The sequence below is a fragment of the Pontibacter brevis genome (genome assembly GCF_054779655.1).
On the sequence record NZ_BAAGXV010000079.1, the window covers coordinates 1 to 53,373 of the forward strand.

The window sequence follows — 53,373 nt, forward strand, 5'->3', positions numbered from 1 at the left end:
CCCTGGTGCACATCCTCTCAGGCCTGAGCGCCTACACTTTCCTGGACCACCAGAACTCAAGGTTTAACCCTGCCAGATGTTTAGCTTAATTCCCGAGTTCACGTTGAATAACTTAAGCTACCTGAACCACTAGCAAATACAGTTATTGCTCCATCGGTTTCGCCCGCACAAGTTACATTCGATAATGAAGCAACACTTACCTCCAAAGGACTACGGCTGATAGTAATTGTCCTTGTAATTATACTACCTTCTGTACAACCGTCACCAGTGCTTGGTGGAGTGCCTGTTACAGTATATGTTCTATCGGTAGAAGGATTAGCTACCACAATTTCTCCTGTGGTAGTATTAAGATCTGCGCTTGGTGACCAAGCCCAAGTATATCCGGGAGCATTTCTGATTTCTAACGTTACAGACTCGTTACTACCACATGTGGACACAAACCCTGTTGAGGTAATGTTGACACCATTCGCATAAAAAGTAGGTGTAGCGGTTGCTGTTAAAGCAATATCCAAATCTCCTTCACCTAAAACATAAGCATAGGAAAGCGTTGTGGTTTCTCCTGGAGCAAGATCGCCAAGGAAAAAGGCAAGGGAGATGGCTTCATCATCTGTCTGAGAACCGGACTGTGAAAGATAGAATGCCCCATTATATATGTCACTGGCACTCCTGTTTTCAAAACCACCCCAGGTTAAACGGGCTCTACTATCCTTGGTGCCTAAACCTAGATACATTCCGTACGTAAGCCCAACTGCACTTACCAAAGCAGTACAATTTGTACTTGATGGTTGAGAAACTATTGTGTTAGTTGTTGTGTAATCACCAGTCCATACTACTTCATTGTCTGGATCGACGTTCCGCATGTAATATACGTTTTCCAGCCTAGAACTACTAGTGTTAGTAAGAGTAACCTCTGTAACAAAATAGACTGCGTTAGGAGGAAAATATGTGCGCTTTGATATTGATAATCCCTCAACACTACCTTGCCAAGTAGCACTGACGGCAGAAAAAGTGTTTGAATATTCCGCTATACCTCCTGGAATCTGATTGACCGAACAAACTTGATTATTATGGCTCTGTTATAGATAAAAGTTGATATTATCGTTGTTTCTGCGTATCTTTGTATAAATCAAAGGGATATATGGCAAAGTCAAAGGTAGACATTCTAAAAGAGATTCAGAAGTTGGACAGCAGGGAATTAAAGCAGCTTTCCAAGAACATCATCGAGATTTTAGCCAAGGCTTCCGAGAAGCACAACCAAGTAGCCGAGCAGCTAAACGAGGGCGTGGAGCGTGGTTGTCCCGCTTGCGGCTCTGTCTCTATCGTGCGGTACGGCTACCTGCAAAACCGCACGAGGTTCCAGTGCAAGGACTGCAAGAAGACCTTCACCGACTTAACTGGAACAGCCATATCCTACATCAAGAAGAAGCACCTGTGGGAGCAGTACATCACCCTGATGGTAGAAGGCAACTCCCTGCGTGAGATAGCTTCTAAAATGGACATCTCCTTGAAGACCGCTTTCGACTGGCGACACAAGATACTCACCGCTTTCGAGGAACTGAGCAAAGCCAAGTTCAACGGCATCGTGGAGGTTGACGATGTGTGGTTCCTCAAAAGCGAGAAAGGCAGAAAGGGTTGACCAAGCCAAGGAAGCGTGGCGGCACAAACAGGCGTGGCGATAACAACGACCAAGCGAAGGTGCTGTTCTCTGTTGACAGGTCTAAGAACATCGACCTTACCATTGCCTGTATGGGAAGGTTGAAGCGCAAGGACTTGGACAGAATCCTGCGCAACAGGGTTAGTGCCGACTCCAACATCATCTGCTCTGACAAGCACCCCTCCATCAACTCGTTCGCCAAGACACACGGCTTCACGCACTACCGCATACACGCCTCCAAGAAGCAGTACTCAGTCGGGAAGATATACCATGTGAACAACCTGAACAACCTTGCGAAACGGTTCAAGGATTACATCAAAAAGTTCAACGGTGTAGCCACGAAATATCTGCAAAGCTACCTGAACCTGTTCAGGTTCATGGAACTCTTCAAGAAGCAAAGAGGCATGGTAAGTGAACTTTACCACTCCTCTCTTTCTGATAAACTGTCTTTGGGTAGGTACTCTAATATAGAAGAACGCTACCAAGTTCTGATTTCTTAACGGACTGGTGCAGCCGAAGCCCGAAGCATAGCGAGGGTTAAGGCTGAACTTTGTTGTAGGAAGGTTTTCTTATTTTTCTTTATAAATAAATTTATGACCTTCTCTATCAATCAACTTTCCTTTCCTTATTCTGAACTCTTTATTCTCAATGCTAAAGTAATTTCCAGAACTTAAAGCAACTGTTATACTATCCATCTGAGTGAGAGACTTCGAATTAAGGATAAGCTTTTCATCTGCAATTTTCCAATTCCCAAAGGTATAGTCCCATCTCCCTTTTCTGAATATGAATGTGCTATCTGCACTTATTAGTAATTCATGATTTTCATTTTTGAATTTAGTTCGATACCAACCAGTTTCAAATCCATTTTGGCTGGATTGAAAAATTAAAAACGAAAGGATGAGCATTACAAGATTCATTTTATACTTACAACTTACCTACAACTATTGGATATACGTGAACATACAGTTATCAGCACTATATACGGAAGTAGGTTTACTTTATCCATACCTTTCATAAAGTACCTATCAACCTTTAACTATAACAGAGCCATTATTATTATAATTAATACCGTTGATTTCAACACCCCATCCCTCTTCTGGTGAACCGGGTAAAAAATACTCTCCATTATAAGGGGGAGTTCCTATATCCCACCCATTTTGGTCTGCATCCGCAACAAATCCTAACCTGTTTCCACTCATATTAGGATGGTACCCTGCAGGAGCCGAGCCTGCTGTTCCAAACGACCCACATTCTGCAATACCAACTTCTAAGTATTGACCTTTCAAAAACGCTTCTCCACCTACTTGTTGAGCATCAGCAACACTAACTTTAAAAAAGATAGCAGGGACAGAAAAACACAATATAACCTTAAAAATATATTCTTCGATTATTAAAATATTTTTCATAATTTATTTTCTTTAATTTGTAGTTATTCTTTCATGCTTGTTTGCTAAATACTTGTTCCAGTCGCTTACACTCCATGCTGCACCTATAATATTTTCATGAAAAAGATAGAGTGTAATGTTCTTGTTATTGAAATCAACCTTTATCTGAACCAGGTTATCACGATAGCTATCAAAAAAAGACATTGCTGATTTTTCATCTTCAAAGTCTAAATGGGATATATCAATTATATAATCTGCCTGTAAAGGAGCAGATTCATCTAAAATAATCAGTTTATCCTTTGTGATTGTTGCTTTCCGAAAGTATCTGTTATCTATTGCGTTAATAGGAACTATCTCCAGCAGACCCTCCCTGAGAGTTTCATACCCAAAGCAGGAACTTGCATCAAGTATCATAGTAGGTCGGCTAAAATATCTCCTAAAAGAGGAACTATACTGGGACGTTTGAGAAGCCACATGTTGAACTGCTCCTTTACTAGTTCCATGGTCATCACTCCGGGAAATATTATTGTACTTGCAACTAAAAGCGAAAGAATTAGAGGGACTAACCCAGGAAGCAAATACTAACATTACAAAAAGACTACATATGTTTATAGTCTTTAGATACCGTTGCTCAGGCTTACCCAAATTTAGTATTGGATAACCCCTACTCAGTTCTTTTAAAAATAATTTTGCTGTCATAATTCTTTTTAGAATAAAACAAGTGACTAGTTTTCCTCAACTAAATGTATAAAGGCAGCACTCTAGTTTTCTATATGAGTCGATACAATCATCTTCTCTGTGATAGCATGAAACAGATGGCTTTCGTCTATGAAGAATCAAAGCACTTTTTTGAACCTCTGCTTAAAATAGCATTTAGGACATTGCTTATTTCAGTCATAATCAATTAGTAAAACTGCAGGATAATACAGTGCTGATGAAGGGCATTTGTAATTAGACGCTCACAAACTTCTCTTTACCGCGCACGGTGCTACTCTATAAATAGATAAATTTGAAACTAAAGGGCGAGATCACAACCGAAGAGTATTCGATGCAGGCAGTAAGGAGGCTTGTTCAGCAGGTACTTGTACTCTGTACAGGTAAAGACTTATAACTTAGGGTAATGCATACCCGTACTACTCTCAGGTGAGGAGGCGCATACTTTTTACAGGAGTTCACATAGTTTGCAAAGCATTTTATAGCAGCAGCATTACTATTCTTCCTCATTGCCATAACTTGCTCTATGGTTCCTGCACAGGCAGGTGTAACAACCCTTCCCTATCCTAAAGAAAAAGCTGTTCAAACATCAGGAAGTCTCTGTAAAAGATAAAATTCAAAACAGATGCTTCGTAACAACAGCAGTTAAATACGAAGCCAAAAGGCTCCAATATATGAAAACAGGCGCTTTTCTCAACTTGTATTCACACTTTTTTATTTTTTAAATTATTACATTACATATTTGTATACTTCAAAATATCCTTTAGGTTTATAAACTAAATTATATTTTAGTAAAAAAACTTCACATTTCTAAACATCAAAAAAGCAATTGCAAAAGGAGCAGATAGCTAGATCAATGAAATTCAGTTTGCCGGAACATGCTATACTTTATAACTTATATAGCCTTAGTTATTTCAGCATTACATTAGGATAGATTACAAAAACAGTTTAGCTATTTTTACCGGATAACTGGCGGTTAGAAGTTCAACGTGCCTCCCTTTTAATTATCTCTGACTACTTTGCATTTTGTATCAACTAGTACAAAAAGTACTTTTATTATAAAAGAAGCATTTATAAACACAGGACGGTGCGATTTTAAGCTCCTAAAATCATCCCTCTAACCTTAGCCGACGTTCTAGTGTTAGATTAGCAAAACAAACGAAAAAGGACTTTGCAGCACAACAAATACATACGCCACATCAGAAACGAGCGCCTGGAAACGATAAAGAAGGACTACAGAGGCAACAAAACCATCAATGATCGCTTTGCCAACGGGGAGAGCATGTATAACCCGCAACTAAGCGATGTAGTGCGCTGGAAATTGAGCAAGAACCCTCAGCACAACGAGAAGAAACTGGATACCTTTAAACCGCCCATACAGGCAGGGTCAGAATTCATAGACTCAGACAAGGACATGGTAGTATGGCTGGGGCACTGCAGTTTCTTTATCAGGCTGGGAGGTGTTACATTCCTGACAGACCCTGTGTTCTACGACCTGCCAACGCTGCCCCGCCAGGTAGGCCTCCCCTGTCCGCCGGAGCATCTGCGCAACATCAACTTCCTGCTGCTCTCGCACGGGCACCGCGACCACCTCGATAAGAAAACAATACGAACCGTGTTCAGGAGTAACCCACAGCTAAAGGCGCTGGCACCACTGCGTGCAGGCGACATACTGCGTGGCGTAAACCCGCACCTGCCTTACCAGGAGGCGGGTTGGTACCAGAAGTTTGACCTGCTGCCTGAGGGTGTGGAGGTATACTTTATGCCTGCCGCCCACTGGCACCGGCGCGGATTGCTGGACATGAACAAGGTGCTGTGGGGCAGCTTTGTGCTGAAGACACCAACACTTAGCCTGTACTTTGCAGGAGACTCGGCCATGGGCCAGCATTTTGAGGAGATAGAGGACCTGTTGGGACCTATGGATGTGTGCCTGCTGCCGGTGGGCGCATACAAGCCTTCATTCCTGATGTCTAAAAGCCACATGAACCCGCACGAGGCTGTAAAGGCTTTTAACCACCTGCGCGGAGGCACTTTTATCCCCATGCACTATGGCACCTTCGACCTTTCCGATGAACCCTTAGGAGAGCCTGTGCGTGTGCTGCAGCAAATTGCTGCCGGAGGAATGCTGCGGGGGCTCAAAATACCCGCTATCGGAGAAGCAGTGCTGTTACAAGGACTGGCATAACAGCCATCGCTAAGTTTATACTTTTGCTATATTTGTAAGGCTCTAAACTACCAAGCGGTGCGCGAGCAGTTTATACTTGCCTATGTTCGTGGCCACACGTCTCACCTAAATAGCAGCTACAAGCCCATTGTAGAGCATTGGAGCTTTAGGCTTGCTGGTGTTGACCTGCAAGATGATTGCTTCAAAATGATTACTTTGTGTAAAGCAGCCAGAAAAGAATTGGCACAGTAATGGTATTAGACGCGTTTAAAATTGTCATCACACACATTCTATAGCATGAAGAAAATAGTTGCAGCCTTAGCATTTGCTCTTTCCTCAGGAGTTGCCTTTGGCCAGATTGCACAGCAGGTCCCGCAAAACTGGCACCTGCTGGACCAGAAAACTGATGGGGTATACGGCATCAGCATGGAGAGAGCTTACGAAGAGCTAGTGCAAAACAAAAAGCCAGCGCCCGTTTTAGTGGCTGTTATTGACAGTGGCATTGATACCCTGCACGAAGACCTACGCTCGGTTTTATGGAAGAACCGCCTTGAAGCGGCAGGCGGAGCTCAGGACCCTGATAAGAACGGTTATGCCGGGGACATCTACGGGTGGAACTTCCTTGGAGCGGACAACCCAAATAAAAACGTAACAAAAGACTCTTACGAGAGTGAGCGGATATACTTTAAGTACAAAGACAAGTTTAAGAACATAACTTCTGAAAAGCAGGTTAAAAGAAAAGACCGCGACCTGTACCAGGTCTGGCTCAGGAGCAAGGCCCATGCAACAGAGGTATCTGAAGCCGGCAAAGAGGTAGAGATGATGTACAGCCTACTCGATGTTCTGCCGCGTGTAGATGCTTTCTTCACCGGGCTTATCCAGAAAGACACTTATACAGCACAGGACCTGGATTCGCTTAAAATAAACGACCCTAGTATCGACCAGGGAAAGATGATTTATGGGTTGATTTTTGAGCGGGTGAAACCAGGTGCAACCAACCAGGAGCTTCCTGCTCTGCTGCAGCACTATGCGGATAGCCTGAAAGCTAACCTGAAAGCCCCAGAGACTGCTCCGGCAGATTACAGGGGAATGGTAGTGGAAGATGACTACAGTAACTTCAAGGACCGTTTCTATGGGAATAACAACATCATGGCCGGTGACCCATCGCACGGTACGCATGTGGCAGGCATTATTGGTGCTGCCAGAGGTAATGGACTAGGTGTAGACGGTGTAGCCAGTGCCGTAAAAATCATGATGATCAGAGCAGTACCTGATGGTGATGAGCATGACAAGGATATAGCCCTGGCGATTCGTTATGCAGTAGATAATGGCGCTAAAATCATCAACATGAGCTTTGGAAAATCATTCTCCCCACAGCGCAAATGGGTGGAAGACGCCATCAAATACGCAGAGAAGCATGATGTACTGATAGTACGGGCTGCAGGAAACGAAAGCAAGAACATTGATGTAGAACCGTATTTCCCTAACCCTTATACCATTAAAGGCAACAAGAAAGCACCGAACGTAATTACCGTAGGCGCCAACGGCCCTACACGAAACAGTTTGATTGCTCCTTTTTCTAACTATGGCAAAGACGTAGTAGATGTGTTTGCTCCCGGGGATAATATATACTCTACCGTTCCGGGTGGTAACCAGTATGCCCCTTTCAGCGGCACAAGCATGGCATCGCCGGTAGTAGCCGGTCTGGCAGCTGTTATTAAGTCTTATTACCCTCATTTATCAGCCACACAGATAAAGTCTGTTATTGAGCGTTCCGTTACCAAAATCACGGAACCTGTTATGGCACCGGGCACAGGCGAAAGAGTGGCCATGACGGAGCTTAGCCGTACAGGAGGCATTGTGAATGCATATGAAGCCTTGAAGCTTGCAAGTACGCTGCAATAAGCTGGCAGAAGCCCGGGGTAAACAGATAACTCCCTTGCACCGGGCATGCTCTTAAGCTGCTTTGCCGGCTTGGTATTGATTTGATATAAAAAAAGAAAGGCAGATGATTTGATTCATCTGCCTTTCTTTTTTTATATCCTTTATTATTGTCTTGCTGCCAAGACCTTATTAACAATATGTACCACTCCATTACTGCTGACAATGTTGGCTTCTGCCACCTCGGCACCGTTTACAGCTAACGTGTTGTTTCGCTTTGTTACCTGCAACTGCGCACCTCCCACTGTTCTTAATGTGGCACCATCCTGAAGGTCCCTCACAGACATGGTGCCAGATACGACATGGTTGTTTACAAGCTGCTGCAGGCGCTGCTTGTTCTCAGGTTTCATCAGGTTTTCCAGCTCGTTTTCAGGAAGCGCCTCAAAGGCCTCGTTCGAGGGAGCGAAAACAGTATAAGGTCCTGCCTGACTTAACTGCCCCACAACTTCAGCATGCCGGATAAGGGATGCAAATGTGGAAAGGTTTGTGCCTGAGGTAATGTTTTCTGAAACCGTCTGCCCTGCCATCATTTCATGGCCGCCAATATCTGGCTTTGTCACACTCAGGTCCGCATTATCATTATTGGGGATAAGATCGCTGGAGGGCTCTATTCCACGGCTATCGGCCTCTCTACGTGCTCTTGGCTCCGTGTTTTCCCGCTGCAATTCGTTATTAGCATTCTCCTCGTTTGTACCTTCACAGCCCATCAGGTTAAAACCTAAAAACAGGGCGAAGGTATATGCCATTAGTTTATTTTTTTTCATAGTGTTATGTACTGGTTGCGTTTCGTATAAATCTGTATGCCGGCATGGTACCCGCAAAGCTGAACGCTGCAAAGCGACAGCCTTTAGCCCTATTAAACTATAAAATCAGTACTTTTGTTATCAACATTGTTTTACAAGAAAAATATCAAACCATGAAAACTGCAGAAATACATACTGGCAAAGGTGTGATGAAAGTCGAGTTCTTTGAAAAAGATGCTCCTAAAACAGTACAGAACTTTATAGATCTTGCCAAGAAAGGCTTTTACGACGGACTTACTTTTCACCGTGTTATTCCTGATTTCGTGATACAGGGTGGTTGCCCTAACACACGCGAGGGAGCCAAAGGTGTACCAGGCACAGGTGGCCCGGGATATAAGATTGACTGTGAGCTGACAGGCGAGAACCAGTACCACGACCGAGGAGTGCTTTCTATGGCCCATGCTGGCCGCAACACAGGCGGGTCGCAGTTCTTTATCGTGCACAACCGCAAAAACACCGCCCACCTGGACCGCAACCACACCGTGTTCGGCAAAGTAGTGGAAGGCGATGAGGTGATTGACCAAATCAGAGCGAATGACAGGATTGAGAAAATCGTTGTAAACGAGGAATAGTCCTGTTGCTCATTTATATTAAACAGCAGAAGCCGCTCCGGGAGCGGCTTCTGCTGTTTAAAGGGAGCTGTTTCTGCTGTATTTTTAGCAGTTGTCACGGCATCTTTCCAACTTTAAACCTGCTTCCTGAGTAATTATGCGTAGCTTTACCTAGGAGCCTGTTCTGTGCCCAAAGGGATTTCTCTGCTTTGCCTGTCCCGGCTTATTGGTCCAAAGCTCCTTCAATACATAATCATACTCTACGGAATAGGGTGCTGCCCTGTGCAGCTCCGAACAAAACATCGTATGAAGAAACTTGCTTTACACTGGCAAATCCTGATTGGTATGGCTCTGGGCGTGGCCTGGGGTATGCTTGCCAGCTCCTTTGGCCTCGTAGAATTCACCATTAACTGGATTCAGCCTTTCGGCACCATCTTTATCAACCTGCTAAAACTTATCGCTGTTCCGCTGGTACTGGTATCGCTGATAACAGGCGTCTCCAGCCTAAGCGATGTAAGCAGGCTCTCCCGTATCGGTTCCAAGACGATTGGCATTTACCTGCTCACCACCGTGATAGCCGTAGTACTGGGGCTGCTGCTGGTAAACATTGCAGAGCCTGGCAAAGCTTTTTCAGCAGAAAAAAGAGAAGAGTTTAACCAGCAGTTCGCCGCCACCACTACCCAGAAATCCTCTGATGCCGCCGCTGTGGAGCAGCAGGGGCCACTACAACCGCTCGTAGACATTGTGCCGGACAACATCTTCGGCGCCCTCACCAACAACGGTGCCATGCTGCAGGTCATCTTTTTTGCGCTCCTGTTCGGTATCGCCCTCATTATGATTCCACCGGATAAAGCAGCACCCGTCAATGATTTTTTTGAAGGCGTCAACCTCGTTATTCTGAAGATTGTGGACATTATCATGAAAACGGCTCCTTATGGCGTATTTGCCCTTTTGGCCGGTCTGGTGGTAGAGTTTGCCGGCGATGATCCGGGTTCGGCTGTAGAACTGTTGCTGGTACTCGGTTACTATTGCCTGGTGGTAATAGCGGGTCTGGCCATTATGGTGTTTGCGGTGTACCCGCTGCTGGCTGTGTTTGTAGGCAAGACAAAGTATAAGGACTTTTTCAAAGGCATTTTCCCGGCACAGATGCTGGCATTCTCCACCTCCTCCAGCGCAGCCACGCTGCCGGTTACCATGGAACGTTGCGAGAAAAACCTGGGCATAAACAGGGAAATCACCAGTTTTGTGCTGCCCCTGGGAGCCACCATTAACATGGATGGCACCAGCCTGTACCAAGCCGTGGCCGCCGTTTTCATTGCGCAGGCTTATGGCATTGAGCTGGATATTATGGCACAGATAGGGATTGTGATGACGGCGACGCTGGCCTCTATCGGGGCAGCTGCCGTGCCAGGTGCCGGCACCGTAATGCTGGTGATTGTACTGCAGCAGGCAGGCATCCCCGTAGAGGGCATTGCCCTGATACTGGCCCCCGACCGGATACTGGATATGTGCCGCACCACCGTTAACGTAACCGGCGATGCGACGGTGTCGATGATGGTGGCCCGCACAGAAGGCCAGCTGCACCCGCCTACAGAGACAGCAAGAGTATAGCATATAAACCAGCCCCGAGCAGGAAGGCCCAGTAGCGGCTTTCCCGCTCTTCGGGCAACTCCTCCTTCAGCACGTTCAGAACAACTCCTCCTCCTATAAAGGCTGTCAGGATGAACACTGTGGTCTCATTTACGCCTTGTATATAACCCACCGCCCAGCCAAGCAACAAGGCCAGCACCAGTATCCATTGGCCGTACTTTCTGTATATCTCCTTGTGGTGCTCTTGTAAGGCATAGTCGTTTACCAGAAAGTGGAGGGCCATGGCGATAGTGAACAGTATGACGGACTGTGCAGCCTCTTCTTCCCGCTGAAACAGGATGTAGCCTATTAGGGCATTGTAGAGTGCAAAAGAGCCAATATGTAACCAGAAAACGCCTTTGGGCGCTTTTCCTTTACTATTGTCTTTTTTAATCTGATCTCGTTTTGCTGACACAACAGAGCGCTCCAGGCCATAAAATGTAGCTAATCCAATCAGTGCCATCAGGTAGATGTGGTGCTTCAGAAATTCCTCTGCCCAAGGCACGTTTTCCTCCAGGTGCTCCTGCCCCTCCTGCAGTTCCGGAAAAAGGTGCATAAACACATAAGCCACGGATACGCCTCCTGCGCCTGACAACCAAACGCTTCGGGGTAGCCCTTCTAAAAAGCGGAGCCTGCTACCTAAGGTATGAATGAGCACCAACACCAGAATTGGCCACAACGAAATATGTCCCATATCCACAGGCTACTTTATTTTAAGGCACAGGGTTGCTGAACCGAGCCCAAGAGGAAGCTGGCATAACACCGCTCATAGTAGTTGAAGCACTGAAACTGTTTCAAAGCATGTAGGTTTAAACCCGATATCCGCACCCGACGTAGCCCTGAACAAAGAGAAGTACAAATCTGTCTGGCACCACGGAGGCGGCCATGCCAATACTCCAGATTGGTTCATGTTCCTTAAATTCGCTTAAATGTATATCAAAACATCTCCCGCAAAATCAACAAAATAATGGATTTACAGACTTTTCAACAAAGCTTAACGAATGACACACCACCAGCAGCAGCATCTGTATACCTGCAGGCACTCTGGTATGATGGCAAAGGCAACTGGGACAAATCGCATGAACTGATCCAGGACCTGCCCGACAAAGACGCCGCCTGGATACACGCCTACCTGCACCGCAAAGAAGGCGACACCTGGAACGCAGACTACTGGTACAGAAAAGCAGGCAGAAAGCGGCCGTCTGTTTCTTTAGAAGAAGAATGGGAACAGATATCATCAGAACTTATTGAGCAATAAAAAAGGCAGGAGTTTCGCTCCTGCCTTTTAATTTCGTGTACCCGGTTCTCACTAATAGTTATTGTCGTCCTCTTCCTCATCGCCAAAGGTAGGCATGGAGAACATGCCGCTGAGCAGGTCTTTGAACTGAAGGCCCGTGCTGAGGCGATTTTTGCTGAGTTGGCTATGCTCGGCCAGGCCATGCAAGGCGAACTCCATCAGGAAGAGCTTTTCGTCGCCTTTGGCATCCGGCTGGTACTTCTCTACCAGTCCTTTCAGGCCCGGCACACTCTGTATAGCTTTTTTATACTCGGCCTCAGAGGCATCGTTCAGGATATCCACCGTATTGCCTTCGCCAAACCATTCCGTAATGCTCTTGTACGGGCTGCCCTGCTTTGATTTCTTGCCTTTGTCCGGGTCCGGAAAGTACTTCAGGAATTGTGTGCGGATGGCTTTGCCCATCAGCACCTGCGCCACGTGCCCGGCTCCCTCCTGCTCGCCTTCATACACCAGTTCTACTTTACCTGTTACGGCCGGAATGGTATTCAGGAAATCTGCCACCCGCACATAGGTGGAGGTCTCGCCGTTCATTAGGGCGCGGCGCTCAGCAGCGCTCAGCAGGTTTTCGTAGGCAGAAATGGTCAAGCGGGCCGATACACCGCTCTTGGCATCTACATATTCACTCTCACGGGCCTCAAAGGCTACCTGCTCAATCAGGTCTCCGATGATGTCGTTGGTTTTTACCAGCTGCTCCTGCTCCTCTTTTACATGAGCTTCCTGCTTTGTAATCTTCTTACCGGTTTCAATAGTTTTCGGATAGTGCGTGATAATCTGCGAGTCGATACGGTCTTTCAGCGGCGTTACAATGGAACCGCGGTTGGTATAGTCTTCCGGGTTGGCCGTGAACACAAACTGTATATCCAGCGGCATGCGCACCTTAAAACCACGTATCTGTATATCGCCTTCCTGCAGAATGTTGAAGAGCGACACCTGGATGCGGGCCTGTAAATCCGGCAACTCGTTTATCACAAAAATGCCCCGGTGTGAGCGCGGAATCAATCCAAAGTGAATCACCCGCTCGTCGGAGTACGGCAGCTTCATGGTGGCCGCTTTAATCGGGTCAGCATCCCCTATCAGGTCGGCTACGGACACATCTGGTGTCGCCAGCTTCTCGGTATAGCGCTCAGAGCGGTGCAGCCAGCTAATCGGGGTATCATCACCATGCTCCTGCACGGTATCTTTTGCGAAGCGCGAGAGTGGCTGCAACGGATCATCGTTCAGCTCTGAACCTTTTACTACCGGAATATATTCATCCAGCAAGTCCACCATCTGGCGGGCAATACGCGTTTTCGCCTGCCCCCGCAAGCCCAGCAGGTTGATGTGGTGCATCGACAGGATAGCGCGCTGCATGTCCGGAATTACGGTTTCCTCATAGCCCCAGATGCCCGGGAAGACCTCTTCCTTGTTCTGCAGCTTCGTAATCAGGTTGGCACGCAGCTCCTGCTTTACCGACTGCGGTTCATAGCCGGCAGCCTTCAGCTGGCCCAGTGTTTTTATTTGTAAAAGCTTTTCGGCTGGTATGTTCTTGTATTTCATGTATCTCTGTGTTTATCAGTCAGCCTAGGCTGACTGATGCGTTAGAATCAATTTTGTAGCTAAAATTTATGTACGTATGCTTCATCTCCTGTGATGAACTACTTTACCAGTTGGCGCCTCCCCTGTTTCAGGAGCGGAAAGAACTGCCGGACAGCCTCCCCTAACAGCCCCATTAACACCAGATTCGGCACCAGCGACAGCACGACCCCACGTAAATCAAAATAAAAGCTGCTCCCGCGGCCCGCATTTTCCAAATAGAACAGGCTCCACTCAAATAACCACCAGAACAGGATGCCCAGGGCTGCCATGCCCAGCACCACAAATGCAGACTGCACGACCTGCAGCAGCAACTGCAGAGGTTTGCCTGAAACAGACTGCACATAGCTGTTTGTGGACTTAATGAAAAAGTGCAGACACACCTGGAAGAGCAGGAACAGCAAAGCAAACAGAAGGCCGGGCCACTGCGAGAAAGCCAGCACAACAAGCCCGTTAGAACCCGCAAGAAGGGCAATAACCTGCACCAGCAGGTGGGGCAAGAAGGTAGCCATCACACCGCCGCCTGCCGGAGATTCCTGGTAAGTTGCTTCTGCTCTCTGGCTCATAAACAATTAAAAGTTCTTCCTGCGGTTTTGTTTGTAATCCCGGAACACGAGGTGCCCCAGCCCCTTCAGGCTGCTGTAGTAGGCCTGGCCATTGTTCACTTTGGTAAACTCATCCACAAAAGCCTGCAGGTAGGGGTCAGAGGCAATCATGAACGTGGTAATGGGTATCTTGATGCGGCGGCACTGCGCCGCCAGGTTCAGGGTTTTATTTACCACCTTACGGTCCAAGCCAAAGCTGTTCTTATAGTAATGTATTCCTTCTTTCAGGCAGGTTGGCTTCCCGTCCGTTATCATAAAAATCTGCTTATTTGGCGTTTTGCGCTTGCGCAGAATGTCCATGGCCAATTCAAGGCCCGCCACGGTATTGGTGTGGTAGGGGCCAACCTCCAGGTAAGGCAGGTCTTTGATCTCTATCTGCCAGGCGTCGTTGCCAAACACCAGCACGTCGAGGGTATCTTTTGGATACTTTTGTTTGATGAGCTCCGCTAAAGCCATCGCTACTTTCTTGGCTGGCGTAATACGGTCTTCGCCGTACAGAATCATAGAATGCGAGATGTCAATCATCAGCACCGTGGCCGCCTGCGTTTTGTGCTCTGTCTCGGTCACTTCCAGGTCCTGCTCTGTCAGCCGCAAATCGCCGATGCCGTGGTTTATCTGCGCGTTGCGCAACGACTCCGTCATAGAAATCTGGTCCAGCGAATCGCCGAAGCGGTACTCGCGGCGGTCAGAACTGGCCTCGTCGCCGGAGCCTGTGTGCGGTGTGGCATGGCTGCCCTTGCCGCCTTTCTTCAGCTTACCGAAGATTTCCTCTAAAGCACTCTTGCGGATGCCCTGTTCGCTTTTGGCAGTAAGCTTAAAGCTTCCCTGCTGTTGCTTGTCCTCGTCGAGGTATCCCTTTTTGCGAAGGTCTTCAATGAAATTGCCAATGCCGTATTCATCGCTGGTGAGGTTGTACTGCTTGTCGAGGGAACTGAGCCAGCTCAGGGCCTCTCCTACATCACCGGACGTGATGGTCACCAGCTGCATGAAAATCTTCAGCAATGATTCAAATCCGGGTTTATCATCCTGAGGCGGTATATATTCTGTAAATCGGTATCCTATAGCCATAATGAAGGGTTTGTAGGTAATAACACAAAGAGCAGGTGCATTGTTCGGAGCAAATGGGCTAAAATTCCGCTGTTTGCAAGAACGTACAGGCAAGAACCATAAGCCCAGGCTGTTAAACTTTGCAGCAGGTATTGTAGTAGATTACATAAATATACTACATCTAACCTAAAACGAGAAAAACTATGAAAGCGATATGGAATGACATTGTGATTGCAGACAGCGACCGAACCATAGAAATTGAGGGCAACCATTATTTCCCCCCAAACACAGTAGACAAGCAGTACCTGGAAGATAGCCGCACCCACAGCACCTGCCCCTGGAAAGGCGAAGCTTCTTATTATCATGTAAAAGTGAACGGTGAGGTAAACCCGGATGCCGCCTGGTACTATCCAGATCCAAAAGAGGCAGCAAGTGAAATCAGGGACTATATCGCTTTCTGGAAAGGCGTAGAGGTGAAGGAGTAAATTATTCCAATCAGGATTTAGAGGATTAAAGAATTAGCAGGAAGATAAAACCTGCGCTGGTGCAAGCTTGCAGCTCATACCCCCAGCATCAAAAGTATTTGTACGAGCTGCAAGCTCGCACCAGCAGATTAGAGGAATACCTACTGTATATCCTGTCAATCCTTCAACCTTGTAAATTATGATTCAGCCATAAAAACGAAGGCCTGAGCCGTTACGCTCAGGCCTTCGTCTTTTATTTTGTCCTGTTACAGCTTAAATCGGGTTAAGCAATCCAGCGGAATTTATACTCTAAAGTAGGCGCTTTCATACGATCTGCTACTCGCTTCAGACGGGCAGGCAGAGCCATTACATAATCACGGGCACGCTCACCGGCCTCGTTCAAGTCGGTTAAGGCTTCAATCTTCCATTCGTCAATCAGCCCTTGCAGAATGTCAGTGTAGTCTGAAGAAGTGTACACCCCAATACGCTGTGCTGCATCTGTGAAATGACCGAATGTCTTACCCAGGTCCACGCCTAACTCACGCATGTAATGAGCTGGCATCACGATTTTTTTGCGCATCATGTCTTCAAAAGCAAGCATCATCTCGTTCGGGTCAGCTTCAAATATCTTGCTTACAAACGCTTTATAAGCTTTCGCGTGGCGGGCCTCATCAGCTGCTACGTGGCCGCAAAGCTTGGCCAGCATGTTATCGCCCTGCTTTTTGGCAATTTGTGCCACACGGCGGTGTGATATATTGGTTGCCGTTTCCTGGAAGCTGGTGTATACGAAAGAGCGGTACGGATCCATGTCCGTCTGCAGGTCAAAGCCGTCTGCAATCAGGTACTGCGTGGAGGCTTCCATCTCGCGCATGTTAATGCGGCCACTCAGGTAAAGGTAACGGTTCAGGGCATCGCCATGGCGGTTCTCCTCGGCTGTCCATCCACGGTTCCACTTCATCCAAGGGCTCTCCGGGTCTTGCGGAAGACCTTTTATCGTCATCAACCAGCTCTCGTAAGTTGGCAGTGCTTCTTCAGTGATGGTATCGCCTACCAACACGGCCAGCAAGTCATAGCTCAGGTCGCGGGCACGTTCCCGTAGCTCTTTTACCTCGTCAAAGAAAGTTTCCATAGTTGCATCCGGCAGTAGATCGGCCGGTTGCCAGCTATCTTCTACTGTTTTCAGTAACTCAGAGAACTTTTCACCCACAAAGCCTTCCATCCATTTTATTACTTCTGTGCGAGAGGTTGCTGCTGTAATCATTTTATGTTGGTTGATTTAAATTCAAATATACTTATTTATACTAAATAGTAGCTTATTTGCACTTTATTTTAGTACAACTAAAATACGACATTACCACTAAGTAGTTCAGGAACTTATACTTACGTAAAAAAGGAAAAGGGTTATACCTGATTGCTCATTTTTCAACAGAACTATCAGAGAAAGAGTGCAATTAATTTTTATACTTAAGCTGGTAATACACCCGGCGGAGAAAACTCAGGTCAATTTTCTGCCTGTTTAGCACTTCCAGAAACTGGTACAAAACCGGCAAGCCAGCATGCTGGCGGAGTAAATTCAGGAATTCATTTGCCTCCGCATAGTTGCCAGTCAGGTAGGCATGCCGGGCCTCATATTTTAACCTGACAGTCAGTGCTGCACGCTCTTTTTCAGTTCTAACCAAGGCAACCACTTTCCGGCATACTTTTACAGTAGAGGCAAGTAACCTGTTTCCTGCTTTATACCACCCTTTGGAGAGGGAACGGTTATGCACCCGCCGCTGCGTGGTAACCTTATCAAGGTAAAAATAGTTGTACGTTCTCGACGACCGCACCCAGAAATCAAAGTCCTCATAGGCCAACGTTTCATCATAGCCCTCCAAATCCACAAACACCTGCCGGCGCACTATCATGGTGGGAGGGCAGATGATGTATTTTCCCAGCAGGTCAGCAAACACGTCTCCGGAAGGTGCATAGGCAGCAAGGCTGCCGTCTGGCCTGCGCTTGTAATGATACCCGATGTGGCTACCCTCATCCGTAATGTACTCGGCATCGGTATACAGCACACCATAGGTATTATCCAGCTTCTCAAGGGCCTCCACCTGTTGCGCCACCCGCTCGGGCAGCAGCACGTCGTCAGTGGCAAAATCTATGATATAGTCGCCGTGGCTGGCACGCCAGCCCATGTTGAAGGCGGTCGTGTTACCTCTGTTATGGCCCGTGCTGATAAACTTCAGGCGGGGGTGTTTCCGCAGGTACTCCTGAATGATACCCACGCTTCCGTCGGTGCTGCAGTCATCCACTACAATAACCTCTATGTTTGGGTAGGTTTGGGCCAGCACAGAATCGAGCGCCTCCCGCAGAAAGCGGGCGTGGTTATAGCACAGGCAAATAATGGAAACAAGTGGCAACTGACTCATGAACGAATGTACGTGGCGTAAAGCGAAGGTAACAGCAATTACCTGAAAAAGCGCCTGATGGAATCTATCACCCGCTCCTGTTCTTCCTGCTGCAGCCCCGGGAACAGCGGTAAACTCAGGCTGGTTCCGGCGATTTCCTCGGCAACAGGAAAGCTGCCGGCGCTATAACCTAAAAAAGAATAGGCAGGCTGCAGATGCACGGGCACGGGGTAATGTATTGCAGTCTGAACTCCTTGCTTCCGTAAATGTTGCTGCAGAACATCCCGCTGCTTTGTCCGGATATTGAAGATATGATAAACGTGCCCGCATCCGGGAGCTGTAGCCGGAAGCAACACATCGCCCACCCCCTCCAGCTCCCGCAGGTAGACAGCTGCCAGCCTCTGCCGCTCAGCATTAAGCTGATCCAAGCAGGAAAGCTTTACCCGAAGTACCGCCGCCTGCAACTCGTCCAGTCGCGAGTTCACCCCCACCAACTCGCTCTGGTACTTCTGTACCTCTCCATAGTTACGGTACATCCGCACAAAGTCGGCCACAGCAGCATCGTTTGTCACCACAGCACCGGCATCGCCCAGAGCTCCCAGGTTTTTGGTAGGGTAAAAGCTGAAGGCGCTGGCATGCCCGAAGGTACCCGCCTGCTGCCCTCTACAAGTTGCTCCGTGCGCCTGCGCAGCATCTTCTACTACTTTCAGGTCCTGCTCCTTTGCCAGTTGCAAGAGGGGCTCCATCTCGCACACCTGCCCATACAAATGCACCGGCAGTATAGCCTTTGTTTTAGAGGTGATAGCTTTGGAAACGGTAGTAGCCGTGATGTTATAAGTGTTGCTATCCGGCTCTGCCAGCACCGGCTTTGCCCCTACCTTCAGCACGGCGTTGATGGTGGCAATAAAGGTGTGCACCGGCAACACAACCTCGTCTCCTGCTCCCACGCCTACTCCTTTCAACGCCAGTACCAGAGCATCGTAGCCGTTGCCCACCCCCACTGCTGCCGTAGCCCCCAGGTAAAGGGCATACTCCTCCTCAAAAGCAAAGAGCTGCTTCCCTAGAATGTAATGTTTACTGGCAACTGCTTCCATCAAAGCAGCCTGCATAGCGGACTCACTGCCTGATGGAAAGTCTCTGAACTCAAAGTAAGGGATTGGCTTCATCAGCGGGTAGTGCGATTACAGCGCCATGTGGGTTGCCAGCTTCTTGAAGTATGCGTAGTCGTGGATGTAATCATCTGCATGATAATCCGTGGACGTAAGGCACACAGCGACAGCCCCCTCTGAAAAATAGATCTCGTTCCAGCACATGGCGGGGATGTAGAGTCCTGTCTGGGAATCTGCCAGCACAAATTCCTGCACCTTCTGCCCCGTGTCAGTTTTCACTTTTATTTGCCCGGACAAGGCAACCAGCACTTCTTCCGTTGCTTTGTTGGCGTGGTGCCCCCGCACCACATCCGGTGGCGTTCCGTGGGTCCAGAAAACACGCCGGATAGCAAAAGGCACTTTTTCAGCGTACTGTGTGGTGGTGATGTAGCCTGTTGCAGGACTACCGATGCGGTCGAATTGCAGAAGGTATGGATTTGCCGGCAAAGTGTATCTTGTTTAATGCAGTTAAAATAAAGTCTTACAAGGAGCACAGTTCTTCGTCTGTTTTAAATAAACCAGCGGCTGCCTGTGCCCTAAATTAAAACTTTTAAGTCTAAAAAGTGTAGCAGGCAACCGTGATTTTGCCCTTGGGCACAGATAGGTTAGCTTTGTAGAAGCAGCATACCATAACAGGCAGTCGTTAAGCCAACTGATTTTCGCTTAGCGGCGGCCGGCTATTTATCAATGGAAGATACCTACAGAACGATAGAGGCTCCCTCCGAAGGCCTGTACAAAGAGAAGGGCAGCAAATTCATCGCCCTCGCTTACCCTGTATACACAGAAGAGGAGGTCAAGGAAACGATGGCGGAGCTAAAGAAGCAGTATTATGATGCCCGACACCACTGCTATGCCTATAGCCTGGGAGCCGACAAAGGCCGCTACCGTGCCAACGACGATGGGGAGCCTAATCATTCTGCAGGAGATCCCATCCTTGGACAGATTCGCTCTGCTGACCTCAGCAACATTCTGATTGCGGTAATCCGTTACTTTGGCGGCACAAAACTAGGTGTGAGTGGCTTGATAAATGCTTACAAAACAGCCGCTGCCGATGCTCTGGAGCATGCCACCATAGTAGAAAAGCATGAAACTGTACTGCTGCAGGCAAAGTATGCCTACCCGCAGATGAACGATGTGATGAGCCTTGTCAAAGAATATGACCTCCAGGTGCGGGACCAACAGTTCGAACTGGACTGCCGCCTGACGCTGGAGGTGCGTAAAAAGCTGCAGGAGGAAATAACCTCAAAACTTGAAGACATGGAAGGCGTTGAAGTACACGTACTGAGTGAAATATCTTCCTGAATTTAATTTTCCTAACTCTCTAACTACATAATGGCCAAACGAAAACACCGCCGCTCCCGGAATAAGATTTTAGAGCGTAAGGTTGGCTTAAGACCCGGATCATTCAGCGCCCCCACAGAGTCTTTTCCTCCGCGTTTCTTCCTCATCTCGTTTAACCAGGACTTTTTCGAGGAACTGGAACTGAAGTCCTATACTGAGCTACTACAGCGCGTGAAGTCTCAGCCTGATGCCCGCCATTGGATAGACATCAGGGGCTACGGCGACCAGGCGGTGCTGGAGCAACTGACACATGATTTCGGGCTGCACCCGCTGCAGATGGAAGACGTGATCAACGATTATCAGCGACCAAAGGTGGAGGAGTTCGACGAAGACCGGCTGTTCATTATTTCCCGGATGCTGCGCTGGTCACCCGAAACAAAATCGCTTGAAGATGTACAGCTGTCACTATTCACCGGGCCAAACTACGTGCTCAGCCTGCAAAGCGACTACGCCGACTGCCTTGATCCGCTCCGGGAGCGCATCCGTCTGGGTAAAGGCATCATCAGACAGCGGCCTACCATGTACATGGCCTATGCTATGATGGATGTGGTGCTGGATTATTACTTTCCGGTGATGGCAGAGATTGGCGGTTATATAGAAGACCTCGAACAGCAGGTACTCTTAACCCCATCCAGAAACAACCTGACGCTGATACTGGACCTGAAAAGTGAACTGGTTAAACTAAGGCGCATCGTATGGCCGGAGCGCGATAAGATGACGGAGTTACTTCGGATGGATGAGGATGTGATTCCTGAAAGCCTGAAGGCATACTTCCGGGACGCCTATGACCATAGCATTCAGCTTATTGACCTGATAGACAACCACAAGGAGATGACATCCAGTCTGGTGGATCTGCACATGGCCACGGTAAGCAACCGCATGAACGAAATCATGAAAGTGCTCACCATTATTTCCAGTATTTTTATTCCACTCAGCTTTATTGCCGGTGTTTACGGGATGAACTTTTCGCGGGAAGACCCTGAAACAGGCGAGGTGTTTGAATACAGTATGCCGGAACTGTACCAACCCTATGCCTATCCTGTCCTGATGTTGCTGATGCTGACCCTTATCCTGTTTCAGCTCTTCTTTTTCTACCGAAAAGGCTGGTTCAGTCGCTTTTAACAGATAAGAATGGAATGCAAAAAGCAGCAGGGGCAGCTATTTGTAGCTGCCCCTGCTGCTTTTTGCATTCCATTCCTTGTTTCGATTTTTTAACCTAATCTGGTAGCACAAAATCAATTTTCTTCAGCTCGCGGCGGAAAACCTTGTAAAGCGTGTAGTTGTTTGATGCCTCGTTGAAGTAAATGGTTACAGGCTGGTTACTCTCCAGGGGGCGATTGCCGATAAGGCTTCCCCGCCTGTCGTAGAGGTAGGTTTTTTGCGGGCCGGTTTCCGTGACAGCAAACAGGCTGTTGTCACCCCCGAAGTGGAAGTACTGCACAATTTTAGGGGCTGATGTAACGTACCGCTTCGAAAACAGCTCATTCAGATCCTGGTCAAAAAGTGTGACTTGTCCCTGTTCCTGCCGCACAATGATGAAGGACCTGCCGCTGCTCTCCTGCACCAGGCTAAACAGGGCGCGTTTGCTTGGGCGTGGTAACTGTTCCCGCTGCAGCACCCTGCCCTGCAGGTTAAAGGTCACCACATTGCCATACCGGGTAACGGCTGTTAGCTCTGTGCGCCTTAAGTCGGCACCGATTCTTGCCACCGCTCCTGCAGAAACAGGGGCATTCAGGTTTATCGGGAAGCCGGGGTAGGTATCACCTTGGCGGTTGAGGGCGTAGATGTAGCCATTCTCCAGCACCACCAGGATAACGTCGTGTCCTCCTACCCGCAGGTGCTGTGGTTCGGCTGCCAGCTTATAATCCATACGGCGGGGTTGCCACCCTTGTATAGGCGCACCACGCATGTCATACATGTACAGGTTACCCATGTTGTCATCCACCAGCAGGCGGTACTCCCCGTTGTTATCGTAGTCAAAAACCGCCAGGTGCTGTATGTTCAGCGAGTCTCCTAAATTAAACGGGAAGTTTTCGAGTTCCTGCCCCTGGTTGTCGATGGCGTGGATGCGGCTGGCTGTAGCAAAAACGTACCGCAGCTTTTTTTCCGGGCCATACTCTATTTGCTGTATCCCCCTTACAGAAGTCCGCAGCGAATCTACCCAGCCGCGCCTGCCGTTCGCAGTGATGTTGAAGAGCACATTGGCTGAGTCCTGCACCACTACTTCCCGGGTGCGGTCTACTGCGCTCTGAATCGGGTAAGGGCGGCTCCCAAGGCGGGTATCGAACTGCAGCACCTGCTCCGCAGCAAAAACATCCTGCGCTGTACTGCTTTTACTGCGGTCTGGCCTGCGTATGACAAGGCTGGTATAGTACTGTTGCTCCACCTTAGAGAACTGCAGGCTCACCTGGCTGAAGCGCCTGATCAAAGAAGCGTTCTGCAGCAGGTCATCACGCTCCACCTCCTCTATATTCCTGTTCAGGATGTACCAGGCATTCACAGTATTCAGGTAGAGGCTGAAATTTGCTTCCTGCAGCGTCTCTTCCAGAAAACCTTTCTGCACCGCCGACGTGCTCCATACGTTCTCCTCCGAAATATCATCCAGCAAGCCCCGAAGCGTGGCTCTGCTCTCTGACATTATCAGGTATTCGTCTATCAGCACCGCATAAGTCTGCTCAAAGCCTTTAAACAAGCTTCCTAAAACGCGGGCAGGCAGTTCCGGCACAGGCAGGAGCCGGATAGTGTAGTTGCCATACTGCGCTGTGGAGGTGCTCTGTGTAGCTGCTGCCTGCCGGTTAAGGCTGGCCAGGATGCGCTCCGTTACGGCAGGGTCTGCCAGGTGCGCATAAACTATCTTCTCCGGGCTGGCGTTGATGCTGTTTGTTTCGAGGTAGGCTATTGCAGCCTCCTGGCTGAAGGATGCAGCAAGGCTGTCTACAGTAGCAGCGTAGGTGCCTTCGTTTTGCTGCGCCACACGCAACCGCTCTATTTCCTCCAGCCCAAAATGCAGCAACATTGCTGTGCGGCCCGGCAGGTAAGCCCTTATCCCCAGGGGTTGCGGTTCTTGCGGCTGCATTACCTGGTGCAGTGAACCCTGAAGTACTTCCGGGGACGAAAAGCCGCTCACAAATATCTTGTCCCCCCCTAGCCGCAGCTCCAGCATGGCATTCTGGCAAAGAGAAGACAGGTAGCGTACTTCCGGCATCACGTCATCTTTCAGGAAAAGCCCCAGCAATTCAGGTATAGCCCTGTAGTTTACAAAAACGTTGGCGTATACCTCTGGTTTATCCAGGGAGTCGGTATGACCGAAACTTTCTTTGATGGACGCTGACTGCGAGCGGTTGATACGGCGCACTATTTCCTCTACCAGCACAGCTGAAGGGCTGAGCACAATGTTGTTCCGGTAAGTAAAGTAGGTAAAACCACTGCCAAGTCGTGTATTGGCTACATCGGTGAGCAGCATGCCCTCATAATCACGGGCACTTTCCTCAAAAACGTCACTTTTGTTTATGTTTTCGGTGAGGGTACGCAGAAAACGGTGCTCTCCTACAGATACTACTGGCACATAGTAGACAAACCCCACCTCAGACTGCCCCACCACATGGATGGAAGTGAGAATGTTTTTCTCGTTGAGGAAGCGCGAGAGGCGCTCGTTACCCGGAGCTACACTGTCTATGGCAGCCAGGTTCTCCTCGAAACGCTGCGCCAGGGGCAGCATCGAGAAACTCTCCCACAGCTCCGTTTCGCGCAGGTGTGCCACAAGGGATTCGTGGTTGTTCGTTTCTATAACCAGCGCAGCACTCTCCGGCACTAATGTCCACAGGTCTATCTTCTCCCTGGATTCAGTCCACCGGTTAAAACCGTAGTAGAGCAGCGAGGCAAGTATAACAAAGCCAATAAAGAAGAATACAATGCGTTTTGGCATAATAAGCGTTCCCGACAACAAAACTAACTTATTTTTCTCACTTAACAGGGCAATGGCTGCCAGCCTGGAACATCAAACCCTGTTTGTATAATGGGCCCGGCCGTAGAAACAGCAACACATCGCAACTGCTGCCACGTATATAAAACCTTAACTGTTACCACCGTTACCATGTTCAGAATTCTTATTCCAGTAAATTTTGAGGATAGCACTTATAAGGCCTGCCAGTATGCCCTGAATCTTGCGTCGGCAGCACCAGAAGCAGAAATACTGTTGCTGCACTGCTTTAAAGACTACCTGGCCTCTCCCTGGAAGGTACCGGAAGGAGAAGATAAGGAAAATATTACTCCTACAGAAAAGGCAACTGAGCGCATCATCAACCGGAACGAACGAGAGGAGCAACGCAAACTGGAGGGCCTGCGACAGGAGTTGCAAAACAAGACTGGTAACCGGCAGGTACACCTGAGCACCTCCTTTGCGGAGGGCTCACCAGATGATGTAATTCCGGAAGAAACCCAGCGCTTTAAGCCAGACCTGATCATTATGGGTACCGAGGGCGAAGGAGGCCTGAGCCGCTCTATCTTCGGCACCATCACCACTAAGATGGTAGACGATGTTCACATACCGGTGCTGACGGTGCCACAACATGCCCAAAGCCATAACATAAAGCATGTGCTTTATGCCACTGACTTCGATGAAACGGACCCGCAGGCAATCAGGACACTGCAGCAGTTGTTACAACCCTTTAGCCCGCACATACTCTGCCTCCACATTACTTCAGGCGCTGCCGCGCAGGGGGATAATGAAAGACTAGCACAACTGCAGGCAAAGCTGGAGCGCGAAACAAATACAGACAACATCCGCTTTCTGCTGCTACAGGGGCAGGACGCAGCCAGCGACCTGCAGCAATTCGTGGAAAGAGAGCAGGTGGATCTGCTAGCTGTTACAAACCGCAAACGCTCCCTGTTGGATGGTTTCTTTAACCCCAGCCTTACAAAAAAGCTGGTGCTGAAGGCTGATATACCGCTGCTGGTGTTTCACAACAGGGCATAAGCCACTAGCTACTCTCTTTTTTATGAAACCAGGTTTGCAGCTTCTTCCAGTTGCACCCGCAGGGCCTCATAATAACGCTGCAAGGTGTCTTCGCTCGTATTCATAAACAGGAATGGCTCGATCAGTTCCAGTTCCATCAGGGCCAGCGCTCCATTCAGTTCTACACCATCCACACGGGCATAAAGGCAGCCGGGAGCGTGTTTGTCCACTATCTGCTGTGCTGCTGCTAACAGTGCCGCAGGAGGCTCCGGTGTGTGCACGGTGCCACCGTAGAAGTGCTGCACCCGAAAGTCGCCGGGTTTTGCGGTTTTGAGTACCGTGTGGCTGTAGGTGCCGTTAAAGAACAGGAAGGACCACTCTCCTTTTGTATTGATTTCCGATAAAAAAGGCTGCGCCAGAAAGCTTTCCTGCTGCAGCAGCTGGTTTATGGTTTCTGTTTTTGCTTCTGCCTCCTCCAGAGTCAGCGCAAAGGTGTTTTTGGCACCGCCGCTTACAGCAGGCTTCACAATCACTTTCGCGGCCCCAAATTGCTGGAACAGCTTACCTGCCTCAAAAGTATCCCCCTGCTCGAGCCAAACGGTTGGCACTACGTTTACCCCTTGCTCCTGCAGGTCCAGGAGGTAACGCTTGTCTGCGTTCCAGCGCACAATCTCTACCGGGTTCAGTACCTGTACCTGCAGCTTCTCCAACTCATCCAGCCAGGCATAAAAAGCATCGATTTTATCGAAGTAGTCCCAGGGCGATTTCAGGACGATGAGGTCGAAACGGCTCCAGTCTACCGCCGGGTTATCCCAAATCTGAAAAGAAACATTTAAACCTTTTTCTTTTAACAAATCATAAAGTTTGCTGTTTTCCTCATCAGAGATACCACTATAGTTACCAGTATCTGTATATGTTATCAGCGCTATTTGCTGTGTATTCATTTTTGTATCATCTTTGCCACAAAATTATACTTTATCCCGGGGCCAAACAACCAGCGGAGACGTTTTAGCTATAACTTTTGAGCGGCTACATCTCGTATGTAAGTATAGTTCTTACCTGCACAACCTTTACCATTACTCTCATGCTTATCCGCCGCTTCAGTAGCCTCCGCTATACGTACAGCCTTTCTGTGCGCCTGATGTTGCTGTTGCTTTTTGTGAACACATTTGCAGTAGCCTGCAGCTCTGATACGGCAACAGAAGAAGAACGCCTGCTGCCTGCCGAGCACAGCGGTACTGCCTTAACTGATACTGCATCCACCCGCCGGCGTACACCTGCTGCACCTGCTACCATCAGTTTGTTAGGAAATCCTTTTGTAGCCAGCCGCAGCCAGAGCAACAGCCTGAGCACCTACATCGACCGCATCGACTCTGATTTAACACTGGATGCGGATGCCATCGAAAACCGCCACAAGACTGACGTAACCGACACTATTTTCACGATCCGGTTTGGCAACTCCATGATGGAGTTTTATGCCCCGAGCCAGTCAGGTGAGTTGCTCCTGCAGGTGGCCGACATCCAGAGCGCTGACATTAAGCTGCGCGACAACCTGCGCGTGGGCATGAGCCAGGCAGAACTTCTGAACAGGCTGAAAGCACAAGGCAAGGATTTGGTTATTACCCAGAGCAGCAACCAGATCATAGCCTCAAACCACGAAGGCGCTCCTACCTCGCTGCACTTCTACCTGAAGAATGGAAAAGTAAGCCGCATCCGCTACGAAGGGTATGTAGATTAGGGTGCTATTGGTACCTTTGCCGCAAAACCAATTCAGAGCACATCATGCGCATTGTTATTCAGCGGGTAACGCAGGCTTCCGTAGTTATAGAAAATAAGGTTAAGGGTGAAATAGCACATGGTTTGCTGCTGCTGGCAGGCTTCTGCGCTGACGATACAGAAGAAGACCTGAAGTGGATGGCAGGCAAGGTAGCGCAACTGCGCATTTTTGGGGATTCCGAAGGAAAAATGAACCTGAGCGTGCAGGACGTACAGGGTGACATCCTGGTTATCAGCCAGTTTACCCTGTATGCCAGCACCAAGAAAGGCAACCGTCCCTCTTACATCAATGCTGCCCCTCCTGCTGTAGCCATTCCGCTGTACGAGCGTTTTGTAACCTTACTGGAAGATGCCCTTCGGAAGAAAGTGCAAACAGGGGAGTTTGGTGCCGATATGAAGGTCTCGCTGCTCAACGATGGCCCTGTCACCATTGCAATAGACACTAAGAACAAGGAATAGTTAAACTTTAAACTTCTTATTAGTTCACAATATAGCGCTTTTCTATATATTTAGAGGTAATTGTGGAATCAGTTCAATTTTGCTTTACCTCCGGATTATGGTTAGCAGATCACGCACAGCCTCCATGGCTGTACTCTTTTTGCTGTGTATTACCTTTTGGCCTGGTACAACTACTGCTGTGCTGGCACAGCAAACAGACAGCATTCAGGCACAAACCTCACCGCCACAGCGTTGGGTTGTAGAAACTAAGGATGGCTCTGTGATTCAGGGCACATACCTGGGCCAAAGTGAAGCAGGCATTCGCCTGCTCACTGAAAGTGCCGGTGAAATCACCATTCTGATGAGTGCTGTCAGGAGCTTCCGGATCCTGGACAACAGAAACTTCAAAAACGGCCAGTACTGGTTTGAGAACCCAAACGCTACCCGCTACCTTTTCTCCCCAACTGCCTTTAGCCTGCAAAAAGGGGAAGCATACTATCAGAACACGTACATAGTCCTCAACTCCGTAAACTATGGCATTACGGACAGGCTTACTATAGGCGCTGGGTTTGAATTGATTTCGACCTTTTCCGGCACACCTATTTTTTATGTCACACCTAAATACACGTTCCCTATCAGTGAAAACTGGAATGCCGGGGCAGGTGTTCTGTATGTAAACGCAGCCGGGGTTGACCTGGATTTCTCAGGCTTAGGAATCGGGTATGGCATTGTTACCTATGGCAACAGGGACAACAACCTTACACTTGGCGCCGGCTTTGGGTATATAAATGAAGAAGCTACCGAAAGCCCTGTGGTTACCTTGAGTGGCATGCGGCGGGTTGGGCGAAAAACAGCGCTGGTAACAGAAAACTGGTTTGTGCCAACAGATGGCTACTATGGTGTATACTCCTACGGCTTACGCTTTATGGGAGAGAAGATTACCGTTGACTTTGCTTTCCTGAACAACCCTGACATTGCCCGCGATGTTATCTTCATAGGCATACCGTATGTCGATTTTGTGGTTAAATTTGGTAAATAGATAAGCAGACACAGCATGACATTAGCCGAAGCACAGGCCACTGTAGATAAGTGGATACAGGAAAACGGGGTACGTTACTTCAACGAACTCACTAATATGGCCATTCTTACCGAAGAGGTGGGAGAAGTAGCCCGCATTATTTCGCGGCAGTATGGAGAGCAGTCCTTTAAGAAAAGCGACGAAGGCAAAAACCTTGGCGATGAACTGGCCGACGTGCTGTTTGTGCTCATCTGCCTGGCAAACCAAACCGGAACAGACTTAACAGAGGCTCTGCGCAAAAACCTCGAAAAGAAAACCGCCCGCGACAGTGAGCGACACAAAAACAACAAGAAGCTGGAGAGGTAGAGAGGCTGGGAGTTAGAAGGTTAGAAAGTTACAATAGGCTGAATCTGCCGCCGGTATTCGTTCGGTGACATAAGTAGGTGCGAGTCTAGAGACTCGCTGAAGCGTAACAGGAAGAGATTGCAAAGCAAGAAAGGCCCGCTGTTAACAGCGAGCCTTCTTTTTATGTATAGCAAGAAAAGAAACTTTCTAACCTTTTAACTCTTTAACCTTCTAACTTAATCAACTCTCAACGGCTGCCAGGTCTATCAGTCTGTCCTGGCGCCACACGGGCAGCACTTCGTACAGGTTATGCTGCAGGCAAAACTGAACATCTTCCTGGATGCCCAGGTTCTCGAGGCGGCGCACATGCGACGACTGCCTCAAAAATGTGAATACATCGGACTTGGCAGCCTGGTACAGGTGTAGCGAAGCCAGCGTGGCATCGTTTTCAAAAGAAAAATCCTCCTGCAGGCAGTCTACCAGGGCACCTGCAAACAAGGTATCCTCCAGGTTAAACTGCCCTTTCCAGCCTGCACAAACTACTAATACATCCAGCTGCAGCTCTTTTAAATGATTGGCTACTGTGAGCAGGTTCAGAAAAGCACCCACAACCACCTCCTCGGCAGCCTCCGACAAACGGATGGCACGGGTACCATTGGTCGTGGTGATAGCAATAGAGTGCCCCTCTACAGCACCATTCATGTAACTGAACGGAGAGTTCCCAAGGTCAAAGCCTTCTGCTTTTATGCCATTACGCTCGGCAGCTGTCAGGCAGCCGTTTTCGGAAAAAGCACGGCACTCCTCCAGCTCCATCACCGGAAATATATCCCTGGCGCCATGTGCAAAAGCCGTTACCATGGTAGAAGTGGCCCGCAGAATATCTACAGCCACCACTGCTTTTCCTTTTAAATCATATAAGTGCAGCAGCTCCGGGCTGTAGCACACATCTATACTTGCCATGTCTTTGTTTATCGTTTGCCGTGCCTCTTACTGCCTTTCCCTGGAAAAGCGGGCGACGAATAACCAACAACTATTTTTTATAAAAAGGCAGCTTCACCACCTGTGCTTTCATGTTTTTGTTGCGCACCCGGACAAAAATTCCCGTGCCTGCTTTGCTGTACTCCTTCGTTACGTAGCCAAGACCAACACCTTTGCCCAGCGACGGCGACATGGTGCCAGAAGTTACTTCACCCACTTTTTCACCTTCCGCATTCACAATGTCGTAATGTGCACGCGGAATGGCTTTTTCCATCATCTCAAAACCGATGAGCTTGCGGTTAACACCAGCTTCTTTCTGGGCTTTCAGGCTATCCGCATTTGTAAAGTCCTTGTCAAACTTCGTTATCCAGCCTAATCCCGCTTCCAGTGGAGAGGTTGTGTCATTTATATCGTTCCCGTAAAGGCAGAAGCCCATTTCCAGACGCAGGGTATCGCGTGCACCAAGCCCGATAGGCTTGATACCGACATCTTTCCCAGCCTCCATGATGGCATCGAACACCGCTTTTGCATCCTGGTTCTTTACATAAATCTCAAAACCACCAGACCCGGTATAGCCTGTCGCTGAGACAATAACATCCTGCACCCCGGCAAACTCCCCTTTCTCGAAAGTATAGTACACCATATCTGCCAGGTTTATACCGGTTAATGGCTGTAGCGCCTCTATCGCCTTAGGACCCTGCACTGCAAACAGCGACACCTCGTCAGAGATATTCTCCAGTTCCACACCATTGGTGTTAAACTTGTTCACCCAAGCCCAATCTTTCTCAATATTGGAGGCATTTACCACCAGCATGTATTCTTCCTCGCTGAAACGGTACACCAGCAGGTCGTCCACGATACCGCCCTCTTCATTTGGGAAGCAGGAGTACTGCACTTTCCCATCTGTTAACTTAGAGGCATCGTTCGAAGTGATACGCTGAATCAGGTCCAGGGCCTGTGGGCCACGCAGCATGAACTCGCCCATGTGCGACACATCAAAGATACCAACGGCATTACGAACGGCGTTATGTTCTTCTATATCAGACGAATAGCGCACTGGCATGTTGTAGCCTGCAAAAGGCACCATTTTGGCACCCAATGCCTCGTGCACATCATTCAAAGCAATTTTCTTAAGTTCCATGCGGTGTTATGTGAGGTTCAGCGTAATTGTGGGGTAAAATTAAGTAAATTAAATCCGCTTCCGAAATAAAACCTCCACTGCCTGCCCTGCCGTTACAGCAAAACGGCTTTTTGAAACAGGCACAGAAGCTGCTACTGCTACAACATTCCTTTTCTTCTAGCGTATTGCTTTGCATTGATTTAGCTTCGCTTTTTATGCTGATGCCGTTTTTACTTTTTTATGAACTACGCAGGCTGCGCATTTCAATGCTACTTCCCCTCCTGTGCTGGCGCTGCGGCTCCGGCAGGCTTACAAACTTCAGAAAACTGTTGTACCTTTAAATTTCAGCCATGCTGTTGCATGCCTTTAAGGTAGAGGAAAAGCACCCTTTAAATGAAACTCTCTTTTAAACTTTTTGCAGGCTTCTTACTTATTTCACTTCTCTTTACAGCGGTGGCTATTGTTAACTACCGGCTGTCGAAAGATGTTATCGATAACACCTTATGGGTGACACGTTCCCAGGTGGTAGTCCGCAACTCAGCCTCCCTGCAACGTAATGTTATTGACATGGAGACGGGCTTGCGTGGCTTTCTGTTGAACGGCAATGAGACTTTTCTGCAGCCCTATGTACAGGCAAAAAACCTGCTGCCCCAACTGTTTGATGACACAAAGAAATATGTCTCCGACTCTCCGCAACAGGTGGAGAAGTTAAATGAAATCATGCACCTGCAAAACCGCCTGCAGAGAGAATATGTTGAGCCGCTCATAGCACTAAAGCGTGCTGACACGTTGGATACCCGTGAATTTGATGCAAAGCTGGAGTCCCTTGTATTAGGTGAAAAAGCATTAATGGATTCCATCCGGGCCTCCTTCCGGGACTTTAATGCCTATGAATACCAGGTGCGGGCAGAGCGGAGTGAACGCCTCAGCAGGAGTACAAAGAACACCCGGCAACTCTCCACCATCCTCACGCTCCTTTCGGTTATACTGGGGCTGAGCTGGGCGTACTACATCACCCGTCTTATCACAGGCCGGATTATCAAAATGGTGACGCTGGCCGAACAAATCTCGAAAGGCGAATACAAAACACAGATCATTGACAATTCCCGCGACGAACTGAGTCAGCTCTCACACTCCCTTAACCGTATGTCGGCTACCATTGATGAGACATTTTCTGAGCTGGACCGCAAGAACAAGGAGCTCGACCAGTTTGCCTACGTGGTATCGCATGACCTGAAAGCCCCCCTACGCGGCATTGAGGTGGTTTCCCGCTGGGTGGAGGAAGACATGGGCACGCAACTGCCGCCAAAAGTGCAGGAGTACCTCATGATGATGCGTATTCGGGTGCACCGTATGGAAAACCTGATCAATGGTATCCTGGCGCTGGCCCGCATTGGCCGTACAAAGCAGATAGAGGAAGAAGTAGATGTAAATATACTGCTCAGCGAGATTGTAGATATGCTTGCTCCTCCGGCAGGTATCCGAATAGAAGTACAGGATGATATGCCGATTCTGTACACTATCCGTATACAGCTGCAGCAGGTATTCAGCAACCTGATAAACAATGCCATCAAGTATCATGACAAAAGTGAGGGCCTGGTTCAGGTAACCTGCCATGAAAAAGATAATTTTTATGAATTCTCTGTTTCAGATGATGGTCCGGGTATTGACCCAGACTACCATGAGCGGATTTTCGTAATTTTCCAGACGCTGCAGGAACGGGATGCTATGGAAAGCACCGGTGTAGGCTTAACTATTGTAAAGAAGATTGTAGAATGGCAGGGTGGTACCATAAGGGTTACATCTCAGCTTGGAAAGGGCTCTACATTTACCTTTACATGGCCTAAAAAGTGAAATGATTTTGTAAATTTGTTTTAGTTCTTATCAGAATACAACGATATAATGAGTGATAAAGAGGTGAATATCCTTTTAGTAGAAGATGACTACCTGGATATTATGAATGTTGAGCGGGAGTTGAGTAAGATAAACGTTTCCATTCCATTACTGGTGGCACGTAATGGCCGTGAAGCCCTGAACATGCTGCGTGGAACAGAAGGCGCTGAGAAGATGTCACCTGCCCCCAGCGTCATTCTCCTGGACATTAACATGCCTAAAATGAATGGCCTCGAGTTCCTGGCAGAAATGCGCCGTGACCCGGAGTTCAGCCATATTCCTGTCTTTATCATGACCACTTCGAACGAAGACGTAGACCGGGTGGCTGCCCAGCGCCTGAATGTGGCAGGCTATATTGTAAAGCCGCTTTCCTTCGACAGTTTTGAGAGAAGCCATTCCTCCCTCGACAGCTTCAGCCTGTTTCTTGACCTGATAAAACTAAAGCAGTAGCTGTTGTGCCGAACTAGATTCCCCAGATTCCGGCACAGCAACCTCAGAATATCTCCAGTTGTTTTGGCAGCAGCGTAAACGATTGCCGATGGTGCGCAGTGGCACCGTATTTTAAAATCCCATCCCGGTGTAGTTTTGTAGGATAACCTGCATTCTGCTCCCATCCATAATGCGGGTGGGCTTCTGCCAACGTGCACATCAGGTCATCGCGATACGTTTTGGCGAGCACCGAAGCAGCGGCAATGGAGAGATACCGCCCATCCCCTTTCACCATACAGCTAAAAGGCACTTCTTTGTAAGGCTTGAACCTGTTGCCGTCCACCAACAGGTACTCTGGCTCCTGCCCAAGCTGTTCCAGTGCCCGGTGCATCGCCAGGTAGGTGGCATGCAGAATGTTTATTTCATCTATCTCTTGCGGGGAAGCCTCGCCTATGGCCCACGCCACGGCATCTTTTATAACATCTTCCCGCAGCAGCTCCCGCTGCCTTTTGCTGACCTTTTTGGAGTCGTTCAGGAGTGGGTGCCGGTAATCCGGGGGCAGTATAACGGCTGCCGCTACTACTGGACCTGCCAGGCAGCCTCTGCCCACCTCATCCACCCCTGCCTCCAGGGTAAAGCCACTGTGGTTTGGTAACAGCATACTTATCTATCGTTTTTTAAAATTAGCACTTAATCTTTTTTCACACTATAGAAGTGCACCATTATCCTTCCTGCATTTTGCAATCAACTTTATGTACAGGAAACAGACTACTTATAAAAAAACCACCACAAGGTTACCTTGAGGTGGTTTTACATCTGGTCTCCCAGAGCTTTCATTACTGTGGCTGTAAGCTGAACCTGTAAACTAAGGGTGTTTCAACTTCCGGACACAGCTGCTTTACTATCTGTTAACTGCTGTTGGCTCAAACAAGCCAGGAAGCGGGCTAGGCGTATTTGGGTTCGAGTTAACCTCGTCCTGTGGGTACAGGAAGCGCTCTGGTAACTGGCTGGCTGTTCCTTTAACCGGTATGTTGATAAGATTATCTGTTCTTCTGGCGTCGTTGAACGCTTCTATGTTTCCGATGAACGTTACGTAGCGCTCCTCCAGAATTTCAGTTAAGAGTGCCTGCTTTACTGATACCCCGGTTGGGTTCTCAATTCCTATAACAGGAGCAAAGTCAGTGATAAGGTATGGCTGGTAAGAGCCTTCTCCGTACTCGCTGTTAAGTGCTCTTCTGTGGGCATTTAAGGCTTCGATTGCACCTGTCAGATTATCCTGTCGGGCACGAGCCTCCGCAATGATAAGCTGCGTCTCTGCATACGTCAGCATTGGGTAAGCCTGGTTGTAACCGAACGCTGCCTCATCAGCATAATTCAAGTCATAACTTCCTGGTTCTCCTGTGTAGTAATAGTTAAAGCGGGCTGTTTCATCCGTCTTTGCATTGTTGCGGTTTCTGGCGAAGGTACCCGCCTGCTCCGGATCAAGCAACTGAGGTGCAAACGCATTTTCTGCCGTCATGTAGCCAGCTCTTTCCAGCTCGCCAAATGAGTAGAAAACATTTACGTTGTAATAAGACTCCCCATGAGGCGTCGTCATGTTGCCCTCCGGAGAAGAGATACCCTGCAAAGCTGCTGCCTCTGCACTTGCGTAGTCGCCGGTATGCATGTAATAGCGGGCCTTTAGTGTGTAGGCGGCGCGCAGCCACTGCTGCGCATTGCCTGCGTAGTAAATATCCTTCTCTCCTCTCAGGACACCTCTGTTCAACTCAAGGTTTGTGATGGCAGAGTCCAGCAACAACTGCAGGTCTGCATATACCTGCTCCTGTGGGTCGAATGCAGGATTCTCTTCTATCGTTACTTCAGAGAAAGGTACATCTCCGAACAAAGCAGTAGCAGTACCGGCAGCATGTGCCTCCAGCACCTGCGCCACGCCTTCAACCTTCGGGTTCAGCTCATTTCTGGCTTTTATCTTTGCCAGGCGAGCCTGTGTGATGGTAGCGTAGTAAATAGTAGACCAGGGGCTGTCGAAGTCGCCGGCAGTAACCAGGTACTGGTTTATGTTCATGTACTGCCTGTCAGCCCCGGTAAACTGATCTACCCACATACCGGCCATACGCGCCATTTCGCCTTCATGAAGAAGCGCATCGCCCAGCATTACACCCTGAATCATGTTGTTAACATCCACCGAGTTGCCACTAGGGTTATTTGGATCCTCTTCGAAACCTTCCACAAAGCTTTCGCATCCCATTACAGACACAGCCAGTGAAAAGATGGATATATACTTTAATATCTTTTTCATAAATATCTAGATTGATGTATTAGAAATTAACTCTGATGGACGCTAAGTACGACTTGGTACCAGGGTTGTTGAAGTATTCCAATCCACGTCCGTTACCTGTACCTGTCAGGTTAGTTTCAGGATCAACTCCTCTGAACTCCTTCGACCAGATAGCCAGGTTACGGCCAGTCAGAGAGAACTGAACCGACTGAAGCTTTGTAAGATTTCTGAAACCTTCGCTGTTCAGGGTGTAAGAAAGCGTCATCTCACGGATTCGGCTCCAGGAAGCATCCTGAATAAACTGCTCGCCGTTTGTACCAAAGCCACCACCAATAGTAGTATAGTAACGTTCGTCCAGCGCAACATTGCCGCCGCCAAAGTCTTCGATTCTGCCACGGAAGGTATAAGAGCCGTCTGTATTAGGAGCATAAACATCAGATATCAGGTTGCCGCCATACACATAAGTAGATGCAGCTTCCTGCGCAGAAAGTGTTGTCTCCACAGCTGTGTGAGCTGATGTACCAAAGTTACGCAGTACGCCCTCTGTACCAGCCCAGATATCACCACCCTGAGAGAATTCAAATAAGGTGAATAAGCTGAAGCCTTTGTATGACAGCCTTGTGTTCAGGCCGCCTCTCCAGTCTGGATTCGGGTCGCCAATTACACCTTCAGTAGCTGCAGTAACCGGGAAGCCATACTCATCTGTAACAATACCACCGTCTTCATTGCGCTCGTATCTGCCGCCCCACAGTACACCAACCGGCTGGCCTTCAACAGCTCTTGAAGATACGCCCGTGAAGCCTGCCAGGAACAGAGACTCTACTCCTCTCAGGTCTGTTACCTCGTTGCGGTTTCTTGTCCAGTTACCACCAATGCTCCAGTTAAAGCTACCTGAGGTCACAACCTTACCATCGAACTCTATTTCTATACCTCTGTTCTCAAGTGTGGCTGCGTTGGCAGTTTTGAACAGGTAACCAGAAGTAGGCGCAACAGGCAGGGAGAAAATAGCGTCAACCGTCTCATTTCTATAATATGTAGCGTTCAGGGTCAAACGGTCAGAGAAGAAACGAAGGTCTGTACCGAATTCAATCTCTTTCTTGCGCTCCGGCTTAAGTTCCGGGTTACCCTGCACATCGTTTCTTACGAAAGCACCTGTATAGGCATTGGCATCAAGACCAGGACCCCAGCTTTCTGCGAAGAATGCAGGCACCCAGTCATCAGTTGTCAGGTAAGGGCTTGGCTCAACACCCACTTCACCATAACCTGCACGTAGTTTACCGAAGCTCAGGAATTCACTTCCTACAAAAGGAGCAAGCTTGCTGAACTGGAAAGCTACATCAGCAGAAGGATAGAAGAATGCGCTTTTAGCCTGTGAACCAAAAGTAGAAGCTGCTTCTAATCGGCCGGAGGCATTCAGGTAAAGCATGTCGTTGTACCCGAAAGTAGCAGTGGCATAGCCAGCAGAGTTACGGCGGGTAGACTCCCAGTCTGTAGGCACCGTGTTTTCATTTGTTGCGTTAGAGAAATCACTGATGCTTTGCCCCAGAATGAAGTTACGGTATGTAGCCCCTATTTCATTGTAAGTTCGCTGGTTCAGGTTCATGCCCAACAGGAAGCTTCCGGTAAACTGGTCGCCAAATGAGTGGTTTGCACGCGCTATGAAGTCCGCGTTAAGCTGTGTCTCCGCAATTGTTTCTTCAGTTGCAGAACCGTTACCTCCGTTTTCAGCTGAGTTGAGCGGGAAGAAAGTCAAGCGCTGGTCTGTATAGTGGTCAGCACCTGCACGGGCAATGAAGTTAAGCCATGTGGTAGGCTCGTAGTTTAGTTCTAAAGCACCTATGAAACGGTTAACGTCACTTGTGTTGCGCTGTTCATTAATCGTCCAGAGCGGGTTGTTGTATATCGGGCTTGCAGCGTTACCAAGGTATCTTCTGTAAGAGCGCTGTCTGTTTAAGAAAGCGTCGCCTGCTGCATTAAAATAGGTGCCTTTGTAATCTCTGATATCAAAATCCGGCGCATTACGCAGATAACCCAGGTATAAGCCTGAGGTGTTAGAACCCTGCTGAATTCGGTTAGAGCCTATTTTAGAGTAGGTTACGTTACCACTTGCCTTGAATGTATTGGAAAGCCTCTTCTCAGCATTGATACGGGCAGTTGTTCTGCGATAATCGCTATTGTTACGGATTATACCTTCCTGGTTCAGGTCAGAGATACTTGCAAAGAAGTTGCCATCCTGATCACCACCACTGAAGCTCAGGTTTTGCTCAAGGAAGTGTCCGTTCTGGAAAACAGCGTCAAAGTTCTCATCCAGGAAAGTAGAACGGTCGTTCTTCTGGGTGATTGGATAATACACGGTGCCATCCTCTGCCACAAAACGCTGGCCTGAAGTATTTACAGCGTCGGCTCCACCTGATCTGTTTGCGACTTTGTCTCCGAAAGACAAAGATGAGGTAGGGCTGTAAACGCCTCCTGAACCCTGTCCATAAATATCCTGTAAATCGTGCGTGTAGCTGATTTTATCCAGGGAGTATGTTACATCATAGCCAATATTGATTTTGCCTTTGCCTGATGCACCTCTTTTGGTAGTGATAACCATTACACCATTAGCGGCGCGTGATCCCCACAGCGCAGCAGCAGAGGCACCTTTCAAAATCTGGATAGAAGCAATATCGTTCGGGTTGATGTCATTTAAGCGGGACTGCTGCACAACACCACCAACACCTGAGCCAAGCGAGCTGTTGCTTACAGGAACACCATCAATGATGATGAGGGGCTGTACAGAGCTGGTGATAGTACTTTGGCCACGAATCTGGATATAAGCACCGGCACCTGGGTCTCCGGATGATCTGGTAATCTGAACGCCGGAAGCTTTACCAGAAAGACCGGTTACAGCACTTGTCTCACCTGATTGCGCTACTCTCGCACCTGATACCTGGCTGGTAGCAGAACCGATTTTGTCTTTGTCTTCTTTGAAGCCTAGTGCAGTTACTACAACTTCCTGGAGTTGTTTATTATCAACTCGTAAGTCAACATTGATAGTTGATGAATTACCTATTGCCCGTTCTGCTGTTTCATAACCGATAAAACGGAAAACAAGCGTGCTGCCATTGGCAGGAACGTTAATAGTATAAGAACCATTCGGGCCAGTGGCCGTTCCGACAGTGGTGCCTTTTACTATCACTGCTACCCCTGGTAGCCCTTGCGATGTGGCCTGGTCAGTAACCGTACCAGTAACCGTTCTGCTCTGTGCATACACTTGTTGTAAAAGCGTGAGCACCAGGACAAAACTCATGAGTAAAATTTTTCTCATTGATTGTTTGTAGTTAAGGTGAACAAAATAAAAAAATAGAAATTTATTATAAATTTCAGGCAATACAATCCTATCAGCACTTTTTAAGTGCTGTCGTTTTTCTCAAAACCACAGTACAAAAACTGCGGTTACTTGCCTTTTTTTAATTATATTATTCAGCAGATAGAGTAGGCTAATGCAAAGAATGGAATCAGCATTAGGATACTATGAATTATCTGTTGTTGTTTTACTGAGCAATGCGAGTTTTGCTTCTTTCTGATATCTTATAGTATTTACTATATTTCAATATTAGATACTATTATCATCAAAAGCAAACAAGGTCCTTAAAAAAGTGAATTTTTTAAAAAAAGCTGCCCTGTATTAATGTTTAAACAATAAAAGCCTGTGTTCTTTGTTAAAGGCACTAATAAACCACATCAAAATAAGCAAGCACTCACTCTTAAGTACAATCCAAGCCTGACTATTAGGTAAACAAATAGTTATATTTTTAAAAAAATGGCACAAGAAAGTAATGTCCTATACTAATTCGGAAAAGCACCAAAGACTACAGCTCACAAAAATTGTATTTATATAATGGAAAGGACGTTTATATCTTTTCCTTGATTAAGGAAAAAAAGAGTGCTTAATCACCAAGGCCAGGTGAAAATTTACTTGCTTTTACCATAGAAGTTAAACAGAAAGAGGCACCGTTTCCGGTGCCTCTTTCTGTTTAACTCACTTTTGGGTCTCTCAGGCCTGCATCAGGTACGCTTTAATGTACTCATCCAGGTCTCCGTCCAGCACGTTCTGCACATCAGTACGCTCTACACCCGTGCGGATATCTTTCACGAGCTTGTATGGGTGCAGCACATAGTTACGAATCTGGGAGCCAAAGTCAATGCGTTTCTTGGTGCTCTCGATGCGGTCACGCTCCTCGTTACGCTTCTCTATTTCTATCTGGTACAGCCGCGACTTGAGCATGCGCAGCGCGTGCTCTTTGTTCATGAGCTGTGAGCGCTCGATCTGGCACTCAATCACGATGCCTGTCGGCCTGTGCTTCAGGCGCACGGCTGTCTCTACCTTGTTCACGTTCTGGCCACCCGCACCACCCGACCGGAAAGTATCCCAGTCAATGTCGCTTGGGTTGATCTCGATGTTGATGGTATCGTCTATTACCGGGTAAGAGAAGATGGAGGCAAACGAGGTATGGCGGCGGCCACCCGAGTCGAACGGCGAGATGCGCACCAGCCGGTGCACACCAATCTCAGACTTCAGGTATCCGTATGCAAAATCGCCGGTTATTTCTAAAGTAGCTGACTTTATGCCTGCACCGTCGCCGGCAGTATAGTTGATTTGCTTTACGCTGAAGTTGTGAGACTCTGCCCACATGATGTACATGCGCATCAGCATCTCAGCCCAGTCCTGGCTTTCTGTGCCGCCTGCACCCGGATTTATCTCCACAATGGCACTCAACTGGTCTTCCTCACCGCTCAGCATGCGCTTAAACTCCAGCCCTTCTACCGCATCCGATGCTTTCTTGAATTCCTGTTTGATATCATCTTCTGAAACATCTCCCTCTTTATAGAAGTCGAACAGCACCTCAAAGTCAGAGACAGCTTTTTCCACCTCTTCGTAATGGTCTGTCCATACTTTGATGGATTTAATTTCTTTCAGGACTTTCTCCGCGGCTTTTGGATCGTCCCAAAAGTCAGGCGCAGTGGTTTGCTTTTCTGTTTCTTCTATTTGTTGTTTCTTGGCATCGTAGTCAAAGATACCTCCTCAAGGCCTCAACTCTGGCCTTTAATTCCTTAACCTGTTCAGTTGTCATGGATTTTAGTTTATGATGTGAAAACGTACTATAAAGACAAAATGCTGGGGTATAAACCATAGCAGCTTACACCCCAGCACTTTCATGCTTATCTTAACCTTTACAGGCTGATTTTATGCACCCAATTGTGTGTATCCGGTGCCTGGCCTGTTCTGATTTTGTCCAGCTCGGCAGCTACACGGTTTGATATTTCACGTCCTTCCACAGGAGGCAGCTCATAATCCTGCCCGTTATGGTGAATCAGGGAAATCTGGGAAATAATGGCTGCTGTTCCTGTTCCGAAGGCTTCTGTAAGCGTACCATTCTTCTGTGCCTCAATAACCTCATCAACAGAGACACGGCGTTCCTCTACGCTATAGCCCAGGTCTTTTGCCATCTGCAGTACACTGTCGCGGGTAACACCGTGAAGAATGCTGGTGCTCAGGCTTGGCGTAATCAGCTTACCGTTTATCACAAACATCACATTCATGGTGCCGGATTCTTCAACGTATTTGTGCTCCTTGGCATCTGTCCAGATAAGCTGATCATAGCCTTTCTCCTGCATTTTACGAGACGGCAGCAGCGCTGCAGCATAGTTGCCTGCCGCTTTAGCATAACCCGCACCACCTTCTGCTGAACGTACATAATGCGGCTCCACTGCTACTTTCACCGGCTTATCGTAGTACTTGCCTACAGGGCAGGTAATAATCAGAAAACGGTAAGTCAAAGATGGCCGCACACCAATATAATCGTCTGTGGCAAACATCAGCGGACGGATGTAAAGAGAGCTTCCTGGCTTAGACGGCACCCAGTCTGAATCTACACGCAACAACTGGGTAAGCCCCTGCATGAAAAGTTCTTCGGGTAGTTCCGGCATGCACAAACGCTCTGCCGAAGTGTTCAGACGCTTGTGGTTAGCCAAAGGTCTGAAAAGAAGAATGTCGCCATTCTGGTCACGGTAAGCTTTCATTCCCTCGAAAAGGGCCTGGCCGTAGTGCAGGGACGATGTAGCAGGGCTTAAAGACATGTTGCCGTAAGGCAGCACCTGCGGATTTTGCCACGCACCGTCTTTATAGTCTACCACAAACATGTGGTCCGAGAAAGTTTTCCCGAACTGAAGGTTATCAAAGTCCACCTTCGAAATGCGTGATTCCTGCACACGCTCGGTAGGTATAGTTAGAGTATCAACTGACATATAAGTAGATTTATGCTTTAGTTTATTCAGATTCGTGTTATCAGACGCGCGGCTTCCAGGTTACTTCCTCCGCCCCGAGCTCCTGTGTCATTTTACGGCAAAGAGCAAACAGGTAGTCGGATAATCTGTTCAGATATTTTATCACCAAATCCTCTACCGGCGAAAGTTCCTGTAAATGAATAGCTAAGCGCTCGGCCCGGCGGCACACACAACGGGCCACATGGCAGAAAGAAACTGACTGGTGCCCACCTGGCAGCACAAAAGCGCGCAGTGGCGGCACCTCGGCTGTCATAACATCGATCTCCTGCTCCAGTAGGGTCACGTCCTCTTCGTGCAGGTCCGGGGTTTTCATTTTTGATTTCTCCGGATCTGTAGCCAGCAGGGCACCAATCGTGAACAGCCTGTCCTGCACCTCTTTCAGAATAGTGGCACGCTCCCTGTTTACCTCCTGGTCCCGCACCAGCCCGATATAAGAATTCAGTTCATCCACCGTGCCATAGGCCTCGATGCGCAGATCAGATTTAGCCACGCGGGTACCGCCAATCAAGGAGGTGGTGCCTTTGTCGCCTGTCTTGGTGTATATTTTCATTAATGTTCTGCCTGTAGTTTAGCAGCGGTTGTGATATCCTCGTTCATCGTGTCGGACTCAATCAAACCGTCACGCATTCTGACAATACGGTGTGCGTATTTGGCAATATCCTCTTCGTGCGTTACCATGATGATGGTATTGCCCTTGTTGTGCAGGTCCTCAAACAGCTCCATAATCTCATAAGAAGTTTTCGAGTCGAGGTTACCTGTCGGTTCGTCGGCCAGGATAATGCTGGGGTTGTTGATGAGAGCACGGGCAATGGCCACACGCTGCCGTTGACCACCCGACAACTCGTTTGGCTTGTGCTTGCCACGGGTGCCGAGGCCAACGCTTTCAAGGGCACGCTGCGCCTTCTCTTCCCGCTGGCTTTTGCCGTAGCCCGCATAGATCAGGGGCAACGCTACGTTCTCCAGCGACGTTTGCCGCGGCAGCAGGTTAAAGGTCTGAAACACGAAACCTATTTCTTTGTTGCGCACCTCCGCCAGTTCGTTGTCCGTCATGTTGCTGACATCGTTACCATTCAGGATGTAAGTACCGCCGGTGGGCGTGTCGAGGCAGCCGATAATGTTCATGAACGTAGACTTACCGGAGCCTGAAGGCCCCATGAAGGCAACATACTCACCTTTGGATATTTTGATAGAGACCGATTTAAGTGCGTGAATAGTCTCCGCACCCATACGGTATATCTTCGAGATGTCGTGCGTTTCGATGAGCGTGTTCATACAGTTTTTTCATAGTTGCCAGTCATCAGCACGGGTCTCAACTTCCTGGCGTTTTTGGTTTAACTTCTCTATAAATGTACTGTATTCTGAAGAAGGAAGCAAATCACGCAGGGTTTCCTGTGCCTGCTCCGCATAAGAGTACAAGCCCTGGTCAAGGCTCTCCAGCGCATAGGCCTTGTGGAGCTCTGCCGCATAGGGGTTATAAGTGATACCGCTGAGTAAGATATTGTAAGCTACCTCCCCGTCTGGCTTATACTTGTCAAAGAAGTTGGCTGCTGCCAACACGACCTCCTCATCGTACAACAGCATTTTTAAAGCCTGCTCATAACGCGTGGCTGCTTCTTCTGTACGTCCTTTCTCCTCAGCAATGCGGGCCTTAAAGTACAGCCGCTGGCGCTTGTCGCGGTCTGTCAGGTACAGCTTGTCCATTCGGTTAAGCAAGGCATTGTAGTTTCCGGCGTAAAGCCACACCTTTAGCTGCTGCAGGTTCAGGGCTGACCGAAGTTCGCCTTCCGGCTGCAGCCTTGGGGCTGTTTCTTTTATAGCCTCATAAGCGGCTCTCCATTCCCTCCGGCCTATCAGGTACTCTACGCGCGCTACCATGGCACGGCGCTTCAGGTCTTTTTCTTCCACTGCCTGCACCAGGGCATCCACTTCCTGAAGGCTCAGTTGCGGCAGATAAGTTAAGAGATACTGCACCTTGTCCCTGTCCGGTACCTCTGCCACAATTGTTTTCACGTCCTGCTGCAGCACCTCTGCCAGATCCTGCGCCACGGCAACAGCGGCCTCGTTCTCAGAAAAAGCCACCTCCTCCAGCGCCTGTGTGGCGGCTTGCGGTTGGTTTGCAAGTGCCAACGCATAACCCTCGCTCAGGTATGCCTGTGTATAGCCCAGGTCCTTTGCCTGCTTAAAATAAGCAGCGGCAGCCCGGTAATTCTCTTCCTCCAGCATCCACTGGCCAAGCGTATTATAGTAATAGCCACTGCGCCGCTCCGACTGCAGCGCCAGGTTTTCTACCACCCTCCTGCCCTCTTTTGGCAGGCCATTATAATGGTGCACCAGCCCCTTCAGGAACAACAGGTCCTCATGGAACAGCTGGTTTCCCGGAGAGGCCAGGTAACTGTTGATGGCCTCCAGCCGGGTAGTATCACCTTTGTTGAGCCTGCTGATGGTTTGGTTGTAGAAAAGGGTGAAATCCTCCACAGCCTGTATAGAGTCCGGCACAAAGTCATCCTCGTTCTTAGGATCCCTGCCCAGTAACTGCCTTAAAGTGGCCATGTTGCTGCGAAGCGCTTTGTTCTTGCCGTTCCGGCTTTCCTCCAGCACTACTTTAGCAGGGTCGAGGAGGGCCTGCCGCGTATAATAGGCGAGCCGGTTGCTGCGCACAAATTCCGCGTCTGAATTATACTCCTGCGCCAGGTTAAAGTAATACTCGGTGCTGTCCTGCACGCTTGTCTGGGAGTAAAGCAGGGCCAGGTTATTATAGATTTCGCCACTCTCCGGGAACCGCTCTGCTCCCTGCTGCAACACATACAGCTTCTCAAAAAAGAACTGTTTCTCGTCGTAGAGGTTGGCAAGGCGCACGTACAATTTTGGGTTCGGGCGTTTCTCCAGCGCATCTTTCAGCCGTAGAATCTCATTATTCCGCTGCTCTTGCAGCCGGTGCATCGCTGCAAGGCTGTAATTCGCTTTTACGTTGTTGGCGTCATACAAATCGCTTTCCTCATAAAACCGCTCGGCCAGAATGCTGTTGTCGGAAGCAGAATAAAGGTCGCCGAGGTAGTTGTAATAGCCTGCCTGCACCTGGAAGTATACACGATACTGTGTGCGCATCACCAGAATAACACAGGCAATAAGGCTCATTACAAAGAAAGAGAAAAGAGAAAAGCTTTTCGGCTGATACACCACCTTGTATACCGGCAGGCGCTGATCTATCAACCGGCCGAAGTTGATCATGATGTACAGGAAGAACCCCACACCGAAAGCCAGGTGCGTGTACACAATCATGTCGTGGTAAAAAACCGTGAGCGGGTCGTTGGCCGTGGCAAAGGCATACCCGATGCTCAGGAAGGCAATGGTGGCAAACACCAGGTACAGTACGGCACCTGTAGGGCGGAACAGGAAGAGCGACTTGTAGTATTCCTCCCGCTGACGCATTCCCCAAAAACCTGCCACTGCAGAAAGCAGCAGAATGAAATAGCCGTTAATGTAGAACAGATCCAGGTCCAGGTAACCTACCTTGCGCAGGTAGAGCAACAGCAGGTTGAGCAGGTACAGCACGCTCACCAGTATAAACTGCCACATGCTGAAGCGGCGCTCCGGCGTTTTTGCCTGCGTGTTAATCCAGAGCAGGGCATTCACGTTTTCGTAGGCTACCCAGAGCATAAACAGCACCGTAGCCACCAGCGTACCGATAGAACTGTAGTTCACGAGGTGCAGCGTAACCAGTTCTGCCGGGAACTCAGCCCCTTTGTAGGTCAGCAACGCAATAATCATCATCACCAGCAGCATTGCCAGCAGACGTAATGCGAAGCTTATCCCTTGCCAGAAAGCCTGAAACGCATAGCTGCTGATAGCCAGCAACGCGATTGTGATAAGCAGCAGGGTCTGGCTTGAGCCACTACCAAAAGAACCTAACACATCGAAGTTGAAGGTGGCCAGGAACAACATCAGCAGAAGTATACTGCCAAAGTAAGGCAACTGCTTCATGGTGCTGATGGCGGCGGTGTAGTAAGCAATACACAGGGCCAGTATGCCCAGCATAAAGGATGCCGCCACCGTATTGATAGTCGGCAGCGCTACGTCATACTGCTCAAAAATAAGGTAGCCGTCGGCAGAAAGGGTAAAAGTTTCCAGGAGGCGTGTTACCTCATGCACCGGCACCGGCACAATTTGCAGGTCAGTTATTTTGTCCCAGCCAAAAGCCAGGCTCTCCCCGCTGAAATAATGGTAAACGCCCAAAAGCAGGGCCAGCGCACTTAACAGGAGTAAAAAAAGATAGGGATACCGTATGCTAGTATCCCAACCTTTCCAAAACTTAATTTTATTCATATAGAAGTCAGCAGACTACTCCAATACTTTCGGTACCCGGAAGTAATCAGAGTCTTTTTTAGGAGCATTTAAAAGTGCTTCCTCATGTGTAACAGTATTCTTGGCAACATCCTCACGCAGCACATTCACCTCTTCCGACATATGGGTTAAAGGCTCCACATGTACTGTGTCCAGCTCCCGCAGCTTATCCATCCAGTTCAGGATCTTATTCAGGTCCTGCAGCATTTCCTGTTCTTTCTCCTCGTTAAACTCAAGCCTCGCTAAGTGTGCTAATCTTTTTATAGTCTGAATATCCGTTGACATATGTCTTCTTGTGTTTCGTTATTTCTGTTTGTATAATGTTAAAAACCCGCTCCTTCAGTTCCGGCAGGTCCTGCAGGGTCATGCCTTCTGTCCTAATTGGCTCATGCACCACAATTTTAAGCGGATGCCAGCGCACTTTCAGTTTGCCGTCCAGGTCAGGCAGGAAATACTGGTTGTAAGGCATGGTGACCGGCACTACCGGCAACTGCTTTTCAATAGCCAGCTTGAAAGGCCCGTCCTTGAACTCCATCAGCTTTTCGCCGGCGGTTTTAGGAATGGTTCCCTCCGGAAAAATAGCCAGGCTGCGCCCCTGTTCCAGCGTCTTCACAGATTTGATGTAACTCCGGGCACTGCTCACCGGGCTTTTCCGATCTACTGTAATGTACAATTTATCATACACCTTTCCCCAGAGCGGCACCTTTGCCAGGGAGCTTTTGCCTACAAAGTTAAGAAATCCGGGGATGGTATGCAGCATCATCGGGATATCGAGGTAGGAACTGTGATTAGCTGTGAAAATGTACTGCTGCTTCGGGTCAAGCACAGTACGGCGCTCCACTATCAACGGGGCCAGGAACATACGCAGGAAAACTGTAGACCAGCCGCGGTTGATGTTGTGCACATGGCGCCACCACTTTTCCCTTCGGAGCAGCAAAGCCTGGAAAGGATAGGTTACCACAAACGGCAACACAAACCAGGTACAGCACCAGGTTGTGTAAATGCGATGTGACAGGTACTTGATGGCTTTCATACGTCCAAATGTAAGCAATATCCCTTATTGTACAAATGCGGCAGGTGGCCTGCAAGGCCATGGCACAACCCTAACGACAAACCTGCTGGTATGGTATGCCTCCTACCCTTGTTGTTGCAGGATCAACGCCGCCTTCAGAATACCTGCCACACTGATGGCATCGGTTATTTCGTTGTTCATAGCCATTCGCACTGCTTCCTGAAAAGGCACCCGCTTGATCTGCAGATCCTCTGTTTCCTCAAATGCTGTTTCGCCCGCTGTTAGTTCCTGCGCCAGAAAAACAAATCCTTCTTCGTTGGTCACGGAGTTGGAAGTATGCAGCCGCATCATGTTTGTCCATTTTGCTGCCGTATAGCCTGTCTCCTCCTGCAGTTCCCGCTTCGCAGATTCCAGTATATCGTTCTCAATCAGGCCTCCGCCCATGGGTATCTCCCAGGAGTACTCGTTCAAAGCGTAGCGATACTGCCCCACCAGGTATGTGTATCCTTCATCATCTATGGGAATGATGCCAATGGCTTTGTTTTTCATGCTCACCACACCGTAGATGCCTTTTCCCCCTTTCGGGTTCAGCACCTGGTCTTCGCGCACTTTTATCCAGGGGTTCTCATAGATGTCTTTGGAGGACAGGGTTGTCCAGGGGTTATGTTGTTCGTCAATCATAGCGCTTGTTCTGTGTGCTGCAAATATAGCTGAATTGTTCTTTATGCGATTGGCTTCGGTAGTTAGTGTATTCAGATATTCTGCCTGAGCTGCCGTTGTGCCCGTTCACCCAGCGGCAACACACTTAGCTACGAAAGACTAGCCAAACATAAAAAAGCCGCTCTGTTACAGTGAACAGAGCGGCTTTCTACTATTTTAAAGCTAAGCAGCAAACATTACCAGAGTCTGATTCTCTCTTCCGGTGCTTTATAAAGCTTATCACCCGGCTGCACATTGAATGCTTCGTACCAGGCATCCATGTTTACCGGCGCACCAATGGTTCGGTACTGTCCTGGTGAGTGCGGATCCGTGATAATCTGCTGTGCCGCTGCTTCAGGCAGGATGTTACCTCTCCAAACCTGTGCCCACGACAGGAAGAAACGCTGATCAGGGGTAAAGCCGTCGATTTTCTCGTTAGACTTACCCTGCTCTGTCATTTTGAAGGCCTCGTAAGCAGCACTCAGACCACCCAGGTCACCGATGTTCTCACCCAGCGTCAGTTTACCGTTCACGTGGATTGTATCCAGCACCGTGTAAGCATCATACTGCTCCTGCAGGGCTTTGGCTTTCTCTTCAAAGCGGGCGCGGTCTTCTGCTGTCCACCAGTTGCGGAGGGTACCATCTTTGTCGTACTGGCTACCAGAGTCGTCGAAGCCGTGTGAAATCTCGTGTCCGATTACAGCACCAATACCGCCGTAGTTCACTGCATCATCCGCATTCGGGTCGAAGAAAGGAAACTGCAGGATACCTGCCGGGAACACAATCTCGTTCATAACCGGGCTATAGTAAGCATTAACAGTTGGCGCGGTCATGCCCCACTTGGTTCTGTCCACTGGCTTGCCTAACTGGCTCACCATGTCGTTATAGCTCCAAACACCGGCATTGCGCACATTCTGGAAGAACGTTTTGCGGTTGATCTCCAGGCCATCATATGCTTTCCAGTTGTCAGGGTAACCCACTTTTGGAGTGAAGGCATGTAACTTAGCCAACGCCTTCTCTTTTGTAGTGGCGCTCATCCAATCCAGGTTGTTAATACGAATTTCGTAAGCCTTGATCAGGTTGCTGATCAACTCTTCCATTCTGGCTTTTGCCTCCGGCTTGAAATGCTTCTTCACATAAAGCTGGCCCAGCAGGTCACCGATGGTACCGTCCGTCAGAGACGACATGCGCTGCCAACGTGGGGTCTGTACTTTTTGTCCAGATAGTGCCTGTGTGTAAGCAAAGTTAGCATCCACGAAAGGAGAGCTCAGGTATGGAGCAGCAGATTTAAGCACGTTCCACTGCAGGTAGGTCTGCCAGTCAGTAACCGGTGTGCTCTTCAGCAAAGCATTCAGCTCAGTGAAGAAGGCCGGGTTATTTACCAGTATGGTATCCTCGCCTGTTACCTTCATTTTTGCCAGCATCGACTTCCAGTCAATGTTCGGTGTTCTTTTGCTGAAATCGGCAACAGAGAACTTGTTGTACGTTTTGTATGGGTCACGCATCTCCACACGCGCCATTTGCGCCTGGGCCATTTTCTTCTCCAGGTTGAAAATGGTTTCTGCGTTTTGCTGTGCTTTTGCCTGCGGAACGCCTGTTAAAGAGAACAGGGTTGTAATGTATTTTTTGTACGCTTCCTGAATCTTCTGGCTGCGTGCATCATCCTTCAGGTAGTAGTCGCGGTCTGGCAGGGTTGTACCGCCCTGGCTCAGTTGCGGAACCATGTTGTTCACATCTTTGCGGTCCTGGCCAACATAGAAGCCAAACATAGGAGAGCCTGCGCCTGATGTTCTCAGGTAAGCAACCTCGTTCAGCACAGCGTTAACATCCTTTACCTTACCTACTCTTTTCAGGTCTTTCTTGATGGGCGTATAGCCAAGCTTATCAATGGCAACGCTATCCATAGCAGCGGCATAAAAGTCGCCAACGCGTTTCTCAACCGAACCCGGAGCAGCACTCTTGTTTGCAGCGGCTTCGTTCAGAATGTCCTGCACCGCTTTGATGTTAAAGTCGCGCAGCAGGTTAAAGCTTCCCCATCGGGTTTCCTTTGCCGGCACCGGGTTGTTCTTCAGCCATGTACCGCTGGCATAGGTATAAAAGTCATCGCCTGGCTTTACCGACACGTCCATGTTTGACTTATCGATAAATTGCTTTTGTGTAGCTGTGGCGCTGCTTTGCTGGGCTGTTGCTTCTACACCATACAGTGCAGCAGCTCCGAAAAGCAGTAATCTGAGGTTGTTTTTCCAGTTCGACATATTTGTCATCAAAGGTTGATTATCTGAGGTTAAAAAATACTTGCTGAGGAGGGAGAACCTGCCTTACATTTCTCCCCAATGAAAATTTGCCCCAAAAGTAGTGCTTTACACTTAATTTTTTCTGCAAATCATATTGCCGGTGCAATTATACATCAACAGGAGGCTGTGGCTCAAATAACTATTGTTCCAAAAACCGTTCCAACAAAGGAAAGGTGGTTAAGCCTGTATGGCAGCACACAGGATGTTCGCCTGCTTAAAAATGATATTTGTTGTTGCAACGCCTACTCAACAGAAAATCTGCTCTATCAGTTCGATCTGCTATAACTGCCTGAGAAAAGCGGCTGTACTCATGCATTTCGGGGAGGGCAATACAGGTACATCAGCTACTACTACATGGCTGTTACCTGCGGCAGGCGGACGCCTTTAACCTCCACCTTTATAATCAATCACACAAGCAAAGCACCAATTGCACTTTTCAAGCAGTACATTTACAGTAATTTAAAACAGGAGCCTGGCTCCTGATATAGAAACTACATAATCAGGCAGCTAGAAAGCGCTGTTTTTCAATAAAAACCACTTTATATTAGCTTTTTAAGTATAATTTTCGTATATTACTATATACCGAGAAAGACATCAGAGTTTCACAAAACCTTGAAGCGCAAAACAGGCTTGTATAACAGCACGCGTCGCTTCTATCCATGCAGGATGCAGCACGGCAAAATGTGCTGCCATCATCACTAATATCGGCTTTACATAATACAGAGCCCGACCAATAAAAAGCTGAATACCCTGCTTTAACTTAAAGAATCATCTTACATAGATGTACTTCCTGTTTGTGCTCAGTTTGCCTGCTTCCGTCCTGTATCTGATGACACTTTCCGGCTGCTTTAAAATTTTATTCATCAAATAAATTATACCTATGCTATACACACGAAAAAATACAGAAGAGTACAATGCACTTGCTGAACAGGTTATCAATTATGCTGTAAAATCCGGTTTTGAGGATATTAAAGCGGATTTTACCGGTTACGACAGCCCGGCATCTTTAACAATGGTAAATGGGAAAGTTGTTTTAACTCCAGACTTTACAGCAAAACGCGGCGACAGCAAATACTATTTCGAGCTAGTGGTAAAAAATGGAGATGAGGATGACCAGCGCAAGCTGGTGAGCAAATGGAAGGCACTGGAATCTATTGCGAAAATGAAAGGCGGCGATTTACGATTGTTTGTGCCACACGGAAGCTTTAAGTACGCAACCGAATTGATGCAAGACCACGGCATAGAGGCGAAACTAACTAAAATGAACAACCTGTAGGTTCAGGCAGGTCTTGTGTACTCAGACCTCTAACCTGTAGAAAACCGTTAGAAGATATGAAGTGCAGCCCTGTACTTCATATTTTTTTACTCTTAATTGTAATATACTGATGTACTGTAGTGTCACACACCCCACCTACTTTACCCTCAACTCCATTTGATAAAGGTCGAAGCCTTGCGCCCAGAAATCTCTTTCTGTTTTGATTAACCTGAATCCTAGCTTTTGATAAAACTGATACACAAGCTGTGTGGTTCTGACGATGACCACTTCTACTTCGGGAAGAGTTTTGATTTCGTCTATTCTGTATTGCGTTAGTTTGCGCCCTATTCCTTTCCCCTGAAAACCCGGATGAATCATATCCCATGATATCCTCACGGCTTTTCCGTCGTTAAAACCGGTGTTATACCCACCCGCCCCAACTATAATGCCTGCATCTTCTACTACAAAGTAATGCTGTGCATGATGATCCAGGTAGTCAATCAAATCTTCTTCCTCTTCCTCATGGAAGAACTCCGGAGTGTTTAGCCGCAACAGTTCCATGATTTGTTCTTTGTCCTGGCTGGTGTAGGGTCTGATCATGGTGCTTATGCCTTTTATTTTTTCCGAACCGCTCTGATGCATATAAAAGCCGGAAATTCATTGAGCTCTTTATAATGCTTTGGGTCAAGTTTCTCAAATTCTTCTGTGGGCCTGGGTTCAATCAGTTTATCTATATAAAACCCATTATCTGTTAGCGGTAATATACAGGCGCTTAAAGGCCTCCTGTAGCTGTTTACCTCAATTGGTTTTCCGAAGCTGGTCCAGGTGCATTTTACAGGCTCGACTTCAAAATACTTTGTGGATTGAAAGAAGTTAAATTCAAAGAAGGGGTGCTCGACAGAAAGCACCAGGAGCCCCTCAGGTTTCAGTACTCTACAGAATTCCCTGATTGTCAACGTCCAGTCTTCTACATAATGCATCGCTAACGCACAGAGCACTATATCGAAAGATGCATCATCCAGCATCTCAAGCGGCTTAGTCAGGTCATGCACAAAGAAAGTACCGGATGCCTTATTTCGTGCCTTAGCGAGTGCTATCATCTTAGGGCTAATATCGAATCCTGTCACACCAGCAGCTCCCTGTGAAATCAGTATTTCCGCGTATTTTCCTGGCCCGCAGGCAGCATCAAGAATTGTTCTTCCATTTACTTCCGGAATCAGACTGAGTGTATTTGGCCTGTCATAATAGGCATTATGAGGCTTATGCTCAATCATGCTATTATAGCTTTCTGCCATCGCTTCGTATGCTGAACGTATTTTCTCTTTGCTCATTTGATGGCTCAAAATGTAAAGCAGCTTGTAATTTTCCTGTACTCTCAACAATCAATATGGATAATACAATTTAGGCTGTGTTCTAGAATGTATGATGTTGGAATAAGTATGGCAGCAAGGGTGTTTATAGGAAGTTATGTGCGAGATAACTATCCAGGTAAACTGCCCCTACTG

Annotated in this window: 49 protein-coding genes; 18 read left to right on the forward strand and 31 right to left on the reverse strand. The window is 48.3% G+C overall.

Annotated elements, in window-relative coordinates; all coding sequences use genetic code 11:
* Positions 1–98: 98 nt before the first annotated feature.
* Entirely contained in the window at positions 99–860 is a 762-nt protein-coding gene (locus tag ACYVB1_RS16245) for a hypothetical protein (RefSeq protein WP_460924842.1), read from the reverse strand.
* Positions 861–1,138: 278 nt separating this feature from the next.
* On the opposite strand from ACYVB1_RS16245, the gene ACYVB1_RS16250 reads away from it, so the two are divergent.
* Positions 1,139–1,636, forward strand: a complete 498-nt coding sequence (locus tag ACYVB1_RS16250) for a transposase (protein WP_460924843.1) — start codon at positions 1,139–1,141, stop codon at positions 1,634–1,636.
* Positions 1,633–2,154, forward strand: coding sequence for an IS1595 family transposase (locus ACYVB1_RS16255; RefSeq protein ID WP_460924844.1), 522 nt, complete (start codon positions 1,633–1,635; stop codon positions 2,152–2,154). Before ACYVB1_RS16250 ends, ACYVB1_RS16255 begins: the two co-directional genes overlap by 4 nt.
* A gap of 69 nt (positions 2,155–2,223) precedes the next feature.
* Here the strand turns inward: ACYVB1_RS16255 and ACYVB1_RS16260 are convergent, their stop codons facing one another.
* From ACYVB1_RS16260 to ACYVB1_RS16270, 3 genes are all read right to left on the reverse strand, one after another.
* The gene (locus ACYVB1_RS16260) at positions 2,224–2,571 is read right to left on the reverse strand and encodes a hypothetical protein (protein ID WP_460924845.1); all 348 of its coding nucleotides are present in this window, start codon (positions 2,569–2,571) and stop codon (positions 2,224–2,226) included.
* A 108-nt stretch (positions 2,572–2,679) separates the two neighbouring features.
* Positions 2,680–3,060: a hypothetical protein gene (locus ACYVB1_RS16265; protein ID WP_460924846.1), complete on the reverse strand. Its 381-nt coding sequence runs from the start codon at positions 3,058–3,060 to the stop codon at positions 2,680–2,682.
* Positions 3,061–3,072: 12 nt separating this feature from the next.
* Complete coding sequence (locus ACYVB1_RS16270; protein WP_460924847.1) at positions 3,073–3,453, reverse strand: hypothetical protein; 381 nt, start codon at positions 3,451–3,453, stop codon at positions 3,073–3,075.
* Between the two features lie 1,471 nt (positions 3,454–4,924).
* Between ACYVB1_RS16270 and ACYVB1_RS16275 the strand changes: the two genes are divergently transcribed.
* The gene (locus tag ACYVB1_RS16275; protein WP_460924848.1) at positions 4,925–5,938 is read left to right on the forward strand and encodes an MBL fold metallo-hydrolase; all 1,014 of its coding nucleotides are present in this window, start codon (positions 4,925–4,927) and stop codon (positions 5,936–5,938) included.
* Positions 5,939–6,214: 276 nt separating this feature from the next.
* Positions 6,215–7,822 carry a S8 family serine peptidase gene (locus ACYVB1_RS16280; protein ID WP_460924849.1) on the forward strand — a complete coding sequence of 536 codons (1,608 nt, stop codon included), beginning with the start codon at positions 6,215–6,217 and terminating at the stop codon, positions 7,820–7,822.
* Between the two features lie 143 nt (positions 7,823–7,965).
* On the opposite strand, the gene ACYVB1_RS16285 is transcribed toward ACYVB1_RS16280, so the two are convergent.
* Positions 7,966–8,622 (reverse strand): fasciclin domain-containing protein, encoded by a 657-nt coding sequence (locus ACYVB1_RS16285; RefSeq protein ID WP_460924850.1) that lies wholly within the window; start codon positions 8,620–8,622, stop codon positions 7,966–7,968.
* A 152-nt stretch (positions 8,623–8,774) separates the two neighbouring features.
* Between ACYVB1_RS16285 and ACYVB1_RS16290 the strand changes: the two genes are divergently transcribed.
* Positions 8,775–9,233 (forward strand): peptidylprolyl isomerase, encoded by a 459-nt coding sequence (locus ACYVB1_RS16290; RefSeq protein WP_460924851.1) that lies wholly within the window; start codon positions 8,775–8,777, stop codon positions 9,231–9,233.
* Positions 9,234–9,518: 285 nt separating this feature from the next.
* Entirely contained in the window at positions 9,519–10,823 is a 1,305-nt protein-coding gene (locus ACYVB1_RS16295) for a dicarboxylate/amino acid:cation symporter (RefSeq protein WP_460924852.1), read from the forward strand.
* On the opposite strand, the gene ACYVB1_RS16300 is transcribed toward ACYVB1_RS16295, so the two are convergent.
* A complete protein-coding gene (locus tag ACYVB1_RS16300) occupies positions 10,801–11,535 on the reverse strand; it encodes a hypothetical protein (RefSeq protein WP_460924853.1) in 735 nt (244 codons plus the stop codon). The genes ACYVB1_RS16295 and ACYVB1_RS16300 overlap by 23 nt on opposite strands.
* A gap of 273 nt (positions 11,536–11,808) precedes the next feature.
* On the opposite strand from ACYVB1_RS16300, the gene ACYVB1_RS16305 reads away from it, so the two are divergent.
* Positions 11,809–12,099, forward strand: coding sequence for a hypothetical protein (locus ACYVB1_RS16305; protein ID WP_460924854.1), 291 nt, complete (start codon positions 11,809–11,811; stop codon positions 12,097–12,099).
* Positions 12,100–12,150: 51 nt separating this feature from the next.
* Here ACYVB1_RS16305 and ACYVB1_RS16310 read toward each other — a convergent pair whose 3' ends face one another.
* From ACYVB1_RS16310 to ACYVB1_RS16320, 3 genes are all read right to left on the reverse strand, one after another.
* The gene (locus ACYVB1_RS16310; RefSeq protein ID WP_460924855.1) at positions 12,151–13,674 is read right to left on the reverse strand and encodes a sigma 54-interacting transcriptional regulator; all 1,524 of its coding nucleotides are present in this window, start codon (positions 13,672–13,674) and stop codon (positions 12,151–12,153) included.
* Positions 13,675–13,772: 98 nt separating this feature from the next.
* Positions 13,773–14,276 (reverse strand): hypothetical protein, encoded by a 504-nt coding sequence (locus tag ACYVB1_RS16315; RefSeq protein ID WP_460924856.1) that lies wholly within the window; start codon positions 14,274–14,276, stop codon positions 13,773–13,775.
* A gap of 6 nt (positions 14,277–14,282) precedes the next feature.
* The gene (locus ACYVB1_RS16320) at positions 14,283–15,383 is read right to left on the reverse strand and encodes a vWA domain-containing protein (RefSeq protein WP_460924857.1); all 1,101 of its coding nucleotides are present in this window, start codon (positions 15,381–15,383) and stop codon (positions 14,283–14,285) included.
* A 182-nt stretch (positions 15,384–15,565) separates the two neighbouring features.
* Here ACYVB1_RS16320 and ACYVB1_RS16325 point away from each other — a divergent pair, with 182 nt between their 5' ends.
* Positions 15,566–15,847 (forward strand): DUF427 domain-containing protein, encoded by a 282-nt coding sequence (locus tag ACYVB1_RS16325; RefSeq protein ID WP_460924858.1) that lies wholly within the window; start codon positions 15,566–15,568, stop codon positions 15,845–15,847.
* A gap of 262 nt (positions 15,848–16,109) precedes the next feature.
* Here ACYVB1_RS16325 and ACYVB1_RS16330 read toward each other — a convergent pair whose 3' ends face one another.
* The 4 genes from ACYVB1_RS16330 to ACYVB1_RS16345 form a co-directional block, all read right to left on the reverse strand.
* The gene (locus ACYVB1_RS16330) at positions 16,110–17,087 is read right to left on the reverse strand and encodes an acyl-ACP desaturase (protein ID WP_460924859.1); all 978 of its coding nucleotides are present in this window, start codon (positions 17,085–17,087) and stop codon (positions 16,110–16,112) included.
* A gap of 190 nt (positions 17,088–17,277) precedes the next feature.
* Positions 17,278–18,240, reverse strand: coding sequence for a glycosyltransferase family 2 protein (locus ACYVB1_RS16335; protein WP_460924860.1), 963 nt, complete (start codon positions 18,238–18,240; stop codon positions 17,278–17,280).
* Positions 18,241–18,278: 38 nt separating this feature from the next.
* Positions 18,279–19,385, reverse strand: coding sequence for a DegT/DnrJ/EryC1/StrS family aminotransferase (locus ACYVB1_RS16340; protein WP_460924861.1), 1,107 nt, complete (start codon positions 19,383–19,385; stop codon positions 18,279–18,281).
* A gap of 15 nt (positions 19,386–19,400) precedes the next feature.
* Entirely contained in the window at positions 19,401–19,814 is a 414-nt protein-coding gene (locus ACYVB1_RS16345) for a sugar 3,4-ketoisomerase (protein ID WP_460924862.1), read from the reverse strand.
* Positions 19,815–20,054: 240 nt separating this feature from the next.
* Here ACYVB1_RS16345 and ACYVB1_RS16350 point away from each other — a divergent pair, with 240 nt between their 5' ends.
* Both ACYVB1_RS16350 and corA read left to right on the forward strand, forming a co-directional pair.
* Entirely contained in the window at positions 20,055–20,669 is a 615-nt protein-coding gene (locus ACYVB1_RS16350; protein WP_460924863.1) for an IMPACT family protein, read from the forward strand.
* A gap of 30 nt (positions 20,670–20,699) precedes the next feature.
* Positions 20,700–21,830: a magnesium/cobalt transporter CorA gene (corA, locus tag ACYVB1_RS16355; RefSeq protein ID WP_460924864.1), complete on the forward strand. Its 1,131-nt coding sequence runs from the start codon at positions 20,700–20,702 to the stop codon at positions 21,828–21,830.
* A 94-nt stretch (positions 21,831–21,924) separates the two neighbouring features.
* Here corA and ACYVB1_RS16360 read toward each other — a convergent pair whose 3' ends face one another.
* Positions 21,925–24,633 carry a hypothetical protein gene (locus ACYVB1_RS16360; protein WP_460924865.1) on the reverse strand — a complete coding sequence of 903 codons (2,709 nt, stop codon included), beginning with the start codon at positions 24,631–24,633 and terminating at the stop codon, positions 21,925–21,927.
* Positions 24,634–24,801: 168 nt separating this feature from the next.
* Here ACYVB1_RS16360 and ACYVB1_RS16365 point away from each other — a divergent pair, with 168 nt between their 5' ends.
* Entirely contained in the window at positions 24,802–25,683 is an 882-nt protein-coding gene (locus ACYVB1_RS16365) for a universal stress protein (RefSeq protein ID WP_460924866.1), read from the forward strand.
* 20 nt (positions 25,684–25,703) lie between these two features.
* On the opposite strand, the gene ACYVB1_RS16370 is transcribed toward ACYVB1_RS16365, so the two are convergent.
* Positions 25,704–26,606, reverse strand: coding sequence for an ATP-grasp domain-containing protein (locus ACYVB1_RS16370; protein ID WP_460924867.1), 903 nt, complete (start codon positions 26,604–26,606; stop codon positions 25,704–25,706).
* Positions 26,607–26,683: 77 nt separating this feature from the next.
* On the opposite strand from ACYVB1_RS16370, the gene ACYVB1_RS16375 reads away from it, so the two are divergent.
* The 4 genes from ACYVB1_RS16375 (at position 26,684) to ACYVB1_RS16390 (ending at position 29,260) form a co-directional block, all read left to right on the forward strand.
* Positions 26,684–27,400 carry a hypothetical protein gene (locus tag ACYVB1_RS16375; protein WP_460924868.1) on the forward strand — a complete coding sequence of 239 codons (717 nt, stop codon included), beginning with the start codon at positions 26,684–26,686 and terminating at the stop codon, positions 27,398–27,400.
* Between the two features lie 44 nt (positions 27,401–27,444).
* The gene (gene dtd / locus ACYVB1_RS16380) at positions 27,445–27,897 is read left to right on the forward strand and encodes a D-aminoacyl-tRNA deacylase (protein WP_460924869.1); all 453 of its coding nucleotides are present in this window, start codon (positions 27,445–27,447) and stop codon (positions 27,895–27,897) included.
* Positions 27,898–27,994: 97 nt separating this feature from the next.
* Positions 27,995–28,915, forward strand: a complete 921-nt coding sequence (locus ACYVB1_RS16385; RefSeq protein WP_460924870.1) for a hypothetical protein — start codon at positions 27,995–27,997, stop codon at positions 28,913–28,915.
* 15 nt (positions 28,916–28,930) lie between these two features.
* Positions 28,931–29,260 (forward strand): nucleotide pyrophosphohydrolase, encoded by a 330-nt coding sequence (locus ACYVB1_RS16390; RefSeq protein WP_460924871.1) that lies wholly within the window; start codon positions 28,931–28,933, stop codon positions 29,258–29,260.
* A 219-nt stretch (positions 29,261–29,479) separates the two neighbouring features.
* On the opposite strand, the gene ACYVB1_RS16395 is transcribed toward ACYVB1_RS16390, so the two are convergent.
* Together ACYVB1_RS16395 and gcvT are read right to left on the reverse strand one after the other, a co-directional pair.
* Positions 29,480–30,199 carry a 2-phosphosulfolactate phosphatase gene (locus ACYVB1_RS16395; protein ID WP_460924872.1) on the reverse strand — a complete coding sequence of 240 codons (720 nt, stop codon included), beginning with the start codon at positions 30,197–30,199 and terminating at the stop codon, positions 29,480–29,482.
* 70 nt (positions 30,200–30,269) lie between these two features.
* A complete protein-coding gene (gene gcvT / locus ACYVB1_RS16400; RefSeq protein WP_460924873.1) occupies positions 30,270–31,358 on the reverse strand; it encodes a glycine cleavage system aminomethyltransferase GcvT in 1,089 nt (362 codons plus the stop codon).
* Between the two features lie 372 nt (positions 31,359–31,730).
* Here gcvT and ACYVB1_RS16405 point away from each other — a divergent pair, with 372 nt between their 5' ends.
* Positions 31,731–33,191, forward strand: coding sequence for a sensor histidine kinase (locus tag ACYVB1_RS16405; protein WP_460924874.1), 1,461 nt, complete (start codon positions 31,731–31,733; stop codon positions 33,189–33,191).
* Between the two features lie 48 nt (positions 33,192–33,239).
* Positions 33,240–33,680: a response regulator gene (locus ACYVB1_RS16410; RefSeq protein WP_460924875.1), complete on the forward strand. Its 441-nt coding sequence runs from the start codon at positions 33,240–33,242 to the stop codon at positions 33,678–33,680.
* 43 nt (positions 33,681–33,723) lie between these two features.
* Here the strand turns inward: ACYVB1_RS16410 and ACYVB1_RS16415 are convergent, their stop codons facing one another.
* The 12 genes from ACYVB1_RS16415 to ACYVB1_RS16470 all read right to left on the reverse strand — a co-directional run bounded on the left by ACYVB1_RS16415 (position 33,724) and on the right by ACYVB1_RS16470 (position 50,448).
* Positions 33,724–34,320 carry a ribonuclease HII gene (locus tag ACYVB1_RS16415; protein WP_460924876.1) on the reverse strand — a complete coding sequence of 199 codons (597 nt, stop codon included), beginning with the start codon at positions 34,318–34,320 and terminating at the stop codon, positions 33,724–33,726.
* 240 nt (positions 34,321–34,560) lie between these two features.
* Entirely contained in the window at positions 34,561–35,958 is a 1,398-nt protein-coding gene (locus ACYVB1_RS16420) for a SusD/RagB family nutrient-binding outer membrane lipoprotein (RefSeq protein WP_460924877.1), read from the reverse strand.
* Between the two features lie 19 nt (positions 35,959–35,977).
* Entirely contained in the window at positions 35,978–39,247 is a 3,270-nt protein-coding gene (locus ACYVB1_RS16425; protein ID WP_460924879.1) for a SusC/RagA family TonB-linked outer membrane protein, read from the reverse strand.
* Between the two features lie 729 nt (positions 39,248–39,976).
* Positions 39,977–41,054 (reverse strand): peptide chain release factor 2 gene (prfB, locus tag ACYVB1_RS16430; protein WP_460924880.1). Its coding sequence is split into 2 segments (ribosomal slippage): positions 39,977–40,993 and positions 40,995–41,054, totalling 1,077 coding nucleotides; the frame shifts between segments, so codons are not numbered across the junction.
* Positions 41,055–41,154: 100 nt separating this feature from the next.
* A complete protein-coding gene (locus tag ACYVB1_RS16435; RefSeq protein WP_460924881.1) occupies positions 41,155–42,228 on the reverse strand; it encodes a branched-chain amino acid aminotransferase in 1,074 nt (357 codons plus the stop codon).
* Between the two features lie 40 nt (positions 42,229–42,268).
* Positions 42,269–42,817 carry a cob(I)yrinic acid a,c-diamide adenosyltransferase gene (locus ACYVB1_RS16440; RefSeq protein ID WP_460924882.1) on the reverse strand — a complete coding sequence of 183 codons (549 nt, stop codon included), beginning with the start codon at positions 42,815–42,817 and terminating at the stop codon, positions 42,269–42,271.
* Positions 42,817–43,539, reverse strand: coding sequence for an ABC transporter ATP-binding protein (locus tag ACYVB1_RS16445; RefSeq protein WP_460924883.1), 723 nt, complete (start codon positions 43,537–43,539; stop codon positions 42,817–42,819). Before ACYVB1_RS16445 ends, ACYVB1_RS16440 begins: the two co-directional genes overlap by 1 nt.
* A 9-nt stretch (positions 43,540–43,548) precedes the next feature.
* Entirely contained in the window at positions 43,549–46,590 is a 3,042-nt protein-coding gene (locus ACYVB1_RS16450) for a tetratricopeptide repeat protein (RefSeq protein WP_460924884.1), read from the reverse strand.
* Positions 46,591–46,605: 15 nt separating this feature from the next.
* The gene (gatC, locus tag ACYVB1_RS16455; protein WP_460924885.1) at positions 46,606–46,893 is read right to left on the reverse strand and encodes an Asp-tRNA(Asn)/Glu-tRNA(Gln) amidotransferase subunit GatC; all 288 of its coding nucleotides are present in this window, start codon (positions 46,891–46,893) and stop codon (positions 46,606–46,608) included.
* Positions 46,841–47,641, reverse strand: a complete 801-nt coding sequence (locus tag ACYVB1_RS16460; RefSeq protein WP_460924886.1) for a lysophospholipid acyltransferase family protein — start codon at positions 47,639–47,641, stop codon at positions 46,841–46,843. The genes gatC and ACYVB1_RS16460 overlap by 53 nt, the downstream gene beginning before the upstream one ends.
* Positions 47,642–47,743: 102 nt before the next feature.
* Positions 47,744–48,301 carry an NUDIX domain-containing protein gene (locus ACYVB1_RS16465; protein WP_460924887.1) on the reverse strand — a complete coding sequence of 186 codons (558 nt, stop codon included), beginning with the start codon at positions 48,299–48,301 and terminating at the stop codon, positions 47,744–47,746.
* A gap of 215 nt (positions 48,302–48,516) precedes the next feature.
* Positions 48,517–50,448 carry a M13 family metallopeptidase gene (locus ACYVB1_RS16470; protein WP_460924891.1) on the reverse strand — a complete coding sequence of 644 codons (1,932 nt, stop codon included), beginning with the start codon at positions 50,446–50,448 and terminating at the stop codon, positions 48,517–48,519.
* Between the two features lie 1,045 nt (positions 50,449–51,493).
* Here ACYVB1_RS16470 and ACYVB1_RS16475 point away from each other — a divergent pair.
* The gene (locus ACYVB1_RS16475) at positions 51,494–51,889 is read left to right on the forward strand and encodes a hypothetical protein (RefSeq protein WP_460924888.1); all 396 of its coding nucleotides are present in this window, start codon (positions 51,494–51,496) and stop codon (positions 51,887–51,889) included.
* 135 nt (positions 51,890–52,024) lie between these two features.
* On the opposite strand, the gene ACYVB1_RS16480 is transcribed toward ACYVB1_RS16475, so the two are convergent.
* Together ACYVB1_RS16480 and ACYVB1_RS16485 are read right to left on the reverse strand one after the other, a co-directional pair.
* On the reverse strand, positions 52,025–52,468 hold the full coding sequence (locus tag ACYVB1_RS16480; protein WP_460924889.1) for a GNAT family N-acetyltransferase: 444 nt from the start codon (positions 52,466–52,468) through the stop codon (positions 52,025–52,027).
* A 14-nt stretch (positions 52,469–52,482) separates the two neighbouring features.
* Complete coding sequence (locus ACYVB1_RS16485; protein ID WP_460924890.1) at positions 52,483–53,199, reverse strand: class I SAM-dependent methyltransferase; 717 nt, start codon at positions 53,197–53,199, stop codon at positions 52,483–52,485.
* Positions 53,200–53,373 lie beyond the last annotated feature (174 nt).

What these genes read in the sequence shown, in the direction of transcription:
- ACYVB1_RS16470 (WP_460924891.1), bottom strand. Translation starts at nt 50,448, where the DNA reads ATGGACGTGTCGGTAAAGCCAGGCGATGACTTTTATACCTATGCCAGC.
- gcvT (WP_460924873.1), bottom strand. Translation starts at nt 31,358, where the DNA reads ATGGAACTTAAGAAAATTGCTTTGAATGATGTGCACGAGGCATTGGGT.
- ACYVB1_RS16260 (WP_460924845.1), bottom strand. Translation starts at nt 2,571, where the DNA reads ATGAATCTTGTAATGCTCATCCTTTCGTTTTTAATTTTTCAATCCAGC.
- ACYVB1_RS16365 (WP_460924866.1), top strand. Translation starts at nt 24,802, where the DNA reads ATGTTCAGAATTCTTATTCCAGTAAATTTTGAGGATAGCACTTATAAG.
- ACYVB1_RS16315 (WP_460924856.1), bottom strand. Translation starts at nt 14,276, where the DNA reads ATGAGCCAGAGAGCAGAAGCAACTTACCAGGAATCTCCGGCAGGCGGC.
- ACYVB1_RS16325 (WP_460924858.1), top strand. Translation starts at nt 15,566, where the DNA reads ATGAAAGCGATATGGAATGACATTGTGATTGCAGACAGCGACCGAACC.
- ACYVB1_RS16335 (WP_460924860.1), bottom strand. Translation starts at nt 18,240, where the DNA reads ATGAGTCAGTTGCCACTTGTTTCCATTATTTGCCTGTGCTATAACCAC.
- ACYVB1_RS16330 (WP_460924859.1), bottom strand. Translation starts at nt 17,087, where the DNA reads ATGATTACAGCAGCAACCTCTCGCACAGAAGTAATAAAATGGATGGAA.
- ACYVB1_RS16280 (WP_460924849.1), top strand. Translation starts at nt 6,215, where the DNA reads ATGAAGAAAATAGTTGCAGCCTTAGCATTTGCTCTTTCCTCAGGAGTT.
- ACYVB1_RS16295 (WP_460924852.1), top strand. Translation starts at nt 9,519, where the DNA reads ATGAAGAAACTTGCTTTACACTGGCAAATCCTGATTGGTATGGCTCTG.
- ACYVB1_RS16270 (WP_460924847.1), bottom strand. Translation starts at nt 3,453, where the DNA reads ATGATACTTGATGCAAGTTCCTGCTTTGGGTATGAAACTCTCAGGGAG.
- gatC (WP_460924885.1), bottom strand. Translation starts at nt 46,893, where the DNA reads ATGTCAACGGATATTCAGACTATAAAAAGATTAGCACACTTAGCGAGG.
- ACYVB1_RS16405 (WP_460924874.1), top strand. Translation starts at nt 31,731, where the DNA reads ATGAAACTCTCTTTTAAACTTTTTGCAGGCTTCTTACTTATTTCACTT.
- ACYVB1_RS16465 (WP_460924887.1), bottom strand. Translation starts at nt 48,301, where the DNA reads ATGATTGACGAACAACATAACCCCTGGACAACCCTGTCCTCCAAAGAC.
- ACYVB1_RS16320 (WP_460924857.1), bottom strand. Translation starts at nt 15,383, where the DNA reads ATGGCTATAGGATACCGATTTACAGAATATATACCGCCTCAGGATGAT.
- dtd (WP_460924869.1), top strand. Translation starts at nt 27,445, where the DNA reads ATGCGCATTGTTATTCAGCGGGTAACGCAGGCTTCCGTAGTTATAGAA.
- ACYVB1_RS16485 (WP_460924890.1), bottom strand. Translation starts at nt 53,199, where the DNA reads ATGAGCAAAGAGAAAATACGTTCAGCATACGAAGCGATGGCAGAAAGC.
- ACYVB1_RS16385 (WP_460924870.1), top strand. Translation starts at nt 27,995, where the DNA reads ATGGTTAGCAGATCACGCACAGCCTCCATGGCTGTACTCTTTTTGCTG.
- ACYVB1_RS16480 (WP_460924889.1), bottom strand. Translation starts at nt 52,468, where the DNA reads ATGATCAGACCCTACACCAGCCAGGACAAAGAACAAATCATGGAACTG.
- ACYVB1_RS16360 (WP_460924865.1), bottom strand. Translation starts at nt 24,633, where the DNA reads ATGCCAAAACGCATTGTATTCTTCTTTATTGGCTTTGTTATACTTGCC.
- ACYVB1_RS16425 (WP_460924879.1), bottom strand. Translation starts at nt 39,247, where the DNA reads ATGAGAAAAATTTTACTCATGAGTTTTGTCCTGGTGCTCACGCTTTTA.
- ACYVB1_RS16245 (WP_460924842.1), bottom strand. Translation starts at nt 860, where the DNA reads ATGCGGAACGTCGATCCAGACAATGAAGTAGTATGGACTGGTGATTAC.
- ACYVB1_RS16420 (WP_460924877.1), bottom strand. Translation starts at nt 35,958, where the DNA reads ATGAAAAAGATATTAAAGTATATATCCATCTTTTCACTGGCTGTGTCT.
- ACYVB1_RS16290 (WP_460924851.1), top strand. Translation starts at nt 8,775, where the DNA reads ATGAAAACTGCAGAAATACATACTGGCAAAGGTGTGATGAAAGTCGAG.
- ACYVB1_RS16450 (WP_460924884.1), bottom strand. Translation starts at nt 46,590, where the DNA reads ATGAATAAAATTAAGTTTTGGAAAGGTTGGGATACTAGCATACGGTAT.
- ACYVB1_RS16300 (WP_460924853.1), bottom strand. Translation starts at nt 11,535, where the DNA reads ATGGGACATATTTCGTTGTGGCCAATTCTGGTGTTGGTGCTCATTCAT.
- ACYVB1_RS16395 (WP_460924872.1), bottom strand. Translation starts at nt 30,199, where the DNA reads ATGGCAAGTATAGATGTGTGCTACAGCCCGGAGCTGCTGCACTTATAT.
- ACYVB1_RS16440 (WP_460924882.1), bottom strand. Translation starts at nt 42,817, where the DNA reads ATGAAAATATACACCAAGACAGGCGACAAAGGCACCACCTCCTTGATT.
- ACYVB1_RS16410 (WP_460924875.1), top strand. Translation starts at nt 33,240, where the DNA reads ATGAGTGATAAAGAGGTGAATATCCTTTTAGTAGAAGATGACTACCTG.
- corA (WP_460924864.1), top strand. Translation starts at nt 20,700, where the DNA reads ATGGCCAAACGAAAACACCGCCGCTCCCGGAATAAGATTTTAGAGCGT.
- ACYVB1_RS16390 (WP_460924871.1), top strand. Translation starts at nt 28,931, where the DNA reads ATGACATTAGCCGAAGCACAGGCCACTGTAGATAAGTGGATACAGGAA.
- ACYVB1_RS16265 (WP_460924846.1), bottom strand. Translation starts at nt 3,060, where the DNA reads ATGAAAAATATTTTAATAATCGAAGAATATATTTTTAAGGTTATATTG.
- ACYVB1_RS16310 (WP_460924855.1), bottom strand. Translation starts at nt 13,674, where the DNA reads ATGAAATACAAGAACATACCAGCCGAAAAGCTTTTACAAATAAAAACA.
- ACYVB1_RS16370 (WP_460924867.1), bottom strand. Translation starts at nt 26,606, where the DNA reads ATGAATACACAGCAAATAGCGCTGATAACATATACAGATACTGGTAAC.
- ACYVB1_RS16305 (WP_460924854.1), top strand. Translation starts at nt 11,809, where the DNA reads ATGGATTTACAGACTTTTCAACAAAGCTTAACGAATGACACACCACCA.
- ACYVB1_RS16350 (WP_460924863.1), top strand. Translation starts at nt 20,055, where the DNA reads ATGGAAGATACCTACAGAACGATAGAGGCTCCCTCCGAAGGCCTGTAC.
- ACYVB1_RS16340 (WP_460924861.1), bottom strand. Translation starts at nt 19,385, where the DNA reads ATGAAGCCAATCCCTTACTTTGAGTTCAGAGACTTTCCATCAGGCAGT.
- ACYVB1_RS16285 (WP_460924850.1), bottom strand. Translation starts at nt 8,622, where the DNA reads ATGAAAAAAAATAAACTAATGGCATATACCTTCGCCCTGTTTTTAGGT.
- ACYVB1_RS16475 (WP_460924888.1), top strand. Translation starts at nt 51,494, where the DNA reads ATGCTATACACACGAAAAAATACAGAAGAGTACAATGCACTTGCTGAA.
- ACYVB1_RS16415 (WP_460924876.1), bottom strand. Translation starts at nt 34,320, where the DNA reads ATGCTGTTACCAAACCACAGTGGCTTTACCCTGGAGGCAGGGGTGGAT.
- ACYVB1_RS16445 (WP_460924883.1), bottom strand. Translation starts at nt 43,539, where the DNA reads ATGAACACGCTCATCGAAACGCACGACATCTCGAAGATATACCGTATG.
- ACYVB1_RS16250 (WP_460924843.1), top strand. Translation starts at nt 1,139, where the DNA reads ATGGCAAAGTCAAAGGTAGACATTCTAAAAGAGATTCAGAAGTTGGAC.
- ACYVB1_RS16460 (WP_460924886.1), bottom strand. Translation starts at nt 47,641, where the DNA reads ATGAAAGCCATCAAGTACCTGTCACATCGCATTTACACAACCTGGTGC.
- ACYVB1_RS16435 (WP_460924881.1), bottom strand. Translation starts at nt 42,228, where the DNA reads ATGTCAGTTGATACTCTAACTATACCTACCGAGCGTGTGCAGGAATCA.